This window comes from Agrilactobacillus fermenti, from assembly GCF_021030645.1.
Classification (GTDB): Bacteria; Bacillota; Bacilli; order Lactobacillales; family Lactobacillaceae; genus Agrilactobacillus; species Agrilactobacillus fermenti.
Map to the genome: position 1 here is coordinate 1 of NZ_JACGCJ010000004.1, position 57,671 is coordinate 57,671.

The following is a 57,671-nucleotide window of genomic DNA, read 5'->3' on the forward strand; positions in this document are numbered from 1 at the left end:
GTTTTGTCGCTTATAGAATAACATTGGAAGGCACTTCGTGCCTACATAAAAGCAAAAAATTCCTTGAGATCAGATCTCAAGGAATTTTTTACTTTAGGCTGTATAAAAAGACTTATGTCCCAGCCTCCACTTTTTATACAGGCTATTATCCTCAGCTTGATAAAGGACAACGGCCTTATAATCATCATTTAATTTTCGTGCCAGCAAACACAAAATTTGTCGTATTGGATTGTTCAGGACAAAATCGATAATTCGGTAAATCAATCGCTTTGATTGTATCAATCTGATTTATTTGATGTTCAGCTAAATAACGGACCATTTCACCGCGAGCGCGCTTTGCAAATGTAGCTCGCGTTTTGAATTGGCCATCAATATACTGTCCAAAGGTGATGGTAACAATCCGTGGGTGGCCTTGAGAAAAGGGTAGAATCAGTTTGGCATATTCTTGAGACGCCAAATTGACAATTGGTTCCTTGCCCTTAACTAATTCACGATAAACGTGATCACCCCAAAAATCATACAAATTTGGATGACCGGCAACTGACATTTTGGCCTGCATGTCCAACCGGTAGGGCGCAATCCCATCAAAGGGGCGCAGAAGACCATAAAAGGCTGACAGAATCCATAAATGCTGTTGTAAGTATGTCAAACCCGAAGTAGACAGAAGATCGGCGGCTAAAGATTGGTACTGTATCCCGGCATAACTTAAAATTGCTGGCGTCAATCTTTGTTTCAAGTCTAATTGAGCCAACTGGGTCACATTATACTGGGTTAGCCGATCGCTCGTTCGCCATAAACTTTGTAGTTCCTGATAAGACAACGTGCGCAGATGTTTCAAGATTTGCTCGGTTTTTTTTAAGAAGACCGGCTGACCTTGTACTGCAAAGTCATCTCGATTGACAACCATTTTCTTTGCTGGTGAAATAATAAGTTGCATAAGCTGACGCAGTTATGACCGCTTGCCACCCTTCCTAAGATTTAAATGCTTAAATCGGCTTTTGCTTTCAAAGCATAAACCGCCAAGGTAAATACTCATACTCACAAAACTTAGCCAGCCCCCCAATCTTAAACCTGGTACTTCATATCTTAAAGTAATGTGGTGCTGGCCCGGCGTTACCTTAAGTGCACTCAAATTACCAACGACCCGTTTTATTTTTTTGCTTTGACCATCGACTTTAGCTTGCCATCCAGGATCAAAAGGTAGGCTTAACAGTAAATAAGGCTTGCGTGCATCAGTCGTAAACGTTCCGGTAAAAAAATCACCGCGCCAATTAGGCTTGATCTGATAGGGTCTTTGATTAATTTGCATAATTGCTTGATCAAAGGCAACTTGATCCAATGTCGCCATATAACGCTGTGGCTGTTTTAATTTAGTGCGTGTCTCGATCGACAACGTAACGGGTGCTTTAGCCGTGAAATAGCCAAGTGACATAACCGCAGCACTATCTACTTTGATTCGTGTTTTATGTTTCTTACCATTCACTTGAATCGTTGCTTTTTGAATATTCACATTTGGCAAGGCAGCATAAAGCTGACCCGTCTTTTTAGGTTTGAGTACCAGCCGATATAGGCGCCTTTTCCCGATTGCTGTAACTTGTTGAGACACTAAAGTCGGTGCCCGATAAAATTGAGCTGGTGATCCGGAAATTGCCTGGAACAGCCGTTGTTGATTGGCTAGTGCCTGATGTGACCGTAAATGAAAATGTCGCAGTGCCGCGGTGGCACCAAAACCAAATGGCAAGACATCGTTGCGCTCAAATAAATTGTAATCGTCTTTTGTCATCGTTAATTGATAACGCACGCTAAACAAACTATTGGTCAGTTCCGTCGCACCAAAAGAATTAATACGGCGTGCGTTCTTGCTATAATAGCCCAATCGTTTTAACATTCTTCGCGTATGATCATTAATAGTAGAACTATAATAATCGAGGCCTCGACTATTGAAGAGCAATAGATCGTTGTAGTTATAATAAGGCTCGCGGTACGCGGCATTGATTAGTGAATTTTTATTGGCAACACGGTAAAAATCACTGGTCTGGTGGTGTGCCTTATAAAACCATTGGTGTTCAATTTGATAATTTTGCTGATAAATGCCCTCATTCCCGGTTTTAGCACCAGTGAAACTCCCATAAAAGTTAACAAGCAACTCGCCACATAAAACCAACATCAATGCCATATTAAAACGACGTGACATCTGACGGTATTTAATCAAAATCAACAATATTAAACTGATGATCAGCAAGTCTAGCAGCCAATAACGCCACCCAACATATAATTGAGGATAAGTCTTTTTTGCGCTTAGAAGTGGTTGCCGCCACCAAGCAGCTAAATAGCCGAGGCTAATAAAACTACCCATGAGCCCAGCAGCCCAATAATATAGTTTAGGACAACTATGATATCGATTTTGCCAAGCTTCATAGGCACACAAAATCAATATAAAACTAAAGAAATAAGTATTTCGATAAGGAAAGCCTTTGGGTTCTTGCATCATATGCCAAATTGTATTTAAACTGCGGAGCCACATACTTAACGCTAATGTCAGCAATAATCCGCCCAGTCTGATGCGGTGTTGACGCTCGATTTGCTTGTTCAAAAAGAAAAGTATCGCAAAAAATGTAATGGTCAAGCCAATATAAATCGTTGGCGTATGTGCCAACCGACCCCGATAGTTTGAGCCGACAACACCTGTTTGGACAAAAGCTTCCAGCCCAAACTTAGGTAACGGTAAAAATGTCTGTTTTGAAAAATCAGACTTACCTGTTTGTAACATCCCTAACAAAGTCGGCAATAATAGCATAGCACTACTTAGGCCACTCAATATTAATGTTTCAAAAAACTTCAAAGTTAAACGCCATTTTGTTTTCAACGTTGTTACTAATTTAGTTTGACGGTGATTATCTTCTAAGACCAAATATAGATAAAATAAAACAGCAAATAGGCAGGACATATACCCCAGGTAAAAATTTGTTAAAATAGTTGCTAAAATCGTCCAATAAAATAATGCGGATTTATTTTGATGGACCAATCGTTGGATGCCGCAAGCAATCAGCGGTAACAGAATTAAAGCATCCAGCCACATAACTGTGTAGAAATAATTAGCCACAAAGCCACAGCAAGCAAACGCCGTGGTGAAAAAGAGATTGGTCATATAATGATTGTGATAAGTTTTACTTAAATAAAAGGCCATTGCCACACCGATTGCCCCAATTTTAAGCATAATAATCCAAGAGACCGCCAAAGGTAGTGCCGCCGCTGGAAAAAGCAGAATCACCAAATTAAATGGACTAATCAAGTAATAGGCCATTAGGGGAAAATAATTGTCCCCTAACGATAAATTAAAAGCATAAAAAGACCAGTCATGGGTCAATAGTCGTTGTCGTAAATCTGTTAGGAACGGCACATATTGCGTCCCCATATCACTGATCAATAAATTACGCTGCCCAAATGGTGTTATTTGACGACACATGAAAAAGATAGCCACAAGCAAAAATGGTATTAAAAAAGCACCAAGATAATAATAGACCTGGTGTTTTTTGACTTGATGCATATTGCCCCCTACTTTCTTAAACCATTTGATTTTTAGACCAGCCCCGCTGGTACAATAATTGTTGTATATCCGCTGGCAAGGGTGCTTGGAAAGTTAACAGTTCTGAAGTAAAGGGGTGCTTAAAGCATAACTTCCATGCATGCAATGCTTGTCGATGTAATTGTTGATTTTCTGGATTATATAACGGATCCCCAATAAGCGGATGTCCTAACCACTGCATATGCACTCGAATCTGATGGGTTCGTCCCGTCAGCAATTTTAACTGCACCAAACTCATATCTGGAAACTCGGCCAATACCCGATATTTGGTCTGTGCAGGCCGCCCGTCAATACCGACACTACGCTTCATGGCATAAGGTGCCGTCCGCTTAATTGGCTGATCGATCAGGCCCTGGGGTTTTGCTAAATGCCCTACGACTAATGCCAAATAGTATTTCTGCATCGCTTGTTGATGCAATTGTTTAGCCATAACTGAATGGGCAAAGCTATGTTTAGCAAATAGCATCAAACCGCTGGTATCTTGATCTAGTCGAGAAACAACGTGGATCGCCAAACTTTCATGGGCACGCCGTACCAAATGACCTTTGACCCGATTGGCAACAGAATCATAAAAAGACGACCGCGATGGAATCGAAGGCAAGCCAGCCGGTTTATTGACGACTAAAAAATGCGGATCTTCAAAAATAATATCTAGCGGCCGATGGACTGGTACTAAGTGCTTCGCATCTTTTTCTGGAGGCAGCGTGACAGTGATATGATCTTTAGGCTTGATCGGATAATCCGTATTGCGCCGGTGGTGGTTGACATAAATCGCCCCACCGTTGAATTTTGTTTTGGCGATAATGCTTTTAGATAGCCCTTGATGCTCTAAAAATTTTTCTAATGACTTACGTGGAAAATCATCAGGAACATACCAAGAAAAATTCATGATAGTTCCTCATGACTATTGGCACCAATAAAGGCCTCTTCTACCCGATCCCAAAAGTGCATATGCCGATAGCGGGCAAAGTGGATGCGTTCTTTAGCAATACGATATTCTAACTTTTCAATAGGCCGGTGGTTCAGGGTCAACTGGTCTACAGTTAATACATAATCATCAGCGGGACTTGGCTTAAATACGATATTCTCATCAGAAGCGACAACTACTGGTGCAGACAAGGTTCGATAAACTCGGTTATTAATCGAAGCAATCTCAGTGATTTGTAATGCTTCTAAACGCGGATGTAAGACCGCGCCGCCTAAAGACTTGCTATAAGCCGTAGACCCCGTTGGTGTTGAAACACATAGCCCATCACCGCGAAAACTTTCAAAAAAGCTGTCTTGAATATATACATTAGCCCTAAGCGTACTGCCTAGCCGTTTGATCGTAGATTCATTTAAACATAAGAAATGTGCTTGTTCCCGGCTATTTTTGTATGTGGTGGTCACATCAAGCAATGGATAAGCGACACTTTGACCAGAATCCACTTTGAGAGCATCGATCAAATGGTCTAATTCGTAATCACGCCAATCCGTATAAAAGCCCAAGTGTCCTGTATGGACACCAACAAAGCGAACATGATCTAGCTGTGCCGCATAGCGGTGAAAAGCTGACAGTAAAGTACCATCGCCACCTACCGTGATCACAATATCTGGATGACGATTATCGAAGCGAAAACCTGATTTCTGCAAGCCTGAACGTAAATAATTCACTGCCTTCAACGTGTTGGGTTTGCGATTATTATGAATCGCTATCTTTAGTTTCGGACCCATTTTGTTCTACCTCTTTTTTGATTCGATCGATATTATCTCTAATTTGTGTGGGTACTTGATCTTGGTTGATGGGTTGGTTGGGGACTTTACCATATGAGAAAAATCGTTGGGCCTCTTGAATTTCCTCACGAATGGCTGACATTTCTTGATCTAATTGGAAAGCGGCTTCAGCAGCTTTTTGCAGACGCTGCTGGATTTCACTAGGGAATTCCCCTTGGTATTTATAATTGAGTGAATGTTCAATGGTTGCCCAAAAGTTCATACTTAACGTACGTACTTGCACCTCGGCCAAGATTTTTTTCTCCCCATCACTCAATTGAACGGGATACTCAATAATAATATGGTAAGAGCGATATCCACTGGGTTTTTTATTCGTGATATAATCGCGTTCCTCAACGATTTCCATATCTTTACGTTGCCGTAAGATTTCAACAACTTGATAAATATCCTCAACAAATTGGCACATAATTCTTAAACCAGCAATATCTTGCATATCAGCTTCCAACAAATCCGGTTCGATCACTCGACGCTGCATTTTCTCTTGAATGCTAGCTACCGGTTTAACTCGGCCGGTCACAAATTCAATTGGTGTATGCTCCCCTCGTTGTTGAAACTCTTTGCGCATACCGCGGAATTTGATTTTCAACTCGGATACAGCTTGTTCATAAGGTAATAAAAATGTGTCCCAGTTCATTGTCATTATTCAACCTTCTATTCTTACGATGTTGCCATGGTATACAGAAATCATAACGATTACCATTTTAACATATTTATATTTATTGTACTGCAAAGCAAATCGTGGTAATTTCCCATTGCTTTGTGCTATAGTGCTGTTGGTGATAATGTGACTCAAGCAATCGAGATAGAATTTAAAAACCTATTAACAGAAAAAGAGTTTCAAGAGATATTAAAACAATATTCATTTACAGCACCTTTTGTGCAGACGAATTATTATTTTGACACTTCAGCTAAGCTGCTGCAACAAAAAAGTATCGGCTTGCGGATTCGACTTTTCCAGACAACTGCTGAACAAACTTTGAAGCTATCGACCACTAAGGCCGAGCATCAATTAACTGAAATAACAGACCCACTGACGCTAACCCAAGCTCAAGCATTAGTCCAACAAAATCAAATTTATTTGCATGGTGCCACTGCTAATCAATTAACCAGATTAAAAGTTAAAATTAGTGACTTACAAATTATTGGTTTAGCAAAAACAGAACGGTATTTAGCAACATTACCGGCTGGTTTATTGACTTTAGATCGTACCACCTATGCAGATCACGCCCAAGACTACGAGTGTGAGCTAGAGATCCAGAACGTAGCCAAAGCCTACCAAAATAAGCACTTTTTCTTAAATTTATTAGCCCAAAATGACATTCCTAATAGAGCGGTAACTAATAAAGTCGTCCGTGCGGTTCAACATTTTAAAAGTTAAGTAAATTTAAACTTGTTTTCAAGGCAGATTAGTTGAAATTACAAATATTTTTGGTAAAGTTATTATGAAAATAACATATAAATTTTTTTAATAATAATTCGTCTTTCATTGGTAAATACGTCACGATATGGGGGAGACAATGTGTTAGAACTCTTTTTGTTCGTCAATCCAATAGGCTGTCAATGTTTAAATGCCGAGAACATCCTTTTAAAACTTGTTTCAGAGTTTGACTCTGAAATTAAGTATAAATTTATTCCGGTGGTTTCACTACCTGTCATCGGTAAATATATGTCCCTAAAGCATTTCGATCCTACTAATCTTCAATTACGTAATCAACTGACTAATTGGGCTTATTCGGCGTCCTTGGATTATAAAGCAGCCAGCTTTCAAGGCAATCGTAAAAGCCGAAACTTCTTAATTGCCTTACAAACTTTGATCAATGATGAAGGTCGATCTTACAATAAAGAAACGATTACCACCGCATTGAAATCAGCAGACCTTGATATTGCACTTTTTCGAGAAGATCGGCAAGATTCATTAATCCAAGAACTATACCGCGAAGATGAACATTTCATTAGCGAAATGAAAGTTGTGGATGCGCCAACTGCTGTCATTTATAATTACTGCAGTGAGCAACAAGATACTGGCGTTCTAATTGAGAACTGTGATTCTTACGATTTACTGCATCATGTCTTCGACCGTATGCTTAACTTAGATGCTGATCAAAGTATCATTGAGCCTGAAACACAGAACGTACACACTTTAAATTTCCACACGTTGCCTTGATTAAGCTCCAAGCTTATTTCAAGTACACGCTTAAAGAACAAATATTCCTTAATTAATGGGTGGCTGAAAGCAAGGTATTAGTTTTGTTTGAGCCACGCTATTTTTTTGCGCCGAATTTTATTTAATTACGGCTTAATTAAGCAACAATCTCAAGGGACTATATTTTAACTTCAATGGGCCAAGAAAAAAATTGGATTTGATCATGCTTAATTTTTAGATTACCCTGGACTTGTAAGCGCCTCAAAAATTGTGCTAATACTTTTCTTGGCCAATAAGCTTTAAATTCGCGATTAATCCAATAGTCTCCTAATCGGCTGTTTATAAACGCCTGCAGCGCAGTAAGTGTTTGATGTGGCTGTTGTTCTAATAAAAGTAGTAGTTCAAAATTCAACAAGGCTAAACGCTTTGTTGTAAGTGGCGGTAAAGGCTGTGCTTCAAAACAAACAAATGGTATGGCATCTATTCGGTGTCCTTGACGGTAGGCTTGCAATTGTAGCTGGTGTATTTCCTGATTGCCTTGGTAAAGCTGCCGTTGGATATACCGTCTTTTTTGCTCAAAGCTCAGGGGATCATGAATTGTCGTTTGTTTACACGCCGATAATTTTTTTTGTGGCCGTCCTAGTAGATAAAGTAAGCCAATTTGTAAGGGCCATTGTGTTTTCTCATAAATAATTTGACGGCGTAAATCAAATTGGCGGATATGATGTATCAGCTGTAATGCCTGATTTTTTGGTTCCAAATAAAGTAAATAAAATCCCCAATCCGGACGATAACGCAACATGGCTAAATGTATTTGCCGCAGTCGATTTTTAAGCCGATAATTGGGCCCCAAGATCCAATGAACTTTGATTTGTTGATTGGTATAAGATTGAGAGCGCGCTAATATTTCTTGCTGGCCAATCAGTGCACATTGCCACTCTAACGCAATTTGTTGCTGCTGATACGTCAAATAAATATCTGCTCGCCGCGTTTTGGTTTCAGTACGGACCTCTAACATATTAGGTATGTGCAAACAATCCAAAGCGGTTGACAAAACTTGCTTGCCTTGAATATGGATGGCACTTTCACCGCGTTGATGGCTTGTTTGATTGATATGAACAAAATGCGGCCGTGTTTGTTTTGTAGCTTTTTTCAGCCGCAGCTGACCCCCACATTCAGGACAATAGTAACGCTGCTGTATTCGTGATAACTCTAAAAACTGTCTTTGATCCATTAAATACACCAATTCATTCTGCTCAGTTAACGCATAATTCATATAACACCGTCTCCTCTAATTCATAAATTACGCAAAAAAGTCTGAGAACAAAAAGCAAATTTTGTTCTCAGACTTTAAATTTAACTCTAATGAGCAACGTACCTAGTTAAACTAGCCAAAATAATGATTGATTTGTGACAGTGCATTTTCAGACATTAATAAATGCCCATATTCTGACAGGACTTCAGGCGTTACCTTGGTACGGTTGCCATATTCAAAGGCAACTGCAACAGCATCTGACAAATTAATATCCTCTAAATCAGCCGTGTAAACGATCAAATCTAGATAGTATTTATTTTGATAAGAATATAAATTACTTTTAGCATGACCAAGCTGCAAAGCATCTGCCGCAGAAATAACATCTTCAAAATCACTAAATTCGAGTAGAATCTCTTCAAACTCAGGTTCTGGTTTTGCTGTAAAACCATTCAATGGCTTTTTATTTTTACTTTTAACATCGTTAAAGTGGCTGACTGTACTTCTTGGACCATTTGTGTTGTCACTTTGTTGTAGTTGTTTCTTAATGTAATCTGAAACTTCTTCATCGTCAGATAGATCATCTTCCATTGCAAAATCGTCAGTATCCTCTGACCCTTCAGGCGACCCTTTGCTAATTAACAGTTCAAGGCCCTTTTTGTTTGGCATCACTTGGAATGTAACGGCGTCATTGGATGTAAAAGTGTGGTCTTTATCTACCTCTTCCAAAATACTATAGAAAAAGCTTTCGATTTGTTTATGGTTCCCTAATAAATCGAGGACAGTAATACCACGATCTTCTAAATCTTGATTACCGAGGATCACACGGATAGTATTCTCATTAATTCGTTCCATTTCCATTTAACCGCACCTCGTTTCTAGAAATGTGCATACTTAGAGATATCTCTTCTCATGAGTAATATTACACCATCATATTAAAAAAAGCGAACAACATCAACAGCATTTTTGACATTGACCAAGATAAGTTAACACTAATCTAACATAAATGCAACTAATCCCCGTCTGATACAGTGTCTAGCAATATCGATGCATTCAAAATATAAAAAGACTGGTGGCAAAACGCTCGGTCGTCCATCAGTCTGCTTGAAACAATATTCAATTTTATAATCCAGCAGATAACTGTGCTTGTTGTAGTTCTAAAGCTCTAACTTTACGAGGTAAGAAACGGCGAATTTCATCTTCATTGTACCCAACTTGAAGGCGTTTATCATCCATAATAATTGGTCTTCTCAATAACCCAGGGTTTTTTTGAACCAAATCAAACAATTCATCCATGGATAAATCATCAAGAGAAATACCTAATTCCTGAAAGATCTTTGAACGGGTAGAGATAATCTCTTCCGTACCGTTTTCCGTCATTCGTAAGATACGTTTGATTTCATTCTTATTTAGGGGATCTGAGAAAATATTGCGTTCTGTAAATGGAATGTCATGTTCTTTTAGCCAAGCACGCGCTTTCCGGCAAGAAGTGCAACTTGGTGAAGTATACAAAGTAACTGTCATAAAATATCTCCCCTTTAAGAACAAATGCAATTTGCTCCCTATAGATTACAATTAATATTATAATATAGTGGAATTGGTCTGACCACCAAATTCCGAGAAGAATCTTTATTAAAATTAAAATTTTTAATAGACACTAATAGCTGTTTTTGTAAATTTTTTAGATAATAATAGATACCTATCACATGCTGAAAAGCCTTTCAGAAACTAAATTGACTTTTATACGCTGTTAAATATCTTTAAAAGAAAAACAATTCACAATTAAAATAAATGATTTAGTTTTGCATAACAGTTGATATTATAAGCATTCAGCTAAAATTAGACCAATTTTATGGTTAAGCCTTCATGGGCCAAATGAATCTTTACACTTGGGGCAACTTTTTCTGCTTCTGACACCAAATCTTCCAAATTAGACACTTGAGGTAAATGCGTCAATAGTAATTGAGCCACACCAGCCTGCTCAGCAAGTGTACCTGACTGTGTGCTAGTCATATGCCATATTTTACCAGTTTTATTCGCAAAAAAATTAGTATCCGTCATCAACAAATCACTATCACGGGCAAAATCGACTAATGTGTCCATGTAAGCCGTATCCGATGTAAAGGTAAGTACCTTGCCCGTTTGTTTTTCTACGATACGCATCGCAAATGCTGGCACAGGATGTTTCGTCGGTGTAAAAGTAATGCTAAAAGGGCCTAGATCTAAAATCTGCTCAGGGTCATAGGCTACGCCCTGTGTGAAACCTGGCATCGTTAGCGCCGCAAAACTTAGCGTTTCTTTAGTATGACCGTAAATTGGTAAAACTTTCTCTCGATGTGCCCCTGGTGCAAGCTGCCAATAATATTGCAGTACACCCACATCGGCTGTATGATCGTGGTGATAGTGAGATAATAGCACGGCATTCAATTGCAATGGGTCTAAGTATTTTTGTAGTGCTAATAAAACCCCACTGCCTGCTTCCAGCAGTAAGTTAAAGCCATCTTCAGACTGCAGCAAATAGCCGCTTGTGCCATGGCCTTGATATGGATAGCCGCCGTAATAACCTAAAACTGTCAATTTCATTATAATCACCCTTAATTAAATTTTTTGGAGGTTTTATTTATGACACAACTCTATCTTACGCTTGGTTCCAAATCTGTGTTACAAGAGATTCAAAAAAATAATCCCAGACGTCCACTTAAACTCTATCACCCTGATAGTATGGGAGAAAAAGATAATCTACTTTTAGAAGTAACCGGCCGATCTTCCGTATTCAAACAACCAGCACAATACGATTTGATTGCCGGTGACGCCTTTGCATCACTGCGCAATTTCTTACATTTGTTTTATTTCACCTTTAATGATGACGAAAACGATCATTATCGTAATCGTTTAATCAAAGTTGTGACTCAACTCGCGCAACAAGATCAGGTTGCCCTTTTAGGTATCCAAAAAGATATCCGTAAAAAATTTCTCCTGTTAACAAGTTGGCCAAATGCGCAACAATACCAGCTTTTTCAACAAAGTCCACTATTTGATCAAATCAAGGACTTAGCTGACCAAAGTGCCAATGATTGGAGTTTTTATGAAATCAGCTATTCCTTAGAATGATCTTGGTCATTATCATCTTCAGCTGCTTCATCGTGATCTTTTTGCAGCCGCTGAATTCTAGCTAAAGTCTCTGCTTGGTCAGCTTGTACCTGAGCTAACTTAGCCATAAACTCGTGTTTGATCGACACATAAAAAATAAAAATAGCCATTTGGCGATAGGGTATTAGCCATAGAAATGTCACTGGAAAGAAGAGGTACCAGCCGATAAAAGATAGTTGTAATTTTAGTAAGTCAAGCCAGTGGTGGTGCATGAACAACAAAGTTGCCGACAAAATTCGTGCTCTCGAATTTTGTCCATTCTCAAAAACAAGGTAAGCAGCAATTTGGAAAAAACCATTGAGCCATAACCATAAAATTCCAGCAAGGACTAGCAATAAGATCAAACCAGTTAAATGCCAAACATCAAAATGCGCAATGATGGTTTCAATCCGAGTCAGCAATTTAACAGAACTCATTCCGTAGTTGATTTGCAACATGTCTAGTAGGCTTAAAGAGCCGATAAATGGTATAAAAATCAGCCAAGTCCGTAACATTAACAAAACAGATTCAATAAAATTCAAAATAACGAAACGTTTATAATATAACGGCGATAGGCCAATGAATAACATGGAGAAGCGAAACGGTTGTTCTGCAAAAACAGAGTTGGGATAATAATATTGGCCATATTTAAATGAAAATAGTAAAAAATAATTTAAAAGCATAAATAATAACGTTTCAATAAATGAATTTTGACCTAGTCCACTACTTAATAAAGACCCCAGTAACTGAACTAGCAAAAAGCTCGTAACTAGTAGCCAGATAGGCTGAAACCAGCGACCCTTTAATGCTTTTCTAGCTTGTAACTTAATATTGCGTATCGAAAATTGCATGCGAAACCTCTTTCTATTCTTAATTTGAAACCATTCGAACAAATAGATAATTTGTTATCAAATAAATCACGCTATAAATCAAGGTGACCAGAGCCAAAATACCATACATCAATAACTGATTAGGATTGTTTACAAAAGTTTTTATAAAATTCGTAACAAAACTAGCTTCTACAATAGCAAAACCATACAACAGTCCAAAGATGACTGTATGTGTCACGTACACTCCACGACGCAAATCAGCAGTGGGCACACCAATTTTCTCTAAAGTCATAAAATCTGTGCGTAAAGTTTCAGCAACTATTAAACGTTTCAGCATGATGATTTGTGCCATAGCAACTACAAAGACTAAACTAACAAAGACACCGACAAAAATATAAACCCCAACTAGGATTCGATTACTCATTGAAGTTTCTTGTCGTGAGTATATTTGTGTGCGATAAAAAGTTTGCGCCGTAGTCGACTTGGTCTCATAAATCTGGCCCGTTCGCTCATCCGTGCGATACCGCTGTTTTTGATTCAACTGACGTAATTCGAGTAGCTGTTCATTAGTCAACGCTTGATGCAGGTGAAAGCCATAATATGTTTCTGCATTGTGCGTTTTGATTGCTTGATAATCTCGATTGGTCAGAATAATTGCGCTTTGAAATGCCAAACTATTATTTAAAGGGAATTGACGTGAAACTTGACTTACTTCACGTTTAAAACTGGGATGACTGCCTAATTTAACATTTGGCCGATGTTGCGTCTGCTGAAATTGGGAATGCTTTAATAATCCAGTCTGAGGAATAATCAAACGCACTTGTCCCGGTGCTAAATTTAATTTGCTGTAGCCCCGGCGACCAAACCGCTGATTGGCCCGCTGAATCTGATGAAACGTATGCGTCGATAATAACATTGTCGGTCCAGCGCCACTGACAGAAGCACCATTGACGACGCTATCCAATTGGTAACTTGCTGTGATCAATTTTGTAGGTAACGGCGGCGTTTCATCATAGGTAAGGTTATTTTTTTGCAGAAACTTTTGGATTGCGGGTCTTTTTTCCGCTGTGCTAATAATACTGAAATTTGCCTCATCATCTGTAGCCGCATAAATATACCGGGAAAAGAGTGACCCCGTCGTTAATAACGAAAATGAGATGCCTAAGAAAATACTGATACCAAACATAGCATTATGGTTATTGATGAACCAATGTTTTAGCTCAGCCAGCCAAAAAGGTTTCAGTCCTTTAAAGTATAACCCCGGTCGTAGACTAACAAGATCAATCAACGTTGGCAAGGTGACTGCAAACAATAACCATAGGCTAATAATCCAAAACACCAATAAACCAAGATCTAATAACATCAAGTCAACTTTTCGTCCCAAAATTTCAGCGACAAAACCTTGATGCTGATAAATATTACTACTGATCCAAGCCACGATCCCAAGTAAAAATAAATCTATCGTGCCAACAAATAAACGCAAAATTAAAGGTAATTTTAAGTCATTTTTTTGGGCTAGGCCTTGGGTTAATTTAACCGTATCCCAGCGCCTGATCTTTATCCCATTAAAAAATGCCAGCAATAACTGGATCAGAACTGTCCATACAATGGTAATCAGTAGTGATTGCCAATCAAAGTAAAAGCCAATTTGAGTGGATAAACCACAAATTTTTAACAAGATCATGGCCAATAATTTGTAGAAAAGTAGGCCAGTTAAGATGCCAATACTCGTGGCAATCAATTGACTAATTAAAATTTCACCATTGATCAAAATTAATATTTTGAGCCGTCGCAAACCTAAGAGCTCTAATAACCCCAAGGTATGTAATTTATGTCGCATAAATAGCCGATTCCAGTAGATCGAAAAAGCAATCAACAGTAATACTGAAATTGTTGAAAAAGCACGAAATACACTATCAGGATAATAAAAATAGGGTTTAAAGCGATCTGTTAAAGTGGGGTCAGCTGCCATCAGTAAAAAATCACTCGAAGCCATCGTACTCAAGGCTGTGATTACGATGAAAATACTATGGATCATAGGATTTTGACGCACACTTTTAATTCCGAGCTTGCCGAGCATTCATGCGCCCTCCTCCCCCGATTGTTGCTTGCATATCAATAATTTGATCAAAGAATGTCTGGCGATCACTACTGCGAATCAGCTCTGCAAACAGTGACCCATCCTTAATAAACAAGATACGTTTACAAAAACTAGCTGTAAAGGCATCATGCGTGACCATGATAATCGTCGTTGGTGTTGATATGTGCGCCGTATCGGATATCTGTCCCTGGTTAATGCGTTGTAAATGTTGTAAAAAGTCAGTGGCGGCCCGCGAATCCAAACTACCCGTTGGTTCATCAGCAAATAAAATAGCTGGTTCGGTGACTAAAGCACGTGCCGCCGCAATACGTTGCCGTTGACCGACTGATAATTCCAATGGATAATACGTCAATAATTCTTGTAAACCCAGAATTTGACTAACCGCTTGAACATGTTGCTTGATTTGTGCAGGCGGTTGATGATTTAATGACAGCGGCAAGGCGATATTTTCTTTGACCGTCAAAGCGTCCACAAGATTGAAGTCTTGGAAAATAAAGCCTAATTTTTCACGCCGAAATTGGGCTAACTGTTTCCCTTTTAATTTTCTTAGATCCTGACCTAGTAATGTCACCCTGCCACTAGTAGGCCGATCAATCGTAGAAATCACATTCAGCAAGGTGCTCTTCCCTGCACCTGAAGGGCCCATGATACCGACAAACTCACCTGCCTGTACTTCTAACGAAAAATCATTTAATGCCTTTGTTAGACTTAAACGGTGGCCAAATACTTTTATCAAGTGTTGTGCGTTTAAAATACCCATGGTCGTCCTCCATATGCTTTCTATCTTACCAGATATCCCTAACGGACTATACCGTCTCGAGTCGGAATTTATGTGGTTGTAATCCTTAAATCGAATCGGTAATATTGATAAGATAGAGGTGAAAACATGTTTAAAATTCTGATCGTTGAAGATGATAAAACAATCAGTGGTTTAATTGCTAATGAATTAAAAAAATGGCAGTTGATCCCGTTAGAAATTTCAGACTTCAATCAAGTCTTAAACAACTTTATTCAAGAAAAACCCCACCTGGTCTTAATGGATATTAATCTACCAGTCTATGATGGTTTTTATTGGAATCAAAAAATTCGTGAGATCTCAAAGGTCCCAATGATCTTTATTTCCTCGCGTAACACCAACATGGACATGGTGATGGCTATGAATATGGGTGCCGATGATTTCGTTAATAAGCCATTTGCGATGGAGGTGCTCGTCGCAAAGATCAACGCGCTATTGCGGCGCACTTATAATTACACTGAGCCTACCCAGAATGTGATCGAACATAAGGGTGTTTTATTAAATTTACAAAGCGGCAGTGCCAAGATCAAAGATACCACGATTGATCTCTCTAAAAACGAATACCGGCTCTTGCAATATCTTATGCGGCGTCATGGTAATATTGTCAGTCGCGAGGAACTTCTCCGCGATTTATGGGAAGATGAACGATTCGTTGATGACAATACGCTAACGGTCAATATCAATCGGCTGCGCAAAAAAATTGAAGGTGCTGGCATCAAAGATTATATTCAAACGAAAATTGGTCAAGGCTATATGATACCATGAGGTGCTTATGCGTATTAAAGACTATTTATTAGATCATCTGCCCCACACATTATTTTGGATATTAGGTTTGCTCTTGTTAGATGCTGGTCTTTGGCTATTACCCAATTATCCGGTGCCATTAGATTACTTGCTCTATTTTGATACCATTTTAACGGTGTTATATTTGTTATTTTTGATTGCAGTTTATTTTTATCGAAACCGCTGGTATCAAAAGATTGCCGACCATGCTTTGTTGCGGGAACAAGGCCTTGATGTGCCATTAACGGGTGCTCAAAACCACAGTCAGCAACTGATTCAAGATCATATCAATCAATTGATCGATTATCATCAGCAAACATTTAACCAGTTGATTACCCAACAACAAGAACAAGAAGATTTCGTTCAAGGCTGGGTTCATGACATCAAAGTCCCTTTAGCCGCCAATCAGCTGCTCTTAGATAGTCTAAAAGAGCAATTACCAATTGAGGCTAGAACAAAATTAGAAGAACAATGGCATCGCGTGAACGATTATGTGGACCAAGTACTCTACTTTTCACGTTTAGAGAGTTTCGCCAATGATTACGTGATTCAAACTTATGACTTACGGCAATTAGCCATTGGCGTCGTTAAAACCAATATGAGCTACTTCTTCGAAAAACATCTACAATTCCACATTTCCGATGAAACAGCCCAAGTTCTGACCGATGAAAAATGGCTCACCTTTATCCTTAACCAACTCATTTCTAATGCCATCAAATATACACCAAATGGCGGCAAAATTACCATCAAAATTACAACTGATCCTACAGGCAGTCAACTAAGTATTCAAGATACAGGCATTGGCATCGATGCTGCGGATCTTCCCCGGATCTTTGACAAGGGATTTACCGGTAAGAATGGTCGTAAAGCGGACCAACACGCTACTGGACTGGGGCTATACTTAGCTAAGAATATGGCTGAAAAATTGGGTCATCATTTAAGCGTAACTGCCACTGTGGGCAAAGGCTCTATTTTTACGATTTTATTTCCAAACTTGAGTTATTACAACGACCAACAAACCAATCCCGTCCTACGGCCAACATCAGCAACCCGTTTTTAAATACTTGCAATATAAAAGCAGAGAAAGAGTGAGAGAGTGAGACAAAAGGCACTTAGCAGCTGAGCACTAACAAGAGTGACGAAAAATGGTGGACTTGCCATTTGAGCCATTCGTGGTTAGGTGAGGGTGTTGCCTTTTAGAACACATTTAAAATTTAATTATTCGCAAAAAAAAACAGAGAGTGAAGACAAAACTAACGTCTTGTTTTCACTCTCCGTTTTTTTTAGAAATAATTTTATATTAAACATGTTTCAAAGGACAATAGCTTTCAGCAAGCAAGCTTAATTCATTTGATCAACTTATCCCATAGAACCACTTGCTGGCTTGCTAATGACCTAGGGACATCAATAATCCGCTGATTGGCACTGCCACGAAATTGTAAAGTCAAGTCCTTTTGGGCTAACAAAAACCGGCCATCAACCAAAATATCGATCAACTGCAATAGGGCTAATTTATCAGCACTATCTTTTAACAATTCATCATAGGTATACCCAGACCAAGACCAGATATCTTTAGTATGCCCAAATTCGGCGCGCACACGGTGGCACAATTGAATACAAACATCCGTATTCAAAAACGGCTCGCCACCTAATAAGGTTAAGCCTTGCACATAACTTTGACTCAAATCAGTGATGATTTGATCTTCTAACGCTTGAGTATAAGGTTGCCCATAATGAAAATTCTGTGCAACCTTATTATAACAACCTGGACAGTTAAAGCGACAGCCGCTGACATATAGACTGCAGCGAACGCCCTCTCCGTCCACAAAGTTAAAGGGCTTATAGCTGGCAATATAATTTTGACTCAGATCTGCCGCGAGCCACTCCTTGGGTTTAGGATCGTTAGGTAATTTTGTTTTATTTGTTTGTGAAATCATCAGTGTCATCCTTATTGTCTTGCAATCGTATTTTGGTCATTGCCTAGCGTCATATGTTTGACTCGACTGGCAATTTCTACATGACGGCCATGAACCATCGGCCGCTGATTAGGGTTGCCCAGATAACCACAAGTCCGTTTCACAACATCACAAGTTGCTGGGTCATAGTTCCCACACTCAGGGCATTCAAATCCTTTTTCAGTTGGTTTGAATTCACCTTTGTAACCGCATTTGAAGCATTGATCAATCGGTGTATTCGTACCCAAATAGCCGATTCGATCATAAGCGTAATCCCAGACAGCTTCAAGGGCTTTAGGATTCTGCTTCAAATTTGGATATTCACAATAATGGATAAAACCACCTGCACTATATTTCGGATAATCTTTTTCAAAATCGATTTTTTCAAATGGTGTGGGTGCCTTTCGAACATCATAATGAAAACTATTCGTATAATATTCTTTATCCGTAATATTCTTAACCTTACCAAATTTTTTAGTATCTAACCGGCAGAATGTATCTGTCAAACTTTCAGATGGTGTTGCGTAAACACTAAAATGATACCCATATTCTTTTTCCCAGTCTTTACAGTGTTCATAAAGATCCTTGACGACTTGGACGGTAAAAGCTTTGGCCTTTGGGTTCTTTTCCCACTTAGGGCCAAAGAATACTGTACCGACTTCATATAGGCCAATATACCCCAGTGAAACGGTAGCTCGGCGATTTTTGAACAATTCATCTACCGACTCACCGCGTTTTAGTCGACGGCCAAAAGCACCGTACTGATATAAAATTGGAGCGTTTTCCGGTTTGGCTTGTTTGGCACGATTTACTTTAAAGACAAGTGCTTCTTTGCATATTGCTAACCGCGCTTCAAGGATTTCCCAAAAGCGATCCTGATCACCTTTAGACTCCATGGCGACCCGAGGTAGGTTCAGCGTCACCACACCAAGATTCATCCGACCAGCATTAACTTCATGCCCCTGAGCATCCTTCCAACCTTGTAAGAAGCTGCGGCACCCCATCGGTGCTTTAAATGAACCTGTTAGCGCCACGATTTTGTCATACATTAAAACATCAGGATACATCCGCTTAGTCGCACATTCTACGGCCAATTCCTTAATATCATAATTAGGATCAGTCAGATTCAAATTCAAACCACGTTTTAAAGTAAAGACTAATTTTGGAAAAATAGCAGTTCGATGTTCTTTACCTAACCCAGCGATTCGAATTTTTAAAATCGATTTTTGAATTTCCCGCTCCATCCAATTCGTACCCAATCCGAATCCTAACGTTGTAAAAGGCGTTTGTCCTTGTGAGGAATACAGCGTGTTGATCTCATATTCCAAAGCTTGCATGGCATCATAAATATCTTTTTTCGTCTTACTTTTCGCAAATTCACGTTGTTTCTTAGGATCATCGATCCAATCTTGGGCATCCTTTAGATGTTTGTCATAATTCTTTTGCGCAAAGGGTGCTAACAATTCATCTACTCGGTCTGCCGAACAGCCGCCGTATTGACTGGAAGCCACATTTGCAATGATTTGTGACATCTGTGCCGTAGCAGTTTGAATAGAATGTGGCGGTTCTACCTCAGCATTACCGATCTTAAACCCATGATTCAACATTTCTTTGAAATCAATCAAACAACAATTTGTCATTGGACTATATGGTTGGTAGTCCAGATCATGCCAATGAATGTCCCCCTTCAAATGGGCATTGGCAACTTTAGGTGGTAACATTTTCAAACCAATTGCTTTGGCAACTGTTCCAGCTGTTAAATCCCGCTGTGTATTAAAAACTTCACTATCCTTATTAGCATTCTCATTGACTACTGTCGCATCTTTATGGAGCAATTTTTGAATGGTAAAATTAATATCCGTTGCTTGATTACGCTCAAAATCTTTTTGTGTCCGATAATTAATATAACTTTTTGCCCAGTCATATTTGTGATTCTCTAACAATTTGTGTTCCACAACATTTTGAATTTCATAGATTTTCACATCTTTTACAAAGCGGGTTTGAATTTCACCAACGATCGCATCAGTAATTTCATCGATCACCGTAAAATCGATGGGACTTAGTTCATCATTAACTGCTCTAGCAGATTTGGTAATTGCTTGAACAATTTTATCACGATCAAAATCGGTGATTCGCCCGTCACGTTTCAATACATTTAACTTTGTTAATTCATTAACAGTATCTTTTTTTGTTTCTAACATGTGCTCAACCTCCGATTACGTATGTTTCAATCATAAACAACCGAGGCCAGTAATTCAACCATATATTGTGTCCAATTTATTAAATTCCGACTTTTAAACACAATATATAGTGTTTAAAAATTCACTAAATCACTTGGCAATAACTTTTCTTGAGCATATAAAAAACGTGACCAGCCTAAACTTACAAGCCAATCACGTTCATATTTAAATAAATATGTGGTCTCACTCACAAATCACTTATTTTTAATAACCGCTGTTATAGTCATTTGTACCTGTGCCAGTATCATCTGTAGCTACATTACCCGCATTATCAGAGACATCTGCGTTCGCTGGTGTGTAGACTGTGTATTCTTGAACGTTGGGATTACTGAAAAAGGTTTTATTTCTGGCATTTTGCTTGGTTTCTTCATTGTCGAGGGTTTCTTGAGAGAGGTCTAATGATTGACGTAACTTGTTTGAAACACGCTGAAGCTCCTTAGTAGAGGCTACTTGATAAGAGGCGCCATTGATCCAAGCATTTTCACCTTGAATGTGATCACTCTTCATTGATTTTGCGGCATCGCCGTAATTTTGATAAACGCTCATCATCTCATCAAACGTCATATTGGTGGCAATACTATCAGATAGTGTATTCATGATTTTTTCAAAATTACCAAGTGTTTTCAATGACATTGCCGAATTGACGATGCCTTTGATCACTTGTTGCTGCCGTTTTTGACGGCCATAATCATTTTCAGGATCATCATAACGCATGCGTGAATAGGCTAAGGCTTGTTTCCCATTAAGGTGCATATGGCCCTTCCGGAAATTCTGCCAATCATAATCAAAGTCAAATGGCACATCTACGTCGACACCACCGACAGCATCTACGATTTTAGATAATGCGCCCATATTGATCGTGACATAATAATCTATGGGTGTATTTACTAATTTCTCAACCGTGCTAATGGCCATGCTGGAGCCGCCAATATTATAAGCCGCATTTACCTTTTGGACATTAAACTTATCAGAATTGCTATATTGCATTTGTGCCATAGTATCTCGGGGAATACTGACCATATTGACTTTCTTTTTCTGACTATTGATCGTCGTCAAAATCATGGTATCAGAATTGCCCTTGTCGATTCGGCCTTCTGCGCCGGTATCTACCCCTAGTAAAAGAATGGATAATGGCTTGCCGTTTTTAATATTTGTAGATACTTTCTTGTCATCGACCGGATGATAAGTGGCGTTAACTGCTGTTTTGGCTTGCGAATACAACCTAAAAGCATAAGTCCCACCTGCAAAACCAATCGTTAACACAATCAGCAAAAAGACCTTAAAAAAAGGATGATTCTTACGTTTCCGGTGCGTGGAAAATTCCTCACGACGAGAATTATTCGGCATATAAAAGTAGCTCCTATCTCTCAAATTCTTTAGGTATTATAACGATAAATTATTTTATAAACAAACAAAAAAAGCCTTTAACATAAAAATTTACGAATAAAATTACATTTCGTTCACATTTTTTGCATTATTCGCGAACTCGCTTACAAAGAAAAGCATAACAAATATGGTATGATAAGTCTAAAATTTAATTAGGAGGCAAATCATGACAACTGTAAAACAATTACCACGACGAAATGAAGTCCCTGAGGCACTGACTTGGGATCTGACTAAGGTGTTTGCATCTGATGCTGCCTTCGAAACAGCGTTTGCAGATGTTGCTCGCCAGAATCAGGCCATTCAAAAAGTTCAGGGCACTTTGGGCCAATCAGCGCGTGCGTTAAAAGACGGTCTGACTCAGATCTTAGATTTGTTTAGAGCTTTAGAGAAAGTTTATGTCTATGCAAGTATGAAAAATGATCAAGATACAGATGACCCTAAATACCAAGGTTACCAAGCAAAAGTTGATAGTTTGGCGGCGCAAGTTAGTGCCAACGTCTCCTTTTTAGATCCAGAAATTCTAGCTATTGACCCACAAACATTAGCCAAATATTTAAATGATGAACCAGATTTAAAAGTCTATCAACACTTTATTGATAGTATCACCGTCAATCGCGCCCATGTCCTTGAGCCGCAAGCAGAAGCACTCATTGCTGCAGCCGGTGATGCCTTTAATACCGCCAGCAATACGTTCGGCGTTTTAAATAATTCGGATTTAAAATTTCCTGTCGTTAAAGATGAACAGGGCGACCCCATCCAATTATCCAATGGGGTCTATTCTCGGCTCATTGAATCGACAGATCGTAATGTTCGTAAAGCCGCCTTTGAAGGTTTATACCACACCTATGATCAATTTAAAAATACACTCGCAAGTACGCTCTCCGGTGAAGTGAAGACACATAATTATATCGCTAAGGCACATCATTATCAAAACGCTCGTGCTCGGGCAATGGCTAGCAACCATATTCCTGAATCAGTTTATGATACTTTAATCGAGCAAGTAAATGCACACTTGCCGTTATTACATCGTTATGTTGCCCTTCGCAAAAAGATTTTAGGTCTCGATGAATTACACATGTACGACCTCTATACACCATTAACGGGTGAAGCACCGCTCAGCTACACCTTTGAGGAAGCCAAAGCTACTGCTAAAAAGGCATTGGCTGTCATGGGTCCAGATTATCTCAGTCACGTCTCGGAAATTTTTGAAAACCGTTATATCGACGTTGTGGAGAACCAAGGTAAACGTTCTGGTGCTTATTCAGGTGGTGCCTATGATACGCCGCCTTATGAACTGTTAAATTGGCAAAATAACTTGAATAATTTATATACGCTTGTCCACGAAACTGGCCATAGCGTTCACAGCTGGTATACCCGTCACAATCAACCCTATGTTTATGGTGACTATCCCATTTTCGTAGCTGAAATTGCATCCACAACGAATGAAAATATCTTAACCGAGTATTTACTGCAGACCCAATCTGATCCAACAGTACGTGCTTATATTTTGAACTACTACCTTGATGGTTTTAAGGGCACCATTTTCCGGCAAACACAATTTGCTGAATTTGAACATTTTATTCACCAAGCAGACGGTAATGGTGAGCCGCTAACCGCCGATATGATGTCTGACTACTATGGTAAACTTAATGCACGTTACTATGGTCCAAGTATCATCTCAGATCCACAAATTGCCTTAGAATGGTCCCGTATTCCGCACTTCTATATGAACTATTATGTTTATCAGTACGCGACTGGGTTCGCTGCTGCTGCCTTTTTGAGTGATCAGATCATGCAGGAAAAACCGCAGGCGCGTGAGAAATACATCGATTATCTCAAATCTGGCAGTTCCCATTACGCTATCGATACCATGAAAGCTGCAGGGATCGATATGACAAAACCTGATTACTTGATTGGTGCCTTTCAAACTTTTGAACAACGCTTAAACGAATTGGAACATTTATTACAGAGATAATAAGTTTGTTATTTTCTTGTTAAAAATAAAACATTATCGCAATCTGACTATCAATTCCATTACAGTCATAGGCATAACCTTGTTTTCTAGTCATTTGCTTAGTATGCTTTAATTAATCATTTATTTCGTTCTCTTTTGATTTATTAAAGCGAGGTCAAATATGCATCTTTATCATCGAAGAAAAATGTCTGAACCAGAAAATATCGTAAGTCATGCAGTTGCGTACGCGACACCACACTTTTTTATTCAATTACTCTGGACCTATATCGAGAGTTTGCAGCTTGAAAATGTCCGTCCGGCAGATATACAGTATTTTTCAATTTGTCAAAAACACGACTTATGTACCATTCAACTAGATCAACAAACACCTAAAGTTCACTTTAAATGGCAAATCAAACTGATCAACGATCAACTACAACTACCCGAAAACCTGGTCTTAGTTAACCAAGACCAGCGCCACATTCTTTGCCTCCCCCACGAGGTAGCCGAATACCAAGACTTTAATTAAAGTTTATACCCATTAATTGTTGCTTTATTGGAGAATATAACTAAAAAGCAGTTGAAAACAAATATTACCGTTATAGTGCCCTTAGAAATTAAGCTAAAACGCCTAATTCTAAGCGGCACTATATTTTGTTTTCAGCTGCCTTTTTAATGGCGATTTGACTATATTCAACGGGCTTTAAAGAAACTGTCCAGTGTGCTTATTTTCAACTTCTTTGAACTAAGCGACTGTATAAAATGGCTAACAAATAGATAAGCACTTCGATACTAGCAATAAAAAACGTCACAGGCCAGTTAGTCACATAGCCGAGATATAAACCCAGCCAAACGCCAATTAACGAAATACCAATGGCTATCATCAATAACTGTGGTACAGTACGGCCGAGGTATTGAGCACTAGCAGCAGGTAAGGTTAATAAAATAAAGACTAACAGTGAGCCAACAATCTGTGCCCCGATACTAACGGCAAATGCTAATAAAATTAAGAAAATAATTGAAATTAGATCGCGATGAATATTTTGTGAAGCAGCCCCCACGCTATCAAATGAATCAAAGACTAATGAGCGCCACATCATCAAAACAAACAACATCACCAAGGCAGATAAAATGATCAATTGCTTCACTTCATCGAAACTGATACCCACAATGCTTCCAAATAAAATATTCGTTGCATAGCTGGCATTCTTGCTAGATAACGATAAAAATAAAATACCTAGGCCGATAAATAAACTAGAGACAGCACTGATCGTTGCTTCTCGACGCGATTTCTCGACACCCAGCGCGCCAACGATCAAAGAACTTAAACTGGTAAAAATCAACATCCCATTCAAAGCCGATAAACCGGAAAAAACACCAAAGGCGGCCCCGGCAAAACCAATTTCAGATAAGGTATGGGATAAAAATGATAGATTACGAGCCACTACAAAGACACCGATCACACCACAAGTTAAAGCAATAAAGGTACTGGCTAAATAAGCATTTCTCATAAAGACTAAAGCAAACATTAGATAGCTCCCCTGACTTTTTCACGAATGAGACTTTGGTTCAGGTCAGCACTTGCCCCCGAACTCAATTTTCCGTCTTCTAACAAATAATATTTAGTAGTATAACGCGCTGCCAGCTCTAAATCATGGGTAATAAAAACAACAGTCAATTGTTCATTATGATTCAATTCCTGTACAAGCGCCATTAATTCATTTTTAGCCTGTACATCTAACGAAGCGGTTGATTCATCCAAAATCAATAAATCTGGATCATCTACCAAAGCTTGAGCAAGATAAGCACGTTGTTTCTCACCACCAGAAGCACTACCTAATCTTGTTTGCGCTAAATCCGTCAGATAGGTACAGGCCAGTGCATGCTTTAAATTCTGATGTTCCTGCTTTGTATAAAAAGGCCAGTGATGCCCCAAGCGATTTAATCCCACAAAACTCGCGATAGATAAGGGAAAATCATGATCGATATTACGAAATTGCGGCACATAGCCAATTTTTAGTTGCCGTGTCTCATGCAACGGGTGTGTTTCAATAGTGCCATGCACTGGTTTAACCTGATGCAATACTGCCCGAATCAAAGTCGTCTTGCCAGCCCCGTTCGCCCCAATCAAGCTGATCATTTCACCAGGATACAGCTGAAAATCTAAACGGTCTAAAACGACCTTGTCTGGAAAGCGAACGGTCAATTGTTTAATATCCAAAATTGGTTCTACTGTCATTTTTCTAGTGCCTCTTTCAATCAAAATCCAAAACATCATTATGATCTACACAACCGCAAATAATCTAATAGCAACATAACTGGTCACTCTGCTGCATTTCTCATTGTTTCCTAGCTCTAGGTATGCTTGACACCACGTTACCGATCATTTGAGTATAATAAAGTTAATGCTTAACTTTATTAAAAACCATCAGTGAAATCGAGGGCCTAAAAATGAAAAAATTATTTCAGCGTCTAGGTTTGATCGGTCTAATTGTTATTGTCTTATTGGCTGCTGTTCAAGGCCTACGAACAACGGCTTTACGACAAGTCAACGTCCACCAAAATAACATCCCAACCATTTTGCTTCACGGTGCGGGTGGTACCATTCTTTCCCTTGGTCCAATGGCCCTTCGATTCAATCCCTATCATATCGCTACGGTTGCCATGAAGATCACTGTAGACCGCGACCAAACCATCCATTATCAACAATATCGGCCATTGCGCAATAATCCAGAAATCATTGTGATCCTAAAAAATAAATATGATGCCGAAGCGGGTACTAAAGCTCTAACTAAAATCATGCAGCACCTATACACTAAAAACCACGTACGACAAGTTAATTTTGTCGGCCATTCCATGGGTGGTGGCATTATGTTGACTTATCTTTTACATGTCACCAAAAATACCCCTACCGTCCATAAATTTGTCTCACTGGCGACGCCTTATATGGGATTTGACGCCAATGAAGGGCCGAATAACCCACGCTATCAAGCCATGCTTAAATCACGAAAAAATTTACCGCGAACCCTACAAGTTTTTAATTTGGTAGGCAATGTCAAACACCGTGGTAATGATACCCAGGTCAGCACCCGCTCCGCTGCTGGTCTTAGAAAGATCGTTGCTGGCCAAATTGACCGCTATATTTATCATGAATTTCCTGGAAATTTCCTCACAGCCAGTCATTTTATGATTCATGAAAACCCGCAAGTAGATGTCCTGATTGCCCGATTTCTTTGGTCTTAGCTTACTTGCTGCTTGATTCATATGAAAGTTTCTGCAAATAAAGCCAATAAACGCACACAAGGCTGAGGTACCCACAGCACCTCAGCCTTGCATTCATTTATCTAGCGCTTTTTGAAACAATAACTTTAATCTATCATATTTTTTCAGAAAGCACAATATATTAATTACTGAACTGTTTTTCCCCGTCTAGTGGAAAATGGCATCTAAAATCAGCGTACCCAGCAAGCCAGAAATAGAAATCAATGTTTCTAACACTGTCCAAGTCAAAACGGTTTGTTTGATGGTTAAATCAAAATATTCTCTAAACATCCAAAAACCAGCATCATTAACGTGAGATAGGGCTAAACTACCAGACCCGATCGCAATGACCATCAAAGCAGGATCAACTCCTGATTGCTGCATCAATGGTAGGACTAACCCAGCTGCCGTCAATGCTGCCACAGTTGCTGAACCTAGTGCCACTCGCAAAACCACGGCGATCAACCAACCGAGTAGCAGTGGTGATAACGCTGTCCCGGTAAACAAGGTTTTAACACTATCGCCGACACCGCCATCAATTAAAACTTGTTTCAAAGCACCGCCACCGCCAATAACTAACAGCAACATGGCGATAGATTTCACAGCATCTTCTAAGGCACCCATAATTTCTTTAGATGGTCGATGACGGCCCCAGCCCATGGTATACATGGCAAAGAGCAGAGAAATCGTCATGGCAACCACTGGACTACCAACAAAGCTGATAATGCCATCTAACAAACTTGGATTTTTCGGTTTGATCCCCCCATGAACGGTCAATTCATAAATTGTTGTCAAGGCCATAATGACAACTGGAAATAGTGACGTTAAGACAGACAAGCCAAAGCTCGGCGTTTCATCAAGTTTGAAATCTTTTTGAGGTCCTAAAGCTGTTAAATTACCTCGGCGCTCAAACCCATCTGGCACAATTTTACGCGCAAGCTTGGTATACAGGGGTCCAGCGATATAAACCGTCGGAATGGCGATAATAATCCCAAATAATAGCACTTTACCTGTATTCGCATTCAAACTTGCAGAAATGGCTGTGGGCGCAGGATGTGGTGGTAAGAATCCGTGGGTCACTGACAAGGCAGCAGCCATCGGAATCCCTAAATATAAAACTGACACGCCAGCTTCAGAGGCAATCGCAAAGACGATTGGAATCAATAGAACCAAACCAACTTCAAAGAATAATGCGATCCCGATGATAAATGAAGCCAGTACGATGGCAACTTGCAATCGTTTCTTACCAAATTTCTCAATCAAAGTATGAGCAATCCGATAAGCACCACCTTCATTGGCAACTAAGCGCCCCAGCATGGCGCCGAAACCAAAGACAATTGATAACTCTCCTAATTGTGCCCCGATCCCGTTTTGAACACTAGTCGCAATTTTATCCAACGGCATCCCTAAGCCAATACCAATTAAGAAAGCAACGATTACTAAAGATACAAAGGTGTTCATTTTAAATTTAACAATGAGTAATAATAGGATCAGGATCCCAACAATGAGTACAACAAAGGGGTTCATATGCCCTTCCTCCTTATATTAACGTCAATCTTGACTCTTGCCATGGATACTATTTTTATCCACATGCGTCCGCTGATAACCAGCAATGGCTTCATAATTGTCTTTTAAATCTTGACCAACACGAATCCAAATTGGAATCAATTCACGGTAATTTTTGAAATTATCCTCATTAGGCTGATGTGACTTGGTCACACCAACCATATCTTTGACAACTGAAAGATCATCAACAATACCCAAACTATACATGGCCATTACCGCCGCACCTAAGCAAGAGCTCTCAAAACTTTCCGGAATATTGACTTCTTGTTCAAAAACATCAGCCAACATTTGCCGCCATAATGCCGAGCGAGAGAAGCCGCCAGTTGCTTGAATTTTAGTTGGTGCACCAGCAATTCGTTCGATCATCAGCATAACCATATACAAATTATAGACGATACCCTCTAAAGCAGAGCGCACCATATGGGCCCGGGTATGTTGTCGGGTTAACCCGAAGAACGTGCCTCGGGCATTTGCATCCCAAATTGGCGCCCGTTCGCCACCTAGATAAGGCAAGAAAAGTAACCCATCGGAGCCGGCAGGAATTTTAGCGGCAATATCCGTTAAAATATCGTAAGCATCAACTTGCATCTGTTCAGCAGTGATTTTTTCAGGGCCAAATAATTGATCACGAACCCATCGGAAAACGATACCGCCATTATTTACCGGACCACCTAAAACCCATTTATCTTCAGTTAACGCATAACAGAATAAGCGCCCCTGATCATCAACCATTGGCTTATCGACGACAGTCCGGACAGCACCACTTGTACCGATGGTCACCGCTAATACACCGGGATCGATAGCATTGACGCCTAAATTAGACAAAGTCCCATCACTGGCGCCCAAAATAAAGGGCACATCAGCTTCAATACCCATATATTCGGCATAACTCTTATTTAAACCACGCATTTGTGCCGTTGTTGAAACCAAACGTGGTAATTGAGCTTTTGTCACGCCAGCTGTAGCTAGCGCCTGTTCGTCCCAATCCATCTTGAAAATATTAAATAAACCGGTTGCCGAAGCCAAAGAATAATCCATCACATATTCGCCAAAGAGCCGGTAGAAAATATAATCCTTAATGCCGATAAATTTTTGGGTCTTATCAAATAGATCCTTATGTTCCGTCCGCAACCAAATCAATTTAGATAGCGGGGCCATCGGATGAATCGGTGTCCCTGTCTTAGCATAAATCTCTTGACCCACACCACTGGCTAATAATTGTTTACTGTATTTTTCAGCACGGTTATCAGCCCAGGTAATGACCCGTGTTAGTGGTTGATTATCCTTATCCATCAAGATCACACTGTGCATGGCTGCTGAAAAACTAACACCTTTCAACTCTCCAGCTTTCACACCCGCTTTACGCACAACTTGCTGAATCGTTTGAATCACAGCATCGAAAATCTCATTAGGATCTTCCTCAGCCATATCAGGTGTTTCTTGATAAAGTGGATAAGTGACATTGGCATATCCTTTAACTGTCCCCTTCAAGTCATAAATCACAGCTTTGGTACTCGTTGTACCAATATCTACACCAATTACATAATCCATAATAAAAAACTCCTAATCTATTTTTTGATTCGGCGAAAGCGTTTTACACATAAAGAAAACGATTACGCAAAAAGACTATAACACATTCCACCACAAAAATGTTAGATTTTTGCTTCTGTGGACTAATCCATTTTACATAATCGTCCGTACCATTTATGATTATATTTATAAACCAAGTTTTTCTTTAATTAATTCCGCTAAAATAACCGCTTGGTTGTGGGTTTCATCTTTCGCGCCGTACAGTAAAATCACATTTTCAGTAGCTAAATGTGTTTTGACCAATTCTAAGAAGTCAGCTAGATCGGGGTTACTGTTCAACTCTGTCAAATACTTTGTCTTGAATTCCGCAAATTTCTCAGGATCATGATTGAACCACTTGCGCAATTCAGTTGACGGGCCAATATTTTTATACCATTCATCTAAATGCGCGTTGATCTTAGAAATACCTCGGGGCCACAAACGATCTACTAAAATACGATAACCGTTTAAATCGGCAGGTTTCGTATAAATTCTTTCTAATTTTAATACCATTTCCATCACCTCATCTATTATGATAGTATTAATGAGATTTTTTCTAAAGGAGTTTGCGCATGTCAGTTCAACAATTGATTGATTTTTTTGACCATCGCCCCACTGAGTTAATCGCTCAAGATTTACTCGGTAAGACTTTACTATATCACGGGCCCAAAGGTACGGTTGGCGGCTTGATCGTCGAAACAGAGGCTTATTTGGGACAACAAGATACGGCAGCTCATGCTTATCAAGGCCATCGTTCTAAAGCCAATGAACCACTTTATGGCCCACCGGGTACAATTTATATTTATCAACGTCATAGCCAATACTGCTTTGACATTGCCGCTCAAGCCAAAGATATTCCCCAAGGTATTTTAATTCGGGGACTTGAACCTACAATTGGTTTGGCTATCATGCAGCAGAACCGGCAGCGTCCTAATTTTTATGAAATTACTAACGGCCCCGGTAAGTTAATGCAAGCTTTGGGGATTCAAAGTACTGATATGAATAATTTACAGATGGATCATGCCCCCTTAACAATCGATCTGACAACTTTCAAGACACCCAAGACTATTGAAAACAGCGCCCGTATCGGCGTTCGTAAAAATGGTGCTTGGGTAGATAAACCGCTACGTTTTTTTGTTGCTGGCAATCCTTATGTTTCTAAAATTCGCAAACGTGAGATGCAGTTAGAAACTCGAGGTTGGCAATATTAGTTCATATAAGGGAGATGTCCCAATGACCAAGAAATTATCAGAAATGGGTTTAACTGAATTGTGGCACCTGTTTCCCATTCAACTTGTCGCACATCAATCGGTTTGGCAGCAGTGGTACCAAGACGAAGCCACACAGTTAAAGCAAATCATACCTAGTAGCCTGCAAATCCAATTGAATCATATTGGCAGTACGGCCATTCCGAATATTTGGGCCAAGCCAATTATTGATATTTTAGTTGAAATGCCCCAATCAGATGGATTACAGCAAATCAAAGCATTGCTTGTGGCTAAGGGCTATCTATGTATGGCGGCAAATGATCAACGCATCGACCTAAACAAGGGCTATACCACGCAAGGCTTTGCCCCTCGTGTATTTCATATTCATCTACGTGTTTTAGGTGATCACGATGAAATCTATTTTAGAGATTACCTGCTGGCACACCCAGAAATTGCCAAAGCTTATGAACAATTAAAATTGCGTCTATGGCATGACTATCAATTTAACCGTGATGCTTATACTCAAAGTAAAACTAAATTTATTACGAAATATAAAAAACTAGCGAAGGCAAAGTAGACGTCTTAAGATAAACACGTTTAAGATTTAATCGTTCGCGAAATAATCGGGAGAGTGTGACAAAAGGCGCCCAGCGCTTGAGCACCAACAAGAATTACGAAAAATAGTGGACTTGCCATTCAACCATTTAGTCGGAATATTCTCTTGAGCCATAGCCTCTATCTTACGGCCAGAAAAGTTTTGTCTGGTATAGGCAAATAAGATGACTTTTAAAAGCATTGCTGGATTATAAGCCGGGCGGCCAGAGGTCATGGCCTTTTCGTAAATTAATTTATCGGGGATCGAATCGACAAAATGACTAATGGCAACGGCAACGTGGTTTGATGGGATATTGATCTCCAAAGGGATTGATAAACGCAACTGATTATTGTTATAATTTTGATACACGACAGTGTCCTCCTTTTCTTTCTAGAGTTTTGTCGCTTATAGAATAACATTGGAAGGCACTTCGTGCCTACATAAAAGCAAAAAATTCCTTGAGATCAGATCTCAAGGAATTTTTTACTTTAGGCTGTATAAAAAGACTTATGTCCCAGCCTCATTTTTAGTTTAAACGTGAACTAGTTAATCTTGACTATATTTGTGACGCATTTGCAGCGCCATTTCAATACTTTTATCCACCAAAATACTTTGAGGATCAATCACAGGGTAATCGTGATCTGGCGCCAATTCTTGCGCTAAAGAAAGTTCTGTACACCCTAAAATCACGACACCACAGCCAAGTTTATTGACCATGTCGTCTAAAATTTCATGATACAATTTACCGTCCACATAATTTTGACCTTTGATATCATCATAAATCAGATGATTGACCTTTGCCTGTACGGCATCACCGCCAAGCATCACACTACGGCCAGCTTTTTGAATTTCATCGCGATAGATTCCATCGGCAATCGTCCCTTCAGTGGCAATCAAACCTGCTGACTGCAAATTGGGATATTGCTGGACCATTTTAGCTACAGCTAAACGCGGCATATGCAAAATCGGAATCTTCGTTTGTGCTTGTAATTCATCATAAAAGTAATGTGCGGTATTACAAGCCATTACAAAAAACTCAGGCCCTAATTGACTTTGCTGTTTGATATCTTCTAAAAGATCAGGATAAAAACTTGGTTGACTGTGATCCAAAATATAAGTTGTTCGGTCAGGCACAGTCGCATGATTCACCAAAATATAATTTAAATAATCTTGGTCTTTATGCGCAGGTGTACGCTTATTTAATAAACGAATATAGCTTTCAGTGGCAGCAGTACCCATACCACCTAAAACAGTAAAAAATTGTTGCATTTTTTCACTCCAACTATCTAAAAATCAAAGTTCAGCTACAACTTGCTTAGCCACAACCAGGTCAGTTGGGTAAGGCGTGTCGACGCCTCGAACCTTTTGATATGGATCAGCACCCTTACCCGCCAAAACAACGATATCTCCTGGTTGACTCATTGTGATTGCAGCTTTAATAGCGGCTTTACGATCTAAAATAATTTTAACGTTAACCTTATTATGATCGATCGTCTGATCGATTTGTGCCACAATGCTCTGTGGATTTTCAAAGCCAGGATCATCTGTTGTTAAGAAAGCTTGCTGGGCATATTCAGTCAAAACCTTGGCAAAACCCGGTCGCCTCGAAACACCCTTGTCACCCGGGCTCCCGACAACAACAATTAGTTTAGGATCATTATATTCTTTCTTAAGAAAACTAAGTAAAGCCTTCATACTAGCATAATTGTGGGCATAGTCCACATAGACTTGACCATGACCTGGTACTTTCAATGACTCCATCCGCCCGGGAATACGAACATTGGCAATACCCTTTTGTGTTTCCTCAGTATCAGCGCCAGCAAAAGCGGCAGCGATAATGGCTGCTGTGGCGTTGCTTTCATTGAAATCACCAATCAAGCTTAGCTGGTAAGCCCCACTAACACCAAGCGCTTGAGCTTTTGGTGTCACAGGTGTGAAATTGAATCGACTCGTTGCTAAGTCAGCCTCTTTGCTTTCAAATCGGAAATCAATGTCAATATCTTTAGGAGCTTGAAAATCAGCACCAGCATATAAATAGATACTGTCCGGATTTGTTGTCGTTTTAGCTGCTGCATAAACTTCATCAAAGTGATCTGTTTCCGCATTGATGACACATTTACGTGAATTAACTAATAACTGCAACTTACAATGTAGATAATTATCGAAATTTGGATGTTCATTTGGTCCAATATGATCTGGTGTGATATTCAAGAAGAAACCAACATCATAGGTCAACCCAAAGACACGATTGCGTAAATAGGCTTGGGAAGAAACTTCCATAATCAAATGAGTCATACCATTATCCACAGCAGCACGCATATCATGGAAAAGATCTAAAGACTCAGGTGTCGTCAAATCAGATTTAAACCGTTGCTCAGGCTTAGGGCCTAATATCCGATCAATCGTTGAAAACAAGGCCGTTTGCTTATTGGTTGTAATATCCAAAATACCCTTCGTAAAATAAGCTGAAGTCGTTTTACCCTTTGTTCCCGTATAGGCAATTACAAATAGATCATCTTGAGGATAGTCAAAATAGGCCGCCGATAATAAAGCCATCGCTTTTTGAATATTTGTAACAATAAAAGCATTCATGCCTTTACCTTCAGGGTAAGGCTGTTCAGCAACGTACGTGATGGCACCATTATCTTTTGCCATGGTCAAATAAATTGGCCGAAAGTTGTCCCCCTTACAAAAGAAAAGGGCATCTTTTTTGACCTTGCGTGAATCATAAGTGATATCGACCATTTTGGCATCTAGATCACCTTGAATCGCGCTACTTTTTAATAAATGGTGTTCTTTAAGAATCAACATACATGCATAAAGTGATAAAGACACAATAGCACCCTCTCAATCAAAATCATTAAACTACATTATAGCATACTCCTAGTCCAAAATTCGAAAATCATATGCTTGTAACTGTAACCCTGCTAACTTTGCTTGAGCGATTGTTTGTAACTTTTTGGGTAAGCCGACTGAATTTAGGAGTTGCGGTTTTAAAACCCCCTGATTGGGCGTTGGATTGACCACACAAAGTCGATATTGCCCATCAATTGAGTTCGTCCGGAAAAAACCGAATGCTGAACCACACGAAAAGGCGTAAAAATCAGCATCATTATGAAATAAAGGATCATTGTGCCGCAACTGCAATAAATCTTGAACCCAAGTCTTAATTTCCAAATCTTCATGCTGCCAAGGATAAAACCGACGATTATCTGGATCAACATCACCAGTCAGACCCGCTTCATCGCCATAGTACAAACAAGGCACACCAGGCAGTGTATAAAACAATTGGAAAACTTGATGTAATTTAGCCTTATCAGCACCAACGGCGGTCAGCACGCGTTGCGTATCATGCGACCCAATATTATTAAAGTTATGAAAAAAGACGGTACGGGGATAATTTTCTTTAAGCGTCATGATGCGAGTCACAAATTCGGCTGCTGAAAGTTGTTGGTTGACTAACTGTAACAACAAAGTTCGCAGTGGATAGTTCATCACTGCCTGTAACGCCCCACCTTCGATATAATGGCGCCGATGATCATAGCTGACTTTATTGCTGGCATCTTCCCAAACTTCACCGATCAATACATGCTGCTGTGGTTGATGCCGTTCTAACTGCTGCCGAATTTTCCGGATAAAGTCATCACTTAATTCATCAGCAACATCTAACCGCCAGCCGTCAACGCCTTTATTCGTCCAATAACCGATCACACTTTGATCCCCATCAGCAATAAATTTTTGAAAACTCTGGGAATCCTTATTGATAGCCGGTAGGTCTTTGACGCCCCACCAACTCTCATAGTCATCTGGATAATGTTTGAATGTAAACCAATCATAGTAAGAACTCGACTGAGCATTTGCCGCACCAATCGTCTCATACGTATGGTAAAGATTGAAGTAGCGACTATCGGCACCAACATGGTTGAAAACACCGTCCAAAATCACATGCATATCCAAAGCGTGTACTGCATTTAAAAAGTGCTCAAAATCAGCTAACGTTCCTAGAACCTCATCGATCTTAAAATAATCACCGGTGTCGTAGCGATGATTGCTTCGAGCTTGAAAAATCGGGCTTAAATACAGTGCTGTAATACCCATTGCCTTTAAATTAGTGAGTTGTGATTCAATACCCTTCAAATTACCCCCATAAAAATCCCAGCGCACGATCTCACCAGCTTTGTTCTTAATGTACATGGGCAGATCAGTCTGCCGACCATAAATAAAACTGTTGGCTTTTGGGGCATTCACGTGTTGATCAACATTGCCATTTTTAAAGCGATCCACAAAGATATGATAAAAAGTGGCGTCTTGATACCAATCAGGTACCTGATCAACCGTATTGACCACTGTCAATTGATACATCTGGACTTCTTCTCGGGAATGGTAAGTGACGCCTAGGCCGCCATAACCACCATCTTGACAACCGTAGTAAATATCTGTATCCAACAATTCAATCATAAAGAAATAAAAATATAACCCGCCCGTTTCGGGTATAAACTGGCCATTGTAAATATTTTCTATTGTCTGAGTCATTGGTATAACCGCTTTAGGCCCTGACCAATGCTCATCCTGGTAAACGACTAATGCTACCTGTTTGATATTTTCAATCTCACTAATATGAATCTGGAAGGTGACAGTTTTATCAGGTTCAACTGCCCCAAACGGCGCTTTATCAGTCGTTAAAAAAGAATTATATTCGATCACAAGCCTGCCTCCAAAATTTAAGGTTTAATATAAGCGTAGCCTTTTGATTCCAATTCAATCAGATCTAAAACCCCAACTGGTACCACAGTTACCCCAGCAGGCAGTTGCGCAGCCGTGATCTGGTGCGCTCGCATAGAATTATGACATGCATGAAATTGAACTTGAGGCAATGTTGCAATCGTTGTTGCGGTTTCCGGCTGGGTCATTACTGTAATAGCAGCCCCATTGACTAACAGCACTACCGTAAAGGCCATTTCTGAATGTGCTTGCTGGTAAGCATATAAATTCTTAATATTTGCAATTGCATGTTGAAACTGGCCCGGTTCAGATACGTGAAAAACAACTTGGTATTGAGCAACTGTCATATAAATTTTCCTCTCTTGATCAAAAATCAATACCTTGACAACGCGCTTAATACAAGAAAATGAGAGTGAGGGCGTTGCCGTTTGGAACACGTTTAAGATACAATCGTTCGTGAAAAATAATCGAGAGTGAGACAAAAGGCGCTCAGCACCTGATCACTAACAAGAATGGCGAAAAATGGTGAACTTGCCATTTGAGCCATTCGTGGTTAGGTGAAGGTGTTGCCTTTTGGAACACGTTTAAAATTGAATTGTTCGTAAACACATAGTGGCCGTAGACAAAACATTAATTTTGTCCCGACCCCACTCAAGCCATCTTTATTCAGCTGGCGCTTCAATTTTAACGTGCCAAATATCTTCAGCGTATCTCTGAATCGTATAGTCGGAAGCAAACCGACCGCTGGCAGCAATATTTTGAGCACTTATTTGATACCAATCATAGCGATCTTGATAAAGTTGACTAATCTTTTCTTGAGCTTGTGCATAGCTATCATAATCTGCTAATACAAAATATTGATCATTATACTGCACCAAAGAATTGAAGATATCACGGCCTTCAGTAGTTATATTTGGAATTGTGCCATCGACCAAAGTGTCCAATATCCGATGAATACGTGCATTAGTTTTATAGATTTGTGCAGACTGATAAAAATTAAATTTTTCAACTTCATCCACTGTCATGCCAAAAGTGACAATGTTATCTGCGCCTACAGCATCTTTAATTTCAATATTAGCGCCATCTAAAGTCGCTAATGTCACCGCACCGTTCGCCATTAGTTTCATGTTGCTCGTTCCTGAGGCTTCTTTACCAGCCAAAGAGATCTGTTCACTCACATCAGCAGCTGGAATAATTTTTTCGGCAATAGATACACCATAATTGGGAATAAATACAATTTTTAATTGGTTCCCAACTTCTGGATCATGATTGACTAAATCAGCTAAAGCATTGATCAATTTAATAATCTCTTTAGCATAATAATAGCTTGGCGCTGCTTTAGCCGCAAAAATGTGTACTCGCGGAACCGTTAATTTTTTGCCATCTTTGATTTGCAAGTATTCATCAATGATATATAAGGCATGTAATAACTGCCGCTTATAAGCATGCAGCCGTTTGATTTGAACATCAAATAAGGCGTGCGTATTGACTTTGATTCCTAACTGTTCTTGAATTTGAGTCGCTAATTCCCGTTTATTTTTATGTTTGACATCACCTAGTTTTTGCAAAATGGTTTTATCTTGAGTGAGGACTTTGAATGCACGTAAGGCATCTGGGTGGCGTTGCCAATCCGTACCAATAGCTTCATTTAGCAAGTGACTCAGTCGTGGATTAGCGACCAATAACCACCGGCGCATAGTCACACCATTGGTTTTATTATTGAATTTTTCCGGGTAAATTTGATAAAGCCCATTTAAAACACTACTTTGCAGCAATTCAGTATGCAATTTAGCCACACCATTGACACTATGACTGCCAATAACAGCTAAATAGGCCATCCGCACTTGTCCATCTTGGATAGGTGCGACTGAACTAACGAGTTCAGCTCCGTGAATTGGGACCATCTTTTGCCGGAAACGATGATCGATCTCTTGAATAATTTGATAGATCCGCGGCACTGTTTTGGCAAACATATCTTCCGGCCAAGTTTCTAGAGCTTCGGCCAATAAGGTATGATTGGTATAAGACATGACTTGCGTGGTAATATTCCAAGCACGATCCCAGCCAAGAAATTCCTCATCCATTAAGATACGCATCAATTCTGCAACGGCCATAGCCGGATGGGTATCATTGATGTGAATCCCAACCTTTTGACTAAATTCATTGAAATTTCGGTGAGTTTTACGATATGCGCGCACAATACTCTGTATCCCCGCCGACACGAAAAAGTATTCTTGCTTCAATCGCAATAAGCGGCCTTCATAATTGGAATCATCTGGATACAAAACTTCCGTAATATCATTCACTTGTTGTTTCTCAGCTAATGTATACCGTTGATCAGCATTAAAAGGCAATTCAGCTGACCAAAGACGCATCGTGTTCACCACATTATTTTTATAACCAACAATGCCAATATCATAAGGCACAGCGATAACATCATTGGTATGTTCATAAACAGCACGTAAATGGCCCAAACTATCTTCCTTTAACCAGACATTGCCACCAAAGTGAACGACACAAGCGCGGTTTTCTTTTCGAACTTCCCAGGCATTGCCATTGCGCAGCCAGTCATCTGGCAATTCGACTTGATAGCCATTCACAAAATCTTGTTTGAATAAACCATATTGATAGCGGATGCTATTACCATTCAAAGCTACACCCTCTGAAGCCGCACTATCTAAAAAGGCTGACCCTAAGCGACCTAAACCACCGTTGCCCAAGCCAGGATCCGGCTCACGTCCAGCAATTTCACTATATTTAAGGCCTAATTTTTGTAAACCGGATAAAACCACATCGGTGATGCCGAGATTCAACATATTTTGTGTTAAAAAGCGGCCGGGTAGAAATTCAATTGAGAAATAATAAATTTGCTTACGATCCTGCTTCTCATACTTTGTGCGCGTTTGTTGCCAGTTTTTGGCATAATAATCACGAACAACACTGGCCAAAACGCGATATTGTTGACCTTTACTTGCTTCTGGAATAGCCATAGAATACATGGCCATCATACGATCTTGGTAATCTTTAATAAACTTTTCTTCCGTAATTTTCAAGATTAAACACCGTGTACTTTCCCGCAAAAAAACTATGCGTGTAACAATTCATCATATAGACCAACATACAATTGCGCTGATTTACGCCAAGAAAAGTCAGCAGTCATATCTCGTTTAATTATCCTTTGGAATGCCTCTGGTTGCTGTGTATAAATTTGATGCGCATAGGTCATTATTTTACCTAAAGTTGCGGCATCATAATTGACGAAGCCAAAGCCAGTCCCAGTATCTTCAAACTCATTAAAGGGTTGTACTGAATCTTTTAAGCCGCCAGTTTCATGGACAATTGGAACGGTCCCATAACGCATGCCCATCATTTGTGATAAGCCCGACGGTTCAAAGGCAGATGGCACCAAAATAAAATCGGCACCAGCATACATTTGTTGCGCAAACTTCTCATCAAATCGAATATTTGTGGATAACTGTGCCGGGTAACGATCCTGCATCCATTTAAAATCAGCTTCGAGATCTTGGTCTCCTGTTCCCAACAAAACCATTTGGACATTCTGCTGTACTAAAAAGTTATCTAACGTTTGCAGCAAAAGATCCATGCCTTTTTGCCGTGTTAAACGTGAGATCACAATAAAGAGCGGATCATCTCTTTGGGGCAGATGCACTAACTCTTGAAGGTAGCGCTTATTTAATTTTTTCTTATCTAAATTAGCAAGGTCATAGTTGTATCGAACATTGCTATCCGTTGCCGGATTATAAACTTGCGTATCGATGCCATTTAAGAAGCCAGTTAATTTATAACTGTTGGCACGTAAAACCCCATCTAAGCCTTCACCATATTCAGGCGTTTGAATTTCTTGAGCGTATGATGGTGAAACGGTGATCACTTTATCAGCAAATTCAATACCGCCTTTCATGAAATTCACCGTGTCATAATACTTAAACCCAGATTCATTGAAATACTGGCGCCCAATTCCAAAGATACTATCTAAAATAACGGGGTCATAGATGCCTTGAAATTTAAGATTATGAATCGTCAAAACTGTCTTAATATGACGTAAAGCATCAATCCAAGCATATTTGTCCTTTAACAGTACGGGAATAAACGCCGTATGCCAATCATTCAAATGTAAAATATCAGGTATAAACCGAATCTTCTCCAGCATTTCAATGACCGCCATCTGGAAAAAGCCAAAGCGTTCGCCATCATCGGGGTAACCGTATAAACCATCTCGATCAAAGTAAGTTAGATTATCAATAAAATAATAGGTTACACCATTACGATGCAGCATTTTGACGCCCGCATACTCATTCTTCCAACCGACACGGACTGTGAAATGCGTGACATCTTGCAACTCGTTTACAAAAGCTTCCGGCATTTTTCTAGGATAGTAAGGTAAGACAACACGTACGTCATATGCTTGATTAACTAAGGCTTTTGGCAATGCAAACATAACATCTCCAAGCCCGCCCGTTTTATAAAATGGTGCACTTTCTGCGGCCGCAAATAAAATTTTTTTCATTATCGTTGCACCCCCTTATCAATATCTGCTTCATGCAAGACCGAAGCCCCTTTTGCAAAAATGATAGGTTGTTCTGGGGTGCCTTCAATTTTTAGTCCCGCACCAATCACAACGCCTTTATCCAAAATGGCGTACTTAACGTGTGACCCGGGCCCAATTTTACAGTTTTGCATAATGACCGAATTCGCCACTTCAGCCCCACGGTCAATCTTGACACTTCTGAAAATCACTGAATTATCTACACGACCCTCAATGTGGCTGCCCGTACCTAAAAGCGTTGTATTTACAATTGAACTTTTAGCAAAAAAGGTTGGAATCTCATTCTTGTTCTTTGTAAATATTTGCCGCTGACTAAATAACAAAGCTTGATAATTAGCTTCATCCAACATCGCCATATTAGCATCAAAATAACGCTTGACCGTGTCGATCTTAGAATAAAATCCGGTATATTCGTAAGCGTTGGCATTATAGACTTCGACAGCTTCACTCAAAATCTGCTGTAAACTCGCATAAGTATCTTGCTCGCTGGCATTTTGCATCAGCTCGATAAACAAACTTGTCCGCATGAGGTAAACACCCATATTCATTGGCAGCATATGATTAACGGCATCTGGTGTCACTTCTTTAGCCTTTAAAATTGCGGTCACATCACCAGCTTCAGATATGTTTAAAGCCGCTTCATCTGGCGTAATTGTCTTAGGATCTTGCCGCTTATACAAAACCGTGATGGGGTTATTACCATCAACGTGAAACTGTAAAACTTCTTCTATGTTAATATTTTCAACATTCCCCGCACCAATGACAATTGTGTAGCGTGAATCTGATTTGCGTAAAAAAGTTAAGTAGTCATCATAGTAACGTTTGCGATTAACTGGGTCAGAATAATCTTTTTCAGCCACGTATGGGAAGGTAAAGATGCCGCCTGTAATCGTATCTAGGTTCCAAGAATTGCCACTGCGGATATGATCTTGAACAGAACGGCCACTTTTAGGTAAGAACATGGCTACATCCCGAATACCAGCATTTGATATGGCTGATAGTGGAAAATCAATCAAACGATAACGGCCAGCAAATGGCAATGTGCCAACCGGACGATTACTGGTCAATGGTCTTAAAGCCTCATCTGGTTCATTCAAATCAACAATGGCACTAATAATATTTTGTCTCATCCTTTGTCGACCGCCTTTCCTAGCACTTCTTGATAACCGACGACTGCTATATCATCTTCAGTGCCAACTACATTCGCACCGTCGCCGATAATTGCACGTTCGCCAACAATGGCATGATCAATCGTGACGTTCTTACCAATTACCGCATTGGGCATGATCATGGAATCGCGAATCACAGAGCCAGCCCCCACCTTGACATTCTGAGATAAAATTGAATGTTCAATATCACCAGCTACATAGCAGCCATCCACAACCATTGCATTGTTTACGCGTGCTGATTTAGTAATGTACATTGGTGGTAAAGCATCATTACGCGAATATACCCGCCACTCTTTATCACCAATATTCAATTCATTATTAGGTTCAAGGAACTCCATATTAGCTTGCCACAAACTTTGAATCGTGCCAACATCTTTCCAATAACCATGAAAAGCATATGCGTAGGTTGGTTCATTGTGTGCTAAGTATGCTGGAATCACATCTTTCCCAAAGTCTTCCATCTTCATATCCGTCGCATAACTGTCAATCAAATATTTTTTCAATGTTGGCCAATTAAAAATGTAAATCCCCATTGAAGCTAAATTGCTCTTAGGCTGTTTTGGCTTTTCTTCAAATTCAATGATCCGCTCGGTTTCGTCAGTATTCATAATGCCAAATCGGGGTGCTTCAGCCATGGAAACCGGTAAAACACCAACTGTCAAAGAAGCCTTTTTAGCTTTGTGATAATTAAACATCGCTTCATAATCCATTTTGTAAATATGGTCCCCAGATAGAATCAACACATATTTAGGTGAATATAAGTCGATATAGTCCATATTCTGATAAATGGCATGTGCGGTCCCTTCAAACCATTTTTCACCTTCCCGGGATGCAAATGGCTGTAGAACAGTGACACCGGCATTTTTTTCATCGAGACCCCAACTAGCCCCATTTTGAATATGGGCATTTAATTCTAAGGGCTGGTATTGAGTGACTACCCCAACGGTATTCACACCTGAATTGAAACAATTGCTTAACGCAAAATCAATGATCCGATAACGGCCACCAAATGGTACGGCGGGTTTGGCCGTCGACTTAGTTAATTTTCCCAAACGTGAGCCTTGCCCACCAGCTAAAATCATTGCTAACATTTCTGTACTCATAATTGCGGGATGAACCCTTTCCTCCTTTGTACAAAACCTATCCTGATCATTACAAAATTAAAGCTTTAGGTTTAATGATCAATGCACTCATGGCCGGTAAAATAACTTCAATAGACTCTGGTTCACTTCTATAGCCTTGTCCGGTTGTTTCAAAAGTGCCCTGTCCCTTAGTCCAAGTACCGCCAAAATCCTGCATCTCTGTGTTCAATAACTCTGTATAAGTTCCAGCATAAGGCACCGGAATCCGAAAATGCTGTTTTTCCACCGGCACTAAATTAAAAGCAAAAACTAAAAAGTCTGTTGTGGCTTTTCCTAGTCGGATAAAACCTAAAGTTGACGAATTTGGATCATCTGCATTGGTAATATTGATACCTTTAGGATCGTGGTCAAGCTGCCAAAAAGCTTTTTCTTGATGATAAATGGCGTTCAATTTGCGTGTGAACTGCTGCATTTTATGATTCATTTCATCATTTAAGTCCACCCACTCGAGCGCACTCCAATAGCGCCATTCCAAGAACTGACCCCATTCACTGCCCATAAATAACAGCTTTTTACCTGGGTGAGCCATCATATATACCAACATTGTCCGTAAATTGGCAAATTGGTTATACCGATCACCTGGCATTTTGTGCATTAGTGACTGCTTGCCATGAACGACCTCATCATGAGAAAACGGCAAGATAAACTGCTCATCATACATATACAAAAATGAAAAGGTTAATAAATTGAAATGATCGTGTCTAAACAGTGGATCCATTTCAAAGAATTTTAAAGTATCATGCATCCAACCCATATTCCACTTATAGTTGAATCCCAGCCCACCTTCATCAACGGGTGCTGTCACTTTGGGAAAAGCCGAGGACTCTTCAGCAATCATCAAAATATCAGGATGGTATCTAAAAACGGTGGTATTTAACTTTTTAATGAACGCTTGACCTTCAAGATTGCCATTATCCCCGTACTGATTGACAGTGCCTTCTTTACCAGCGTCATAATCTAGGTAAAGCATGTTTGATACAGCATCCACGCGCAGCCCATCTAAATGACAATAATCCAGCCAGTACATCGCACTAGAGATCAAGAAGCTTTGAACTTGGGTTTTACCCAAATCAAAGTTCCAGCTGCCCCAGCGGACGTTATTTGCCCGATTAAAATCAGCGTATTCAAAAGTGGGCGTCCCATCGAATTGGGCTAGTGCGTCAGTATTACGAATGAAATGTCCAGGCACCCAATCCATAATGACACCGATTCCCGCGGCATGAAAAGCATCAATCATGTCTAAAAAATCAACTAAGCTACCAAATCTACTGGTTGGAGCAAAATACCCCATGAGCTGATAACCCCAAGACGCATCCAGCAAATGTTCCATCAATGGCATGAACTCCACATGGGAATAGTGCATTTTTTTAACATATGGGATCAACTGCTCAGTGATCTCGCGATAGGTCAAATAACTACCATCATCGTGACGCTGCCAAGAGCCCAGGTGAACTTCATAAATATTGACTGGCGCCTGATAAGGTTTATGCAATTGCCGCTGTTTAAGCCAATCCGCATCATGCCAAATCTTATGTGGTCTAGGCAAAACGACGGCACCATTCCCAGGTTTGTGCTCAAAACCAAAAGCGTAAGGATCGACTTTTAATTGATAACTGCCATCTTGTGCTTGAATTCCAAATTTATATAAATCATTAACTCTCGGCAACTCGGAAGTTACCGTCCAAATACCAGTCCCAGCTACTAATTTCATTGGCAGCTCTTGGGACCAATGATTAAAATCCCCAACTAAATAAACTTGCTTGGCATGTGGAGCCCAAACATTAAACTGAAAGCCTTGATCAACTTGATGACACCCTAAAAATTCATAACTTTCAAAATATGCCCCAGTATTAAATAAATAAGCACGCTTTTCAAAGGTCTCTTTAGCCATTAAACTCCCCCTAATGCTGATAGCGGTAACATTACAAGATAATTATACAACACTTATGTAACAGACATGTAAATCAACGTTTCACTATTAAAATTTTAATAATTAAGCCTGCAACGACCCAACTTTATTTGAATATAATTCTATTATAGTCTTCTCAGTGAAATTGTAATAGTCATATGCCGTGGAAATATATATCCTATCACTCTCGATACAGCAACAGTTGTTTTTAAAATCGCTTTCAATCATAATTACTATATAATGGTAACCAAAACATAGCTTTGATTCTATCTCATTAAATTTGTATCATTTGCCTTACATACAAAAAAACTGCTATATCCTCTTCATGATTGAGGTATAGCAGTTTTTCTTATTTAACGATTCAATTTTAAAAAATACTTTGCAGTTGCCGCCAAAATATTTGATACCAAGGTAAGCGCTGAACTTTTGTTCTAGTTCCGATTTGGATTGAGGCCGGATTTGATACAAAGTGTGCTTGATTGCCTAATTGAAAATAACCCACAATTTTTGTTTTAGCGACCGGCGCCTCAACAACACGTTTGTTTAGCTGAACATGGCCCTGAGCTGGCTCAGCTTTAGGCTGCCACAAAGAAAAATTCTGCTTAGCAACTAAGGTAACATGTTGCTGCACCCCATTTTTAATCTGAAGCCGCGGCTGTCCCGGCAATGCTTGATTTTTAGTCGTTAAAATTTGATATTGCCAATGATCTAAGACCTGAGTCAATAGATTTTTAGTTGCTACAAAGCGTTTACTCTTGTCAGCAGATGCACCATGGGCATTCATGACCACACTGATCAAGCGCCGTTTACCAACTGGTAAGGTTGCCGTAAAACATTCACCAGCTGCATCACTTGTCCCTGTTTTCAAACCATCAACTGGTAAATTGTCATCAGCTAATGCGTTTCCAGGTAATAATAAATTCCAATTTTTCATGTCGGTCTGGTCGGCTTGGCCCTTAGCAAAAGTTGCACTTGCTAGCTTAGTTGTTTGTAATACTTCCGGATAATCCTGTAGCAAGTGCTGTGCAATCAAAGCTACTTCATAAGCTGACAACTCATTTTCTGCATGTGGTGCTGTACCATTTGTCTGCAAATCACCTAATAAATCATTATTTAAACCACTCACATTAACGATTTGGGCATCTTTGACGCCCCATCTTTGCAACTGTGCATTCATCTGCTGTACAAACGCTTCCTGAGACCCAGCAACTTTTTGGGCCAGCAGCATAACGGCCACATTGGCTGAATAAATCCATGATGCTTGGTAAAGGTCAGCCACAGTATAAGCCGTATTTGCCGTCAACGGGACATTAGATAACTCTGTCTGCTTACTCAAATTTGCCTGAGCTTCATTGGGTGTCACCGTATCTGACCATTGCAGCCGTCCTTGATGAATGGCCTGAAGTACCAGATACAGGCTCAACATTTTCGACATTGAAGCAACTGGCAATACCTCATGGGCTTGTTTTGCGTATAGGACTTGCCCGCTTTGAGCATCTAACACCACAGCTGCCTTTGCATCCGCTTGGTAATTACCAATATTGAAATCATTAGGTGTATCGGCAAAAACTTGTTGGCTGGAACCAATCAATGTCACAATCAGGAAGCAGCTGGCAATAATTAGCTCTAAAATTCGTTTTTGTTTCATATATGGTGTTCGCACCCTCAATTCAAATTTGATAAATAAGCTTGATCCGTTGTTTTAACATTAGTACTCGGCCGTAATCGCGCCCCACGTTTCAGTGGTAAATGGATCACAAAAGAAGTTCGAGTTTTATCAGATACCGCATAAATAAAACCGCCATGCAGGGCAACAATACTTTGAGCAATCGCAAGACCCAAGCCGCTCCCCCCAGTCTCATGGGACCGTGAGCTTTCAACGCGATAAAAGCGATCAAAAAGATGTGCTAATGATGCTTCCGGAATAGGCTGACCGTTATTTGTCACTTGGATAATAACTTCTGTGCCGACCTGGCGCGCACGTAGCAGTAATTTAGTAGCATCTTGACCATACTTGAATGCATTGATGATCAGATTATTAAATACGCGACTTAGCTTTTCTGGGTCAGCATCCATAATCAAAGGATCTGGTCGTGTCTGCGTCAAAATATGGATCTTTTGTTTTTGGGCTTCTAATTCATAACTTGCTGCTAACTGCGCCAGCATATTGGTCATATTAGTAGACATATAATTTAATGTCGTTGCGGTTTGCTGGATTTTCGTAAATTCAAATAAATCATCAACTAAAACTTTCATTTGCTTTGATTTCTCAAAAGCTGTGTGCGTATACTTCAGCAGTTCTGCTTGATTCTTAAACTGTTTATCTTCAATTAATCCTAAATAACCAATAATAGACGTTAGTGGCGTGCGAATATCATGACTGACATTGGTGATCAATTCATCTTTAGATTTCTCGATCCGCCGCTCTTCTCCAATGCTCCGATTGGTACTATCTACCAACGCATTAATACTAGAGACCACTTTTTCCAACTCTGGATTTACTTTAAACGTGATACGATGGTCAAAATGATTATCAGCAATATAATGCAACTCCGAGATCACGTGTCGCATTTCAATTTGGTGAAACCGCCGCATGATCCGCCAATAAACAACCAAAACATCAATGACAACTAAAATCAATAAAAAGATCTGATTCCAGCCCCAGAACTGAACATTGGCATTATGTATACTAATAAGATCTCTTAAAAAAGACACGCTGGAATCTAAATTTCGATTAATAATAAAACCTTGATTTAACAAGAGAATTAACGCAATCTCTAAGGCAAGTAAAATCAAAAAAGTAACGATACCTTCAAAGATGAGTTCACTAACCTCAGCGCCAGTTAATCTAATTTTGGTCGTTGTTTTACGATTTGTTTTATCCCGCAACTTTATAGCCCACGCCCCAAACCGTTTCAATCACCTTTTCACCGCCAGTCGCCTCTTCAATTTTATCCCGTAAATGGCTCACGTGCACCATAACCGTTTTAGCAGAAACAACGCTTTCTTGTTGCCATACACGTTCAAAAATTTCATCCGCAGAAAAAACTCGATTGGGATGACTGGCTAATAAATACAAAATGCCAAATTCTAAAGCTGTCAATTGAATATTTTTTCCGGTCAAAGTAATGACTTCATGAGAATCTTTCTTGATGGTCAATGGCCCAACTTCTAATGTATCCGGTACTTGAGTTGGCACTTGCTGCTCACTACGCCGTAGCAGTGATTTGACTCGGGCCATGACTTCTAGTGGATTGAAAGGTTTAGAAACATAATCATCCGCACCTGTGATCAGCCCTTGAATTTTATCCATATCGGCAGTTTTAGCAGAAACAATGATGATTGGTATTTGCGAATCTTTACGGACTTCTTTGATCACATCAATCCCATTCATACTTGGCATCATAATATCTAGAATCATTAATTTAATATCTGGATTAGTGGCTAGTCGAGAAAGCGCCTCTTTACCCGAATAGGCTGTGATTGGTTCATAGCCTTCATTTTTAACATAGATACTTAACAATTCAACGATTTCTTTATCGTCATCTACAATCAATATTTTCATAGCTTACTCCTTGAAATTCATGGCAGATTGTTGATACTTTACCTTTAATCTTACCAAACTTTGGCACAAAATTGTTAAGATTCACTAAGATTGGCAATTAAAAAAACGACTGTAGATACCAACAGAGGTACCATACAATCGCTCTAACTAAATTCATTCAATTAATGTGATTAATGTGTGTCGCCGGCATAAATATAAACATCATTACCGATTTGGTAAGCTGTTTGACCATTGATCGTTGTTTCACCACAGTTGACCCATTGAGAATCAGGGTATAACCATTGGGCAAATGAACCATCTTTATGAACAGCATTCACACCATTCCAACGACTTAACGCTGTTACCACGCTCTTGTTACCAGCTGGTGCTTGTGAAACACTATTATTCGTGAATAAGCCAGTGAAGTCATAACTCATATCCAAGCTCATTCCGTTGTAATTAGACGTATATTGCCATGCTGCTGCGTTATCAACGCCAGGTTGACTCACACCGTAGTTCGCTACCCAAATTGGATAATTACGTGGTAACTTATTAGCCCAGAACCATGAAGCCATTGAATAAACAACTTGGTTATTAAAACCACGCGCAGCTAGTTCATTTTGGAAAGCAACCGTATCTGCATAGGGATTTGTTAAACTCGAATCTTCTACATCGGCAACCATGACCGTATTCTTATCTAAGCCATAACGTGTGGCCGCATTTGCAAAGAAATCAGCTTCTGCTTTAGCATCGGCACTGCCATTATATTTTGCATAATGATACAAACTAACTTTCATACCAGCTGCTTTAGCACTCTTGATCTGTGCCCCAGCTTTAGGATTGATATAGTTATCACCATCAGTACTACCTTGTGTTAATTTAACAACAACACCGGACACATTACCCGTAGCTAAGTTTTTGAAGTAATATTCATCAGAACTTTGGTAACTCGCCACGTCCGCGAACTTTGGAAAATCACTGGCTTGAACTTGTGCTGCACCAGCAATTGCGCCGCCGACTAAGGAGAGCGCCAGTGTAAATAGTGTTGCAATCTTAAATTTCTTAAATTTCATTTTCTTTCCTCGTTATTAGTTATTGACTTTTACAACTTGGCCGTTTGTTAAAACATCATAAACAGCAATTGTTGAACGACCATTATTCTTACCAACTTCAACGCGATAAGCTCTCTGGCCTTGGTAGGTGGTTTCATTGGTAAATCCATAGAGTGTCTGACCACCAGCAACATTTTGATACTGGCTATCAACTTGGCTCTTCAAGTATTCCGCCGCTTGATCACCACTTGTAATTTGGACACTTTGACCACTGCTTGCGGCACTCGCCTGACTTGCTTGTGAAGTCGTCGATTGTGTCGAAGCTGATGTTTGACTAGAATTTGTATCTGAGCTGGTTGTACTTGAAACTTCAGAACTTGATGTTGTCGTTGTTGTTTCAGATTTAGCACGATTCTTTTTTACAGAACTGCTTTTTTCACTCGAACTAACTTTGGAAGACTTTTCAGAACTCTGACTGCTCTTAGTTGCATTGCTCTGGCAAGCACTCAAAAGTGCAACTGAACCCATTGCCATCAATGCAATACCGATTTTAGTCACCCAAGATTTAGATTTATGATTTGAAGTCTGTTGTGTCATAACTACCTCCTGCCCTTGATTTTAATCACAACTAGATGATTTTTTACTTAATGGAAATATGTACTTTATATTCCATAGACTACAATACACTATAAATATTACATGGCGTAAAAAATAGTATTACAATTTAGTTACTAAAGCTTATTTTGGATAGATAGTATTTGAAAAGTCCGTGCTAAACACAAAAATAGAGAGCCAAAAACAAAACCAACGTTTTATTTCTAGCTCTCTATGTTGTTTGCAAACAATTAAATTTTAGACGTGTTCCAAAAGGCAGCACCCTCACCTAACCACGAATGGCTCAAATAGCAAGCCCAATATTTTTCGCAATTCTTGTTAGTGCTCAGGTGCTGAGCGCCTTTTGTCTCACGCTCTCTAATACTAACTTAAAGATTATTGGCGACTATAATTAGGTGCTTCTTTGGTAATTTGTACATCATGCGGATGTGATTCACGCAAACCGGCGCCAGTAATGCGGACAAATTGAGCATTATCTTGTAAATCATAAACGGTCTTAGCGCCAACATAACCCATCCCGGAACGTAGACCGCCTTCCATTTGATAAATCACATCAGATAAGTAACCCTTATAGGCAACGCGGCCTTCAATACCTTCAGGGACAAGTTTATTGGCTTCATTCACACCACTTTGGAAGTAGCGATCTGAAGAACCGTGGGACATCGCAGCAAGACTGCCCATACCACGATAAGTCTTAAAGCGTCGGCCTTGATAAATTTCAAATTCACCTGGTGCTTCATCCGTACCAGCCAGCATGCTGCCTAGCATAACTGCAGTCCCGCCAGCAGCTAAAGCTTTAACGATATCACCAGAGTATTTGATCCCACCATCGGCGATAATTGCTTTACCCCGTTTTCGGGCAACACTCGCTGCATCGTAAACAGCAGTTATTTGTGGTACACCAACACCAGCGACGATCCGCGTGGTGCAAATAGAGCCAGGGCCAATACCCACTTTAACGACATCCACTCCTGCATCGAATAAGGCCGCTGTGCCTTCAGCAGTGGCAACATTACCAGCAATCAATGTTGCTACCGGGAAAGCGGCGCGAATTTCAGTAATTTTGCGTAAAACACCTGCCGAATGCCCATGAGCGGTATCGATAATGATTGCATCAGCACCAGCATTTAATAAAGCTTCTGCGCGTTCAAATGTATCACTAGTAACTCCAACTGCTGCGGCAACTAACAAACGGCCATGCACATCCTTGGCAGCATTAGGATATTGCTTGACATTTTCAATATCTTTGATTGTGATCAAACCACTTAAACGACCGCTGTCATCCACTAAAGGTAATTTTTCAATCCGATGCCGCTGCAAAATAATCTCAGCTTCATCTAATGAAGTTCCAATTGGTGCCGTAACTAATTTATCTTTAGACATTACCCCTTGAATCGGTTGATTATAATCAGAAACAAATCTTAAATCTCGGTTAGTCACGATACCAACTAATTTTCGTGTTTCAGGATCATTAACAATTGGGACACCGCTGATATGATATTTAGCCATCAAGGCTTCGGCATCTTTAACGGGACGGTCCGCTGTCAAGAAAAACGGATCACTAATGACACCACTTTCTGACCGCTTAACTTGGAGGACTTGGTCAGCTTGTGCTTCAATGCTCATATTTTTGTGAACGACGCCAAGACCACCTTGCCGTGCCATCGCAATCGCCATTGGTGCTTCAGTTACCGTGTCCATGCTGGCACTTAAAATTGGAACATTGAGCTGGATATTATCCGTTAATTGAACGGATAAATCAACATCATGCGGCAAAACATGACTTTCGGCCGGAACCAATAAGACATCATCGAAAGTTAATCCTTCTTTTTGAAACTTTGTATCCCAATTTGACATGTGGCAAGACCTCCAGATTTGTGTTGTTGAATAAAATAACAAAAAAAATAGAGGTAGTCAATACCTCTACGCTAAAAATACAAACATTCATCAAAATTAAAGTATAAATGTCCTTTTTTATATCAAAAAACTCATTAAAATCACATATTGTCAAATTGACGTTCGTAATTTATGGCAATTTTCTCAGTTTACGATTTAGACCGATTGTCGGTCGTTGGCCGTGGTGTGCTGAACATACCACCAGTAACACCATATTTTCTCCGAAAAAGATACCGTACGCCAAACAGAACTGCTAGGATAATTACATCAGCGACTGCTGGTAGAACCGGATTGATTACAGGTGGTAACATGGCACTTACACTTACCAAAACAAACATCCCGATCACAACTAAAGCAGATAAAATAATCAACTGCCACATTGGCAATCGTTTGGCTTTAGGCGCAGATATTTTCTCCTGTAACCAAGTAAACCCAACCCCAGCAATGAGGGCAATAATGATTAAATTGACGATGCCAAACGAACGCAATTGATTTGGATTGACGTTTTTATTAGTAAAGAGCGAAATAGCCGCTAAAGCAAACATAAAAACACCAAATAACAACGTTGAGTCCACCATTTTCATCCATAGCTTAACAACTTTAGGTGGCTTAGGCGCATTAATAATACTGTCCGCCTTAGCAACTGGCGGCCCAAACAATTGATTTGCCGGTTGACCTTTTTGTTGTGCCATTAAGATTTCTGGCAATAGTGCTTGTAATTTGGTATTTTGTTCCGTTTCTGACATGCCGCCTGCTGTTAAAGCCTTACGCAACCGGTAAACATATTCTCGATTGCGTTTTGTTAAGGCATCTATTTGTTGTTGTAACGGTGCTTGGCTCACTTCCGCAACTGTCGATGTTACCTTTTCTTCTACCGCTTTAACATGTTGCTGTTTTTCTGCCGCCTTTTGGTTTCTTTCACGGTTATCCACTGAAGCCACCTCACTTGTCATCCTTATTTTTACACGTTAAATCTAAATTCAATAATGTCGCCATCTTGTACCAAGTATTCTTTACCTTCAAGTCTTAGTTTGCCAGCCTCTTTGACTGCTTGGGCACTACCTAATTGATCTAAATCAGTATAAGACATCACTTCCGCCCGAATGAAGCCACGTTCAAAATCAGAATGGATAATACCTGCCACTTGTGGTGCTTTCATACCACGTTTAAAAGTCCAAGCACGTGTTTCTTTGCCGCCAGCGGTAAAGAAAGTTGCTAGACCAAGTAAATGATAGGAAGCTTTGATCAAGCGATCTAAACCAGACTCACTAACGCCCTCTGCTTCTAGAAAATCTTTTTTATCTGCATCATCCAGTTCTGCAATTTCTTCTTCAGTTTTAGCTGAGATTGCCAAGGCTTCCGCATTTTCTTGCGCTGCAAAGTCTTTGATCTGTTGATAATAAGGGGAGGCATCTGGGTCGGCCATGTCAGCTTCAGCAATATTTCCGACATAAATTACCGGCTTAGCTGTTAATAAAAATAGCCCCTTTACAATTTTTTGCTCGTCTTCATCAAACGTAATACTACGGACACTGCCACCATCTTCTAGTACTGGCTTGATCTTTTGTAAGACAGCAAATTCAGCCATGGCATCTTTATCTTTAGTACGCGCAACTTTCTCTACTTTTGCGTAGCGTTTATTGACACTTTCTAAATCAGCTAAGCTTAACTCTAAATTAATTGTTTCAATATCTTCTAACGGATCAACTTTACCCGAAACCGTCGTAATATTATCGTCATCAAATGCTCGAACCACATGAACGATCGCGTCAACTTGGCGAATATTCTCTAAAAATTTATTTCCTAAACCTTCACCCTTGCTGGCACCTTTAACAATACCCGCAATATCGGTAAATTCAAAGGTCGTAGGAATGATTTTCTTAGCTGGGATCAATTCATCAATTCTAGCCAAACGTTCATCGGGTACTTCAACCATCCCCACATTAGGATCAATTGTTGCAAAAGGATAGTTAGCCATTTCAGCGCCAGCTTTTGTGATTGCGTTAAACAACGTCGATTTTCCGACATTGGGTAATCCGACAATACCTGCAGTTAATGCCATGTTTAAAAACTCACTTTCTAATACATTATTTTATAATAATTCATCTGGACGTGGCCGATGTAAGACATCTTGATAGTTCACTTCGTCCGCCGTCACCGCATCAGCCTTGACTAATATTGATTTCATCTTCTTTTGAAACTCTTTTCTTGGCATCATAACTAGATGGCCACAGCCAAGACATTTGATACGGATATCCATGCCCATCCGAATAATCTCAAACCGATTGGTCCCGCATGCATGTTGTTTCTTCATCATTACGATATCACCTAATGCAAACATTCGAGTCCTCCTTAAAGTGTCAAAATCTAGCATAAAGCAAAAGTCCATGATTGACTACTATTAATCTAAAGAAACGTTTAAAATATCCAAAATTCGATTTAAATCTTCAGTAGATAAATAACCGATCTCAATTTTACCTTTACCATCTTTTTGTTCTGCTAAGGTTACTTTTGTATTAAACTTATCGGCTAAATGCTGCTCTGTTGCGCGAATAAAGGTTGATTTGACTGGTTTCTTGATGACTTGCTTAGATGCCTTTTCTTCATTCAGTGCATTCACGATTTTTTCAAGTTGGCGTACAGTCAAAGATTCCTTGATGGTTCGCCGCGCTAATGCATCAATTTGGGCCTTATTCTTCAGGCCAAGCAGTGTACGTGCTTGACCCATGGATAGCTGTTTGGCTTGTAAAAGCCGCTTAGTGGCTTCTGGTAAGGTCAACAAGCGCAAATAGTTGGCAATATAGGGTCGACTCTTGCCCAGACGATTAGATACTTCCGTTTGCGTCAAATTTAATTTTTTGATCAAAGTTTCATAGGCCAAAGCTTCTTCGATTGGCGTGAGATCTTCACGCTGTAAATTTTCCAGTACAGCGATTTCCATCATTTCATCTTCACTGACGTCGCGAATAATAGCTGGAATTGTTGTTTTACCCGCTAACTTGCTTGCTCGAAAGCGCCGCTCACCGGCAATAATTTCATAGCCTTGGATGCTCTTCCGTACAATGATCGGTTGAAAAACACCGCTCTTTTTGATTGAAGCGGTTAATTCTTGAAGCGCCGTTTCATCAAAATCTCGTCTTGGTTGATAGGGATTAGGCCGTAATTCACTTAACGCTAATGTCTCAACCGTCTCCTGATCGTGTGTCGTTTCCCCATTAAAATCTTGAAATAAAGCATCTATTCCTCGACCTAGAGCTTTTTTCCTTTCAGCCATGATTCTTCAGCACCTCCTTTGCAAGCTCGTTATAAACCAGACTGCCCTTGGATTTAGGATCATAATCAATAATCGGCAAACCATAACTTGGTGCTTCCGCCAATTTAGTCACTCGTGGGATTACCACATCATATACCTTGTCACCAAAGAACTGCCGCACTTCAGCAATAACTTGTGTTCCCAGATTTGTTCGAGCGTCGTACATCGTCATGACCACACCCTCAATCGCTAGATCTGGATTAAAATGCTTTTGAACCAACTTGATCGTATTCAATAGTTGGGTCAAGCCTTCTAAAGCATAGTATTCACTTTGTACGGGAATCAAAATTGAATCGCTGGCAGTAAAAGCATTAATCGCGAGTTGCCCCAATGATGGCGGACAATCAATCAAAACAAAATCATACTGTGCTTTAACTTTTTTTAAACCTAATTTCAAACGTGTCTCGCGAGCCATCTGTGAAACGAGCTCGATCTCGGCCCCAGCTAATTGAATTGTTGCTGGTACAACATCCAGATTTTCATGTTGTGTTGTTTGAATTGTCTTTTCAAGCGGATATTCATCAATCAAAATATGATAAATATCATGTTCGATTTTACCTTTATCGATACCTAAGCCATTGGTCGCATTACCTTGAGGATCGGTATCAACGATAAGTACTCTTTGACCATCACTAGCCAAACTAGCCCCTAAATTAATCGTCGTGGTGGTCTTACCCACGCCGCCTTTTTGGTTTGCAATCGCAATCACACGTGTCATTTTGCCCCGCCTCGCTTACTGATCTTAATTTTAAGCGTATAACTATCTGCACCATCATCTTCATCTATTTCGACCGGCAACCCAGCATCTTGGATCAATTTTAACGAATGACGCAAGGTATTGATGGCTACTTTCGGATCTTTAGACTTGCCAGAAATTTTGGGTTTATGTGCGGTCTTAGTCGTTGTTTGCGGTGTGAATCCTTGCGCCTCTTCATCAGATACACGATGCGTTGTGTTGAGCGTATCTAAATTGGCCGGTTGACTTGTCGGTGATTCAGCTTGATTTGAAACTTGCATAGCTGCTAGTTCACTTTCTGATAGTGGCTGTAGCGTTGTTTGAGGATTTATCGTTTGTTCTACTAAATTTTCTGTTTCTTTGACATTCAACGCTTCACTTAATATTTTGTGAAGTGCGATCTGCTGATCTGTCTCGTTCAAACGCAAAAGTGCTCGGCCATGTCGTTCACTGAGTTCGCCATTGATAATTGCTTCTTTTACTGGCTGAGATAACCTTAATAATCGCAATTTATTGGCGATAAACGACTGACTCTTGCCTAACGCTTCAGCCAGCTGGCCTTGTTTCATCTGTCCCTGAGTTAATAGCTCTTGATAAGCTTGAGCTTCTTCTACCGGTGTCAGTTCTTCACGTTGTAAATTTTCAATCAATGCCATCGCCGCTGTTTCAGCGTCACTCATTTTATCTACAATTGCTGGAATCTTTTCCCAGCCAAGTTTACCAACGGCTCGAAAACGCCGTTCACCGGCAATAATCTCATATTTATCCGGTTCATATTCACGCACGATAATTGGCTGCAACAAGCCATGGCTTTCAATTGTCTCAGCTAATTCGTTGATACTGTCAGCCTTAAATACTTTACGTGGCTGATACCGATTG

52 protein-coding genes (1 of these 52 running past the window's edge) are annotated in these 57,671 nt (G+C 39.8%); 10 read left to right on the forward strand and 42 right to left on the reverse strand.

Annotated elements, in window-relative coordinates; genetic code table 11:
- Positions 1-184 precede the first annotated feature (184 nt).
- The 5 genes from yaaA to FHQ08_RS01870 are packed head-to-tail and all read right to left on the reverse strand — an operon-like array spanning position 185 to position 5,999.
- Positions 185-937, reverse strand: a complete 753-nt coding sequence (yaaA, locus tag FHQ08_RS01850) for a peroxide stress protein YaaA (protein WP_230912684.1) — start codon at positions 935-937, stop codon at positions 185-187.
- A gap of 12 nt (positions 938-949) precedes the next feature.
- On the reverse strand, positions 950-3,547 hold the full coding sequence (locus tag FHQ08_RS01855; protein ID WP_230912685.1) for a YfhO family protein: 2,598 nt from the start codon (positions 3,545-3,547) through the stop codon (positions 950-952).
- 16 nt (positions 3,548-3,563) lie between these two features.
- On the reverse strand, positions 3,564-4,475 hold the full coding sequence (locus FHQ08_RS01860) for an RluA family pseudouridine synthase (protein WP_230912686.1): 912 nt from the start codon (positions 4,473-4,475) through the stop codon (positions 3,564-3,566).
- The gene (locus FHQ08_RS01865; RefSeq protein ID WP_230912687.1) at positions 4,472-5,299 is read right to left on the reverse strand and encodes an NAD kinase; all 828 of its coding nucleotides are present in this window, start codon (positions 5,297-5,299) and stop codon (positions 4,472-4,474) included. The genes FHQ08_RS01860 and FHQ08_RS01865 overlap by 4 nt, the downstream gene beginning before the upstream one ends.
- Positions 5,268-5,999: a GTP pyrophosphokinase gene (locus FHQ08_RS01870; RefSeq protein WP_230912688.1), complete on the reverse strand. Its 732-nt coding sequence runs from the start codon at positions 5,997-5,999 to the stop codon at positions 5,268-5,270. Before FHQ08_RS01870 ends, FHQ08_RS01865 begins: the two co-directional genes overlap by 32 nt.
- A 144-nt stretch (positions 6,000-6,143) precedes the next feature.
- Here FHQ08_RS01870 and FHQ08_RS01875 point away from each other — a divergent pair, with 144 nt between their 5' ends.
- On the forward strand, positions 6,144-6,737 hold the full coding sequence (locus FHQ08_RS01875; protein WP_230912689.1) for a CYTH domain-containing protein: 594 nt from the start codon (positions 6,144-6,146) through the stop codon (positions 6,735-6,737).
- 141 nt (positions 6,738-6,878) lie between these two features.
- A complete protein-coding gene (locus FHQ08_RS01880) occupies positions 6,879-7,523 on the forward strand; it encodes a DsbA family protein (protein WP_230912690.1) in 645 nt (214 codons plus the stop codon).
- A 157-nt stretch (positions 7,524-7,680) separates the two neighbouring features.
- Here the strand turns inward: FHQ08_RS01880 and FHQ08_RS01885 are convergent, their stop codons facing one another.
- The 4 genes from FHQ08_RS01885 to FHQ08_RS01900 all read right to left on the reverse strand — a co-directional run bounded on the left by FHQ08_RS01885 (position 7,681) and on the right by FHQ08_RS01900 (position 11,337).
- Positions 7,681-8,778, reverse strand: a complete 1,098-nt coding sequence (locus FHQ08_RS01885) for a competence protein CoiA (RefSeq protein WP_230912691.1) — start codon at positions 8,776-8,778, stop codon at positions 7,681-7,683.
- 111 nt (positions 8,779-8,889) lie between these two features.
- Entirely contained in the window at positions 8,890-9,615 is a 726-nt protein-coding gene (locus FHQ08_RS01890; RefSeq protein WP_230912692.1) for an adaptor protein MecA, read from the reverse strand.
- A 261-nt stretch (positions 9,616-9,876) separates the two neighbouring features.
- Positions 9,877-10,278 carry a transcriptional regulator SpxA gene (spxA, locus tag FHQ08_RS01895; RefSeq protein WP_230912693.1) on the reverse strand — a complete coding sequence of 134 codons (402 nt, stop codon included), beginning with the start codon at positions 10,276-10,278 and terminating at the stop codon, positions 9,877-9,879.
- Positions 10,279-10,593: 315 nt separating this feature from the next.
- Positions 10,594-11,337 carry an MBL fold metallo-hydrolase gene (locus FHQ08_RS01900; RefSeq protein ID WP_230912694.1) on the reverse strand — a complete coding sequence of 248 codons (744 nt, stop codon included), beginning with the start codon at positions 11,335-11,337 and terminating at the stop codon, positions 10,594-10,596.
- 39 nt (positions 11,338-11,376) lie between these two features.
- Between FHQ08_RS01900 and FHQ08_RS01905 the strand changes: the two genes are divergently transcribed.
- Positions 11,377-11,865, forward strand: a complete 489-nt coding sequence (locus tag FHQ08_RS01905; RefSeq protein ID WP_230912695.1) for a hypothetical protein — start codon at positions 11,377-11,379, stop codon at positions 11,863-11,865.
- Here FHQ08_RS01905 and FHQ08_RS01910 read toward each other — a convergent pair.
- From FHQ08_RS01910 to FHQ08_RS01920, 3 genes are read right to left on the reverse strand one after another with little or no spacing between them, the layout of a single operon-like run.
- On the reverse strand, positions 11,850-12,734 hold the full coding sequence (locus FHQ08_RS01910) for a DUF975 family protein (protein WP_230912696.1): 885 nt from the start codon (positions 12,732-12,734) through the stop codon (positions 11,850-11,852). The two genes, FHQ08_RS01905 and FHQ08_RS01910, sit on opposite strands and share 16 nt — an antisense overlap.
- Before the next feature lie 19 nt (positions 12,735-12,753).
- Positions 12,754-14,793 (reverse strand): FtsX-like permease family protein, encoded by a 2,040-nt coding sequence (locus FHQ08_RS01915; protein WP_230912697.1) that lies wholly within the window; start codon positions 14,791-14,793, stop codon positions 12,754-12,756.
- Positions 14,771-15,574 carry an ABC transporter ATP-binding protein gene (locus tag FHQ08_RS01920; protein ID WP_230912698.1) on the reverse strand — a complete coding sequence of 268 codons (804 nt, stop codon included), beginning with the start codon at positions 15,572-15,574 and terminating at the stop codon, positions 14,771-14,773. Before FHQ08_RS01920 ends, FHQ08_RS01915 begins: the two co-directional genes overlap by 23 nt.
- Positions 15,575-15,700: 126 nt before the next feature.
- Between FHQ08_RS01920 and FHQ08_RS01925 the strand changes: the two genes are divergently transcribed.
- On the forward strand, positions 15,701-16,375 hold the full coding sequence (locus FHQ08_RS01925) for a response regulator transcription factor (protein ID WP_230912699.1): 675 nt from the start codon (positions 15,701-15,703) through the stop codon (positions 16,373-16,375).
- Positions 16,376-16,382: 7 nt separating this feature from the next.
- The gene (locus FHQ08_RS01930; RefSeq protein ID WP_230912700.1) at positions 16,383-17,453 is read left to right on the forward strand and encodes a sensor histidine kinase; all 1,071 of its coding nucleotides are present in this window, start codon (positions 16,383-16,385) and stop codon (positions 17,451-17,453) included.
- A gap of 286 nt (positions 17,454-17,739) precedes the next feature.
- Here FHQ08_RS01930 and nrdG read toward each other — a convergent pair whose 3' ends face one another.
- The 3 genes from nrdG to FHQ08_RS01945 all read right to left on the reverse strand — a co-directional run bounded on the left by nrdG (position 17,740) and on the right by FHQ08_RS01945 (position 21,935).
- The gene (nrdG, locus tag FHQ08_RS01935; protein ID WP_230912784.1) at positions 17,740-18,330 is read right to left on the reverse strand and encodes an anaerobic ribonucleoside-triphosphate reductase activating protein; all 591 of its coding nucleotides are present in this window, start codon (positions 18,328-18,330) and stop codon (positions 17,740-17,742) included.
- An 11-nt stretch (positions 18,331-18,341) separates the two neighbouring features.
- On the reverse strand, positions 18,342-20,549 hold the full coding sequence (gene nrdD / locus FHQ08_RS01940; RefSeq protein ID WP_230912701.1) for an anaerobic ribonucleoside-triphosphate reductase: 2,208 nt from the start codon (positions 20,547-20,549) through the stop codon (positions 18,342-18,344).
- Positions 20,550-20,792: 243 nt separating this feature from the next.
- A complete protein-coding gene (locus tag FHQ08_RS01945; protein WP_230912702.1) occupies positions 20,793-21,935 on the reverse strand; it encodes an LCP family glycopolymer transferase in 1,143 nt (380 codons plus the stop codon).
- 205 nt (positions 21,936-22,140) lie between these two features.
- Between FHQ08_RS01945 and pepF the strand changes: the two genes are divergently transcribed.
- Both pepF and FHQ08_RS01955 read left to right on the forward strand, forming a co-directional pair.
- Positions 22,141-23,949 (forward strand): oligoendopeptidase F, encoded by a 1,809-nt coding sequence (gene pepF / locus FHQ08_RS01950; protein ID WP_230912703.1) that lies wholly within the window; start codon positions 22,141-22,143, stop codon positions 23,947-23,949.
- Between the two features lie 184 nt (positions 23,950-24,133).
- Positions 24,134-24,457 (forward strand): DUF960 family protein, encoded by a 324-nt coding sequence (locus tag FHQ08_RS01955; protein WP_230912704.1) that lies wholly within the window; start codon positions 24,134-24,136, stop codon positions 24,455-24,457.
- 202 nt (positions 24,458-24,659) lie between these two features.
- On the opposite strand, the gene FHQ08_RS01960 is transcribed toward FHQ08_RS01955, so the two are convergent.
- Together FHQ08_RS01960 and FHQ08_RS01965 are read right to left on the reverse strand one after the other, a co-directional pair.
- A complete protein-coding gene (locus FHQ08_RS01960; RefSeq protein WP_230912705.1) occupies positions 24,660-25,457 on the reverse strand; it encodes a metal ABC transporter permease in 798 nt (265 codons plus the stop codon).
- On the reverse strand, positions 25,457-26,167 hold the full coding sequence (locus FHQ08_RS01965) for a metal ABC transporter ATP-binding protein (RefSeq protein ID WP_230912706.1): 711 nt from the start codon (positions 26,165-26,167) through the stop codon (positions 25,457-25,459). Before FHQ08_RS01965 ends, FHQ08_RS01960 begins: the two co-directional genes overlap by 1 nt.
- A 212-nt stretch (positions 26,168-26,379) precedes the next feature.
- On the opposite strand from FHQ08_RS01965, the gene FHQ08_RS01970 reads away from it, so the two are divergent.
- A complete protein-coding gene (locus FHQ08_RS01970) occupies positions 26,380-27,171 on the forward strand; it encodes an alpha/beta fold hydrolase (RefSeq protein WP_230912707.1) in 792 nt (263 codons plus the stop codon).
- 186 nt (positions 27,172-27,357) lie between these two features.
- On the opposite strand, the gene FHQ08_RS01975 is transcribed toward FHQ08_RS01970, so the two are convergent.
- From FHQ08_RS01975 to FHQ08_RS01985, 3 genes are all read right to left on the reverse strand, one after another.
- On the reverse strand, positions 27,358-28,716 hold the full coding sequence (locus tag FHQ08_RS01975; RefSeq protein ID WP_230912708.1) for a gluconate:H+ symporter: 1,359 nt from the start codon (positions 28,714-28,716) through the stop codon (positions 27,358-27,360).
- A 24-nt stretch (positions 28,717-28,740) separates the two neighbouring features.
- On the reverse strand, positions 28,741-30,306 hold the full coding sequence (gene gntK / locus FHQ08_RS01980) for a gluconokinase (protein WP_230912709.1): 1,566 nt from the start codon (positions 30,304-30,306) through the stop codon (positions 28,741-28,743).
- A gap of 165 nt (positions 30,307-30,471) precedes the next feature.
- Positions 30,472-30,837, reverse strand: a complete 366-nt coding sequence (locus tag FHQ08_RS01985) for a DUF488 domain-containing protein (RefSeq protein WP_230912710.1) — start codon at positions 30,835-30,837, stop codon at positions 30,472-30,474.
- A 59-nt stretch (positions 30,838-30,896) separates the two neighbouring features.
- On the opposite strand from FHQ08_RS01985, the gene FHQ08_RS01990 reads away from it, so the two are divergent.
- A complete protein-coding gene (locus FHQ08_RS01990; RefSeq protein ID WP_230912711.1) occupies positions 30,897-31,535 on the forward strand; it encodes a DNA-3-methyladenine glycosylase in 639 nt (212 codons plus the stop codon).
- 22 nt (positions 31,536-31,557) lie between these two features.
- Positions 31,558-32,109, forward strand: coding sequence for a GrpB family protein (locus FHQ08_RS01995; RefSeq protein WP_230912712.1), 552 nt, complete (start codon positions 31,558-31,560; stop codon positions 32,107-32,109).
- 27 nt (positions 32,110-32,136) lie between these two features.
- On the opposite strand, the gene FHQ08_RS13140 is transcribed toward FHQ08_RS01995, so the two are convergent.
- The 22 genes from FHQ08_RS13140 to FHQ08_RS02105 all read right to left on the reverse strand — a co-directional run.
- On the reverse strand, positions 32,137-32,496 hold the full coding sequence (locus FHQ08_RS13140; protein ID WP_230912713.1) for a transposase: 360 nt from the start codon (positions 32,494-32,496) through the stop codon (positions 32,137-32,139).
- 177 nt (positions 32,497-32,673) lie between these two features.
- Positions 32,674-33,396, reverse strand: a complete 723-nt coding sequence (locus tag FHQ08_RS02005) for an aspartate/glutamate racemase family protein (RefSeq protein ID WP_230912714.1) — start codon at positions 33,394-33,396, stop codon at positions 32,674-32,676.
- 24 nt (positions 33,397-33,420) lie between these two features.
- Entirely contained in the window at positions 33,421-34,962 is a 1,542-nt protein-coding gene (locus tag FHQ08_RS02010) for a UDP-N-acetylmuramoyl-L-alanyl-D-glutamate--2,6-diaminopimelate ligase (protein ID WP_230912715.1), read from the reverse strand.
- 48 nt (positions 34,963-35,010) lie between these two features.
- Entirely contained in the window at positions 35,011-36,831 is a 1,821-nt protein-coding gene (locus FHQ08_RS02015) for a glycoside hydrolase family 13 protein (RefSeq protein WP_230912716.1), read from the reverse strand.
- A gap of 17 nt (positions 36,832-36,848) precedes the next feature.
- Positions 36,849-37,196 (reverse strand): DsrE family protein, encoded by a 348-nt coding sequence (locus tag FHQ08_RS02020; protein WP_230912717.1) that lies wholly within the window; start codon positions 37,194-37,196, stop codon positions 36,849-36,851.
- A 315-nt stretch (positions 37,197-37,511) separates the two neighbouring features.
- On the reverse strand, positions 37,512-39,902 hold the full coding sequence (locus FHQ08_RS02025; RefSeq protein ID WP_230912718.1) for a glycogen/starch/alpha-glucan phosphorylase: 2,391 nt from the start codon (positions 39,900-39,902) through the stop codon (positions 37,512-37,514).
- 32 nt (positions 39,903-39,934) lie between these two features.
- On the reverse strand, positions 39,935-41,377 hold the full coding sequence (glgA, locus tag FHQ08_RS02030; protein ID WP_230912719.1) for a glycogen synthase GlgA: 1,443 nt from the start codon (positions 41,375-41,377) through the stop codon (positions 39,935-39,937).
- Entirely contained in the window at positions 41,377-42,546 is a 1,170-nt protein-coding gene (gene glgD, locus FHQ08_RS02035; protein WP_230912720.1) for a glucose-1-phosphate adenylyltransferase subunit GlgD, read from the reverse strand. The genes glgA and glgD overlap by 1 nt, the downstream gene beginning before the upstream one ends.
- Entirely contained in the window at positions 42,543-43,688 is a 1,146-nt protein-coding gene (locus tag FHQ08_RS02040; RefSeq protein WP_230912721.1) for a glucose-1-phosphate adenylyltransferase, read from the reverse strand. Before FHQ08_RS02040 ends, glgD begins: the two co-directional genes overlap by 4 nt.
- A gap of 49 nt (positions 43,689-43,737) precedes the next feature.
- Positions 43,738-45,618, reverse strand: coding sequence for a 1,4-alpha-glucan branching protein GlgB (gene glgB / locus FHQ08_RS02045; protein ID WP_230912722.1), 1,881 nt, complete (start codon positions 45,616-45,618; stop codon positions 43,738-43,740).
- 385 nt (positions 45,619-46,003) lie between these two features.
- On the reverse strand, positions 46,004-47,284 hold the full coding sequence (locus FHQ08_RS02050; RefSeq protein WP_230912723.1) for a D-alanyl-D-alanine carboxypeptidase family protein: 1,281 nt from the start codon (positions 47,282-47,284) through the stop codon (positions 46,004-46,006).
- Positions 47,285-47,301: 17 nt separating this feature from the next.
- Positions 47,302-48,525: a sensor histidine kinase gene (locus FHQ08_RS02055; protein ID WP_230912724.1), complete on the reverse strand. Its 1,224-nt coding sequence runs from the start codon at positions 48,523-48,525 to the stop codon at positions 47,302-47,304.
- Positions 48,515-49,201, reverse strand: a complete 687-nt coding sequence (locus FHQ08_RS02060) for a response regulator transcription factor (protein WP_230912725.1) — start codon at positions 49,199-49,201, stop codon at positions 48,515-48,517. Before FHQ08_RS02060 ends, FHQ08_RS02055 begins: the two co-directional genes overlap by 11 nt.
- Before the next feature lie 170 nt (positions 49,202-49,371).
- The gene (locus FHQ08_RS02065) at positions 49,372-50,253 is read right to left on the reverse strand and encodes a GH25 family lysozyme (protein WP_230912726.1); all 882 of its coding nucleotides are present in this window, start codon (positions 50,251-50,253) and stop codon (positions 49,372-49,374) included.
- A 15-nt stretch (positions 50,254-50,268) separates the two neighbouring features.
- Positions 50,269-50,829 (reverse strand): hypothetical protein, encoded by a 561-nt coding sequence (locus FHQ08_RS02070; protein ID WP_230912727.1) that lies wholly within the window; start codon positions 50,827-50,829, stop codon positions 50,269-50,271.
- A 393-nt stretch (positions 50,830-51,222) separates the two neighbouring features.
- Positions 51,223-52,704, reverse strand: coding sequence for an IMP dehydrogenase (gene guaB / locus FHQ08_RS02075; protein ID WP_230912728.1), 1,482 nt, complete (start codon positions 52,702-52,704; stop codon positions 51,223-51,225).
- A gap of 188 nt (positions 52,705-52,892) precedes the next feature.
- Positions 52,893-53,675: a DUF1129 domain-containing protein gene (locus FHQ08_RS02080; protein ID WP_230912729.1), complete on the reverse strand. Its 783-nt coding sequence runs from the start codon at positions 53,673-53,675 to the stop codon at positions 52,893-52,895.
- Between the two features lie 29 nt (positions 53,676-53,704).
- A complete protein-coding gene (gene ychF, locus FHQ08_RS02085) occupies positions 53,705-54,805 on the reverse strand; it encodes a redox-regulated ATPase YchF (protein WP_230912730.1) in 1,101 nt (366 codons plus the stop codon).
- Between the two features lie 30 nt (positions 54,806-54,835).
- Entirely contained in the window at positions 54,836-55,084 is a 249-nt protein-coding gene (locus FHQ08_RS02090; RefSeq protein ID WP_230912731.1) for a DUF951 domain-containing protein, read from the reverse strand.
- 60 nt (positions 55,085-55,144) lie between these two features.
- Complete coding sequence (locus FHQ08_RS02095; RefSeq protein ID WP_230912732.1) at positions 55,145-56,017, reverse strand: ParB/RepB/Spo0J family partition protein; 873 nt, start codon at positions 56,015-56,017, stop codon at positions 55,145-55,147.
- Positions 56,010-56,774 (reverse strand): ParA family protein, encoded by a 765-nt coding sequence (locus FHQ08_RS02100; RefSeq protein ID WP_230912733.1) that lies wholly within the window; start codon positions 56,772-56,774, stop codon positions 56,010-56,012. The genes FHQ08_RS02095 and FHQ08_RS02100 overlap by 8 nt, the downstream gene beginning before the upstream one ends.
- Positions 56,771-57,671, reverse strand: partial view of a nucleoid occlusion protein gene (locus tag FHQ08_RS02105; protein ID WP_230912734.1) — the 3' portion only. 95 nt of this gene lie beyond the right edge of the window; 901 of the gene's 996 nt are visible here — the last part of the coding sequence; the start codon falls outside the window, past its right edge; its stop codon occupies positions 56,771-56,773. Before FHQ08_RS02105 ends, FHQ08_RS02100 begins: the two co-directional genes overlap by 4 nt.

Excerpts from the sequence above, each read along its gene's own strand:
- FHQ08_RS02100 (WP_230912733.1), bottom strand. The coding sequence starts at position 56,774 with ATGACACGTGTGATTGCGATTGCAAACCAAAAAGGCGGCGTGGGTAAG.
- nrdG (WP_230912784.1), bottom strand. The coding sequence starts at position 18,330 with ATGATTTCACAAACAAATAAAACAAAATTACCTAACGATCCTAAACCC.
- glgA (WP_230912719.1), bottom strand. The coding sequence starts at position 41,377 with ATGAAAAAAATTTTATTTGCGGCCGCAGAAAGTGCACCATTTTATAAA.
- FHQ08_RS02060 (WP_230912725.1), bottom strand. The coding sequence starts at position 49,201 with ATGAAAATATTGATTGTAGATGACGATAAAGAAATCGTTGAATTGTTA.
- FHQ08_RS02065 (WP_230912726.1), bottom strand. The coding sequence starts at position 50,253 with ATGAAATTTAAGAAATTTAAGATTGCAACACTATTTACACTGGCGCTC.
- FHQ08_RS01985 (WP_230912710.1), bottom strand. The coding sequence starts at position 30,837 with ATGGTATTAAAATTAGAAAGAATTTATACGAAACCTGCCGATTTAAAC.
- nrdD (WP_230912701.1), bottom strand. The coding sequence starts at position 20,549 with ATGTTAGAAACAAAAAAAGATACTGTTAATGAATTAACAAAGTTAAAT.
- FHQ08_RS01890 (WP_230912692.1), bottom strand. The coding sequence starts at position 9,615 with ATGGAAATGGAACGAATTAATGAGAATACTATCCGTGTGATCCTCGGT.
- FHQ08_RS02050 (WP_230912723.1), bottom strand. The coding sequence starts at position 47,284 with ATGAAACAAAAACGAATTTTAGAGCTAATTATTGCCAGCTGCTTCCTG.
- FHQ08_RS02090 (WP_230912731.1), bottom strand. The coding sequence starts at position 55,084 with ATGTTTGCATTAGGTGATATCGTAATGATGAAGAAACAACATGCATGC.
- FHQ08_RS01925 (WP_230912699.1), top strand. The coding sequence starts at position 15,701 with ATGTTTAAAATTCTGATCGTTGAAGATGATAAAACAATCAGTGGTTTA.
- FHQ08_RS02005 (WP_230912714.1), bottom strand. The coding sequence starts at position 33,396 with ATGCAACAATTTTTTACTGTTTTAGGTGGTATGGGTACTGCTGCCACT.
- FHQ08_RS01990 (WP_230912711.1), top strand. The coding sequence starts at position 30,897 with ATGTCAGTTCAACAATTGATTGATTTTTTTGACCATCGCCCCACTGAG.
- FHQ08_RS02040 (WP_230912721.1), bottom strand. The coding sequence starts at position 43,688 with ATGAGTACAGAAATGTTAGCAATGATTTTAGCTGGTGGGCAAGGCTCA.
- yaaA (WP_230912684.1), bottom strand. The coding sequence starts at position 937 with ATGCAACTTATTATTTCACCAGCAAAGAAAATGGTTGTCAATCGAGAT.
- FHQ08_RS01905 (WP_230912695.1), top strand. The coding sequence starts at position 11,377 with ATGACACAACTCTATCTTACGCTTGGTTCCAAATCTGTGTTACAAGAG.
- FHQ08_RS01885 (WP_230912691.1), bottom strand. The coding sequence starts at position 8,778 with ATGAATTATGCGTTAACTGAGCAGAATGAATTGGTGTATTTAATGGAT.
- glgD (WP_230912720.1), bottom strand. The coding sequence starts at position 42,546 with ATGAGACAAAATATTATTAGTGCCATTGTTGATTTGAATGAACCAGAT.
- guaB (WP_230912728.1), bottom strand. The coding sequence starts at position 52,704 with ATGTCAAATTGGGATACAAAGTTTCAAAAAGAAGGATTAACTTTCGAT.
- FHQ08_RS01860 (WP_230912686.1), bottom strand. The coding sequence starts at position 4,475 with ATGAATTTTTCTTGGTATGTTCCTGATGATTTTCCACGTAAGTCATTA.
- pepF (WP_230912703.1), top strand. The coding sequence starts at position 22,141 with ATGACAACTGTAAAACAATTACCACGACGAAATGAAGTCCCTGAGGCA.
- gntK (WP_230912709.1), bottom strand. The coding sequence starts at position 30,306 with ATGGATTATGTAATTGGTGTAGATATTGGTACAACGAGTACCAAAGCT.
- FHQ08_RS01960 (WP_230912705.1), bottom strand. The coding sequence starts at position 25,457 with ATGTTTGCTTTAGTCTTTATGAGAAATGCTTATTTAGCCAGTACCTTT.
- FHQ08_RS01975 (WP_230912708.1), bottom strand. The coding sequence starts at position 28,716 with ATGAACCCCTTTGTTGTACTCATTGTTGGGATCCTGATCCTATTATTA.
- FHQ08_RS01995 (WP_230912712.1), top strand. The coding sequence starts at position 31,558 with ATGACCAAGAAATTATCAGAAATGGGTTTAACTGAATTGTGGCACCTG.
- FHQ08_RS01855 (WP_230912685.1), bottom strand. The coding sequence starts at position 3,547 with ATGCATCAAGTCAAAAAACACCAGGTCTATTATTATCTTGGTGCTTTT.
- ychF (WP_230912730.1), bottom strand. The coding sequence starts at position 54,805 with ATGGCATTAACTGCAGGTATTGTCGGATTACCCAATGTCGGAAAATCG.
- FHQ08_RS01900 (WP_230912694.1), bottom strand. The coding sequence starts at position 11,337 with ATGAAATTGACAGTTTTAGGTTATTACGGCGGCTATCCATATCAAGGC.
- FHQ08_RS01930 (WP_230912700.1), top strand. The coding sequence starts at position 16,383 with ATGCGTATTAAAGACTATTTATTAGATCATCTGCCCCACACATTATTT.
- FHQ08_RS01870 (WP_230912688.1), bottom strand. The coding sequence starts at position 5,999 with ATGACAATGAACTGGGACACATTTTTATTACCTTATGAACAAGCTGTA.
- FHQ08_RS02095 (WP_230912732.1), bottom strand. The coding sequence starts at position 56,017 with ATGGCTGAAAGGAAAAAAGCTCTAGGTCGAGGAATAGATGCTTTATTT.
- FHQ08_RS01970 (WP_230912707.1), top strand. The coding sequence starts at position 26,380 with ATGAAAAAATTATTTCAGCGTCTAGGTTTGATCGGTCTAATTGTTATT.
- spxA (WP_230912693.1), bottom strand. The coding sequence starts at position 10,278 with ATGACAGTTACTTTGTATACTTCACCAAGTTGCACTTCTTGCCGGAAA.
- glgB (WP_230912722.1), bottom strand. The coding sequence starts at position 45,618 with ATGGCTAAAGAGACCTTTGAAAAGCGTGCTTATTTATTTAATACTGGG.
- FHQ08_RS01920 (WP_230912698.1), bottom strand. The coding sequence starts at position 15,574 with ATGGGTATTTTAAACGCACAACACTTGATAAAAGTATTTGGCCACCGT.
- FHQ08_RS01955 (WP_230912704.1), top strand. The coding sequence starts at position 24,134 with ATGTCTGAACCAGAAAATATCGTAAGTCATGCAGTTGCGTACGCGACA.
- FHQ08_RS01865 (WP_230912687.1), bottom strand. The coding sequence starts at position 5,299 with ATGGGTCCGAAACTAAAGATAGCGATTCATAATAATCGCAAACCCAAC.
- FHQ08_RS01910 (WP_230912696.1), bottom strand. The coding sequence starts at position 12,734 with ATGCAATTTTCGATACGCAATATTAAGTTACAAGCTAGAAAAGCATTA.
- FHQ08_RS02020 (WP_230912717.1), bottom strand. The coding sequence starts at position 37,196 with ATGACAGTTGCTCAATACCAAGTTGTTTTTCACGTATCTGAACCGGGC.
- FHQ08_RS01965 (WP_230912706.1), bottom strand. The coding sequence starts at position 26,167 with ATGACAGTAGAACCAATTTTGGATATTAAACAATTGACCGTTCGCTTT.
- FHQ08_RS02070 (WP_230912727.1), bottom strand. The coding sequence starts at position 50,829 with ATGACACAACAGACTTCAAATCATAAATCTAAATCTTGGGTGACTAAA.
- FHQ08_RS01915 (WP_230912697.1), bottom strand. The coding sequence starts at position 14,793 with ATGCTCGGCAAGCTCGGAATTAAAAGTGTGCGTCAAAATCCTATGATC.
- FHQ08_RS01945 (WP_230912702.1), bottom strand. The coding sequence starts at position 21,935 with ATGCCGAATAATTCTCGTCGTGAGGAATTTTCCACGCACCGGAAACGT.